Below are 57,671 nucleotides of genomic sequence, written 5' to 3' on the forward strand. Positions count from 1 at the left end.
GAAGGCAGTCTAAAGACGCCGCGTCCTGCGGCAACGACTGCATGACCCACTTCGTGTGGGTCCAAGCCGTGCCCGCGGAAAGCGTCCGCCTGAAGCGGAAATCAACCTTGTTCATATTTTAGTACTACCAAAAATGGAGGGTTTATTCGTGAAAAAACGTGCATTGCTTAGCGTATCGGACAAAAGTGGTATTTTGGAATTTGCAAAAGTGTTGGAAGGCTTGGGCTACGAACTACTATCTACAGGCGGAACAATGAAGCATTTGGCTGACAATGGTGTTGCTGTAACAGCTGTTGACGCAGTGACTGGCTTTCCTGAAATTATGGAAGGCCGTGTGAAAACACTCAATCCAATGATTCACGGTGGATTGCTTGCAAAACAAGACGACCCATCACACATCGCACAAATGGAAGAACACGGCATTCAGCCAATCGACATCGTTTGTGTTAACTTGTATCCGTTTAAAGAAACGATTTCTAAACCGAATGTGTCAACTGACGATGCGATCGAAAACATTGATATCGGCGGACCAGCAATGCTTCGTGCTTCTGCGAAAAACCATGCGTACGTGACGGTAATCGTCGATGCAACAGATTACGACCAAGTTATTGCGGAACTAACAGCTGACGGCCAAACGACACTTGAAACACGCAGACGTCTTGCGGCAAAAGTTTTCCGTCACACAGCTGCATACGATGCACTGATTTCAGGTTATTTGACTGACCTTGCAGGCGAAGAATTCCCAGAGCAAGTCACGTACACTTACGAATTAAAACAACCGCTTCGTTACGGTGAAAACCCGCATCAAAAGGCAGCTTTCTATAGCCGTCCACTTGGTTCTGATTTCTCCATTGCTTATGCGGAACAATTACATGGCAAAGAGCTTTCATACAACAATATTCAAGATGCAAATGCGGCAATTCAAATCGTTAAGGAATTTGAAGGTCCTGCTGCAGTTGCGGTCAAACATATGAATCCATGTGGTGTTGGAACTGGTGAAACAATTTTTGATGCATTCAATAAAGCCTATGAAGCAGACTCGACATCTATTTTCGGTGGTATCATCGCATTAAACCGTGAAGTTGATGCGGTAACTGCTGAAAAATTATCGGGTATCTTCCTTGAAATTATTATTGCACCTGCTTTCACAGAAGAGGCAATTGAAATCTTGACACAGAAGAAAAACATTCGCTTGATGACCATTTCATTTGATCAAAACAAAAAAGATAAATGGAATACGGTATCTGTTGAAGGCGGATTGTTAATGCAAGAGCCAGATGCTTATGGTTTTGCAGATGCAGATATTAAAGTAGCAACAGACCGTGAGCCGACAGAAGCAGAATGGCAAGCAATGAAATTGGGCTGGGCTGTTGTCAAACACGTCAAATCAAATGCGATTGTTGTAACAGACGACCATATGACACTTGGCGTTGGTGCTGGACAAATGAACCGTGTGGGCGCTGCAAATATCGCATTGACCCAGGCTGGTGAACGTGCGAAAGGTGCAGCACTTGCATCGGATGCATTTTTCCCAATGGATGATACAGTCGAAGCAGCAGCGAAAGCGGGCATTACGGCGATTATCCAACCAGGTGGATCAGTGAAAGACGAAGATTCCATCAAAAAAGCAAATGAATATGGTATTACGATGGTATTTACAGGCGTTCGTCATTTCAAACATTGAGGAGGAACTAATTTGAATATACTCGTTATCGGGAGCGGTGGCCGCGAGCACGCGATTGCTAGACAGTTCAATGTCTCCCCTTCAGTTCAAAAAGTATTTGTAGCACCAGGTAATGATGGCATGAAAAACGATGCGCAATGTGTAAACATTGATGCGTTGGATTTCGCGGCACTTGTCGCATTTGCCAAAGAAAATCAAGTGGATCTAACATTTGTTGGTCCTGAACAACCTCTTGGAGAAGGAGTCGTTGATTTCTTCGCTGAACATGGCTTGAAAGCATTTGGTCCTACGAAAGCTGCGGCGCTTATCGAAGGCAGTAAATCGTTCGCGAAAGAACTAATGGCGAAGTATGATATTCCAACAGCTGGCTATGGAACGTTTACAGATGCAGAAGAAGCGAAAGCATTTATTCGTGAAAACGGAGCGCCAATTGTCGTCAAGGCGGACGGGCTTGCTGCTGGAAAAGGTGTTATCGTTGCGATGACATTGGACGAAGCGCTTCATGCGGTTGACGATATGATTGGCAATCAAAAATTTGGTGAATCATCGTCTCGTGTTGTCATTGAGGAATTTTTGGATGGTGAAGAATTCTCTTATATGTCATTTGTTCATGATGGACAGATTTACCCAATGGTAATCGCACAGGACCATAAGCGTGCTTATGATGGCGATCGAGGTCCAAATACGGGCGGAATGGGTGCGTATTCGCCAGTTCCACAAATTTCGGATGCGGTTGTGCAAGAGGCTTATGACAAAGTGGTTGTTCCTACGGTTGAGGCAATGGCGGCAGAAGGAACACCATTTACGGGGATTTTATATGCGGGGTTAATCCTCACAGATAAAGGACCGAAAGTTATTGAATTCAATGCACGCTTCGGCGATCCGGAAACACAAGTTGTCCTGCCACGTATGGCATCTGATTTTGGTGAGTTCATGGCGGCACTAATGGACAGCAAAAAGTATGACTTGAAGTGGCATGAAGAAGCAATGTTAGGCGTAGTCATTGCGGCTGACGGTTATCCGGGCGATCTTGTCAAAGGTGCGGCATTGCCAAATCTTGATGGTTTGGCAGCACAAGGCTTGGATGTTTTCCATGCAGGTACGAAAGCGAGTGGCGCTGGCTTTGTTGGTAACGGAGGTCGTGTCTTGCTTGTCACGGCAAAGGCAGATTCATTGAAAGAAGCGCAACAAAAAGTATACAAAGGCTTATCTGATCTCGAATGGGACGGTTTCTTCTATCGAACAGATATCGGCTGGCGTACGTTTGAATAAAATAGAAGACCATTTTCTCTGAAATGAGAGAATGGTCTTCTTTTCTGTTTTATGGAATAAATGGTTGCATGATTTATCTGATTACTTATACTTAAGGTAGTGCTTGAAGAGAAAGGTGAAGAGATAATGGGTTTACAATTTTCGAATGTTGAAAAGAGATTGAATGATACACTCGTGTTTCCTTCATTCAATTTACATGTAAAGGGCAGTCAAGTTACGGCAATCTACTCAAGTCTTAATGTGCGAAGTACGCTTTTACATATGCTTACAAGGCAAATACCTGTTTTAAACGGTGAGATATTCATAGGTGATGTAGAGATTTCAAAGGTCAATCTTTCAGACATTGGTTTTTCATTCCGGAATGAAGGATTGTATGAGCGATTAACGGTTGCTGAACAGCTCAATCTCTATCGAAAACTTTACAATACATCTGAAGCTACTTCAGTGATTTTGCGAAAAGTTCACCTTGAAGAAAAAAGGAACGTCAGGATAAAGAAACTATCTTACTCAGAGCAAAGACGACTCCAATTTGCGAAGCTGCTTGTTCAAAATCCTGACTTGCTCATTTTTGAAGAACCTGATCAAAATATCGACATTGAAACACAAAGGGTATTGATAATTATTTTGGAAAAGCTGCGTGCTAAAGGTAAAAATGTTCTCATCCTTACGGGCAATATGGAGAGTGCGGTTACTTTGGCAGATAAAGTGTGTAGATTGGACGAAAGCGGTTTGCACGAAATTCAATTGGCAGACGAATCTGAAGAGGGGATATCTCCTACTGAAATCGTAGAAGAGCAAACTTCAACATTGGATGCAGACGTCGAAATTGAAAAACCAGAAATTCAGCCAGTTCGTTTTGAGAAAATCCCGACGAAGGTCAATGAAAAAATTGTGCTCTTTGATCCGCCCGAAATTGATTATATTGAAAGTAATGATGGACAGTCGTATTTACATATTAAGGGTGAAGGGTTTCCCACAATATTTACGATGAATGAGCTTGAAGAGCGTCTGCAACATTTTGGCTTTTTCCGTTGCCATCGTTCCTATATCGTCAACCTCCAAAAGGTCCGCGAAGTCATTACCTGGACACGGAACAGTTACAGTCTCATTTTGGATGATGAAAAAAAGTCCAACATCCCCCTGTCAAAAACGAAAATGGCTGAATTGAAAGTGATGTTGGGCCTGAAATAAGCTCCATTCACCCCCAAAAAGGCTCTTTTCACGGGAAATATGCTGTCTTTGTGCTGAAAACGACTTAATCTAAAGGTGCAGCAACAAAACAACGACTAGCACATTTTAGGGGGAGTACAATGGAAAACATCATTGAAGTTCAATCATTGGAGAAAGTGTTTGCGAATCAAACAGCACTTGAAGACGTCAATTTCCACGTTAAAAAGGGAGAGATTTTTGGCTTTCTCGGTCCGAGTGGTTCGGGAAAAACAACAACGATTAAAATATTGACGGGTCAATTAAATCAGACGAGCGGGAAAGCGACCGTCTTCGGAAAACCAGTTTCGGGGATGAAAAACGGCGAGTCAAGAAAGAAAATTGGAGTGCTGACGGATAATAGCGGCCTCTATGGGAGATTGTCCATTTACGATAATCTTAAACTGTATAGTGACCTATATGGAGTTACAGAGAAGCGAATTGATGAAGTACTTGCGATCGTTAATTTAACAAGTGAGAAGAAGAAAGTCGTTTCAAAGCTATCAAAAGGAATGCTTCAACGTGTGACACTTGCCCGTACATTGTTACATGAACCAGAGCTATTATTTCTTGATGAACCGTCTTCGGCACTGGATCCGGTGAATTCGCAACATATCCATGAAGGACTACGGGAATTGAAAGCGCGGGGGACAACAATCTTCCTAACCACTCATGACATGAACGAAGCAGAGCTGCTTTGTGATCGAGTCGCATTTTTAAATAAAGGTCAAATTCGGTTGATGGATGAACCAGGGAAATTAAGAAAACAGTATTCTGATTCAACCATGACTGTCGAGCTGAAAACCAATGAGAAAGTCGTATTGAGGAGCACAGCTGAAGATGCCCAAAAGATGTTCAACTATATGGCGTCAAACAACGTCGCGGCCATTCATACAAATGAACCAACATTAGGCGATATTTTCGTCGAAGTGACAGGGAGGAAATTATCATGACATTTTCAATGAAACGTGTAAATGCTATATTCCAGAAAGACTTTAGGGATATTTCTAGAAACTCGGCTGTTTCCATTACGGTATTTATGCCGCTAATTATGGCTTTTGCATTGGGCAAGATGAATGAAGATATTTCGATTGATGGGCATTATATGGTTATCAATATTGCAATGGTTGTCGTGGGATCATTTATTCAGTGCTGTTTAATTGCTGAGGAAAAAGAGAAAAATACACTTCGCGGCTTAATGTTGTCGCCAGCTTCGACGTTGGAGATAATTGGCGGGAAAAGTTTGTTAAGCTTACTAGCGATGATCATTATTGTTGTCATCAGTGCTATGCTGACAGGCTATAAACCGGAAAATATAGTCATCATAGCCGGTGCAATCCTATTAACTAGTTTCTTTTTCATTGGTTTAGGGACTCTTCTTGGCTTGCTTGCTAAATCAGTTATGGAAGCTTCTGTAATTATTATGCCTTTTATGCTCATATTTGGTTTTGGATCGATGGCTACGATGTTTGCAGACAAATACCCTATTTTGAAGGTGATGGATTATACGCCGAATGCACAACTTGCGGACATTGCAGTGAAGATTGAAAGCGGAGTTGGACTTGGTGGAGTGTGGTTGAACTTTGGCATTATTATACTGTGGATTATCGTTGTTTTTGCATTGACAGTCGCCGTATTTAAGAAACGGAAGATGGATTAGCAGTCAATGAAAATAACCTGTTCAGAAGGTCTGAACAGGTTATTTTCGATTGCATATGCTTGAATGGCAGTAAACGGATGCTATGCGGTATTATTTGTTCGCTATCCGGTAGTAACTAAATTCCATCACCATCTATCTAAGTTTTCAAATACATAGTGTATTCTCTATTTATTTCCCGAATGCTATGCTAGGATAAATACTAAAGACACTCCATATCAAAGGGGGAGAATACATGTGGGAACAGTATGCTATGAAAGACCAACTCCAGATCATCAACGGTAAAAAAGCACCGGATCTCATTATTATTAATGCGGAATACTTACATTCCATCTATAAAAAATGGGTGACGGGCAACATCTGGGTGGCTGGTGATCGAATTGTTTATGCGGGTAAGGAAATGCCTGCGGTGACAGAAGGGGCAGAGATTGTTAATGCCGCAGGGAAGAAAATTGTATCCGGTTACATTGAACCACACGTCCATCCGTTTCAATTGTATAACCCACGAACGTTTGCAGATTATGCAGCAAGGCTTGGGACAACGACGTTCATCTCGGACAATATGGTTCTATTTATGTCGCTCGATAATGCGACTTCCTTTTCGATTCTGGATCAGTTTAATGAATTGCCCTTCTCCTTTTACTGGTGGGCACGGTTTGATTCGCAGACGGTTTTGCAAAATGAGGCAGAGCTGTACAATCCGGCGTCCATTAAGGAGTGGATTGAGCGTCCAGAAGTGCTGTTGGGCGGCGAGCTAACAGGCTGGCCACGACTGATGGCTGGGGATCCGGACATGCTTGCTTCCGTCCAGGCAACAAAACAAGCAGGTAAGAAAGTCGAAGGTCATTTCCCTGGGGCCTCGGAACGCACACTGACGAGGATGAAACTTCTTGGGGCAGATGGCGATCATGAAGCAATGACTGTAGAAGAAGTGGAAGCACGGTTGTTACACGGTTATGCTGTGACGCTTCGCCATTCATCGATTCGCCCCGATCTTCCGCATTTATTGAAGGGCATTGTAGACAAAGAATTAGACGTGTTTGACCATTTAATGATGACAACGGATGGTTCTACACCGTCGTTCCATATTGATGGTGTGGTGGACAAGTGTATTCGTGTTGCGCTTGAAGCGGGTGTACCACCAATTGATGTTTATCAAATGGCGTCTTACAATGTGGCGCGTTATTATGATATGACCGATTTGCATGGCATCATTGCAACAGGTCGTTATGCAACACTGAACTTCTTGGAGGATGAATACAATCCGGTGCCAACGGATGTATTATCTAAAGGGCAGTGGCTGAAACGTGACGGTCAATCGACAGCACCATTTCCAGCCATTGACTGGTCATTTGTGGACAAGTTTGCACCAGACTTCAACCTGGAGGAAAAAGACTTTATTTTTGACAGTCCACTGGGTATTGAAATGGTCAATGATGTCATTACGAAGCCGTACACTGTCACTATCGATATGACGGTTGAAAAATTGGCAGATGATCACGACGAGAGCTTCCTGATGTTAGTCGACCGCAATGGAAAATGGCGCGTCAATACGCTCATTAAAGGTTTTGCCACAACTGTTCAAGGCTTTGCTTCGTCATATTCCAATACAGGCGATATTATTTTAATAGGTAAAGATAAAAAAGAAATGCTGAACGCCTTCCATGAAATCAAACGAATTGGCGGCGGTATGGTACTCTATGAAAAGGGTACTATTGTGGCGACGCTTCCATTAGCAATCGGCGGTGGATTATCGGCGGAACCTGTGGAGACATTGATTGTACAGGAGTTGGCGCTGAAGAAGGCGTTGACAGAGCGTGGGCACACACATGGTGATGCGGTGTATACATTCCTGTTCCTGCAATCGACGCACCTACCTTATATTCGTATTACACAAGTGGGTCTATTTGATGTGATGAAAAATGAAGTAATCATTCCGGTCACGGAAAGATAGGGGGAAGCAATGACAAAAAAAATGAGAGGATTGCTATTCTATTTAGCAATCGCTATGTTGCTACTGGCAGCGTGTTCAAAAGAAGAAAAAGTGGAGGACCCTGTTCCAGAGCCAGACGAAGATGAAGAGATTGCTGAGGAAGAGGAGCCGGTGGAGGAAGTGTCTGTCGAGTTGTTTCCTTCGCCGTTTACAGGTGTTATGAAGGAAGAAGAAAATATCCGTCGCCCAGTACTTGCGACGATTAATAACCATCCGTTGGCTAGACCGCAGTCGGGTATTAGCGATGCAGATATTATTTATGAGCTTGCTGCGGAAGGTAGTGTGACAAGACTCTTGGCTTTATTCCAAAGTGAGTTACCAGCAGAAATCGGGCCGATACGTAGTGCGAGGGATTATTTTGTTCATATCGCCAAAGGGCTTGATGCATTTTATGTGGCGCATGGTTACAGTCCTGATGCTAAACAATTGTTAGAGAAACGTGTGGTGGATAACGTCAACGGTATGCAGTATGATGGGACACTGTTCTGGCGTTCTAGGGAACGTAGAGCACCGCATAATTCCTATATTTCTGGCGACAACATTGTTGCGGCGGAGGAGAAGACGAATTCTTCAATGGAACTTTCTGTAATTCCACCATTTGCATTCCTTGAATTCATTGAAGATGCTAAAATAGGAGATAGTGTGTCTTCAGTAACTGTTAAATACAGTTCAGATCCGAATTTTACGAGTGTTTATGCTTATGATGCGGAAAAAGGAATCTATAGCCGGACAGTAAACGGCAACGTGACAGTTGACAAAGCAAATGACAAACAACTAGAGCTGTCTAATATTCTTGTATTTGAAACAGCTCACCGGACTATCGATAACGTTGGGAGACAAGCAGTTGATATCGAATCGGGCGGTAAAGCGATGCTGTTCCAAGCAGGTATTGCTAGAGAAATCGAGTGGGAAAACCGTGACGGAATTTTGGTGCCAATGGAAAATGGTCTACCAGCGAAATTGGTTCCGGGCAAGACATGGATTCATATAGTACCGACTAAACCAGGATTAGTCACTGCTGTTACGTATATGCCTTGAGGAATTCATTCAGAGAGAGGGAACGATATGCAAATCGATAAAATCCGTGGTCATCAGACGGATCAGCTACTTAAAGCGATGCTCGAATTGAAAGACCTCGATGAATGTTATGAATTTTTTGATGACCTTTGTACAATTAGTGAATTACAGTCGCTGGCACAACGGCTGGAAGTTGCACAAATGCTAAAATTGAAAAAGACTTATGATACGATTCAAAGAGAAACGGGGGCAAGTACAGCGACGATTTCACGTATTCGTCGTTGCGTCGATTACGGCTCAGGTGGTTATAGCAAAGTGCTGGATCGCCTGTATCCTCAACAAGAAGAAACAATATAAGTAGCGTATGAACCGGACAGAGAAAGAATCTGTCCGGTTTTTTTGGTATACTAAAGGAACGTACATTATCCTCATCCAGCAGAAGGCACCTGTAGCTGACGCTTCGCTTTCAGTACAAATCCATTTGCTGAACAAGGAGGAATGCAGTTCAATTCCTCCCTGATAATGCCTCCGGCGGATGTCACGGATTTTTAGGGGATTAAGAAGGCAACCTAAGCCGTGTCCTGCGGATGCCTTAATTTCTGTAAAGTACGCAGAAATTAAGGCAAATCGAACCCTTCGCTGTTCGATTCGCAATTACGCCAAGACGAAATTGATTAGAATGGGTGGTTAACTATGGACTTCACAACATGGCGTCATGCCTTTAAATTAGATCCTGCTAAAACGCTGACAGACGAACAGCTTGAATTGCTCGCGGAGTCGGGAACGGACGGCATCATCGTCGGTGGCACGGATGGTATTACGCTTGATAACGTGCTCGATTTACTCGTTCGCATTCGACGGTTTTCCGTGCCAGTTGTACTTGAGATTTCAACGGTGGAGTCTGTGACACCGGGCTTCGATTATTACTTCATTCCCACGGTGCTTAACTCAACAAAAGTTGAATGGATTAACGGTATCCATCATGCAGCGATGCGTGAATATGGGCATATGATGGATTGGGATGAAATTGTGACAGAGGGCTATTGCATTTTAAACCCTGAATGTAAGGCGGCGAAATTGACGGGTGTGACAGCAGTGCCGGACGAAGAGGATGTTGTTGCCTATGCGCGCATGGCAGAGCATTTATTCAAATTGCCTGTATTTTATATGGAGTATAGCGGCGAATATGGTGATCCTAGAATTGTCGAGGCAGCGTCCCGTGTTCTTGAAAATACGCGACTCTTTTATGGCGGCGGCATTAAAAATGTGGCAGAGGCAAAAGAAATGGCGCAAGTTGCTGATACGGTGATTATAGGGAATATCATATACGAAGACTTAATAGCGGCATTGGCAACGGTAGACGCGGTGAAATCAGTTTCCCGATAAGACTATGTCGTGTATAATGAAGGAACAAATGTTCCGAGAGGGCGATAATGATGAATAAAATAGCAGCAGATTTACTAACAGGTATGAACCCCGAACAGGCTCGTGCAGTGAAAAAAACAGAAGGAGCACTTCTGATTATGGCTGGAGCAGGTTCCGGAAAAACGCGTGTTTTAACGCACAGAATTGCCTACCTTGTCGTTGAGAAAAATGTCTATCCTTCCAATATCCTTGCTATCACATTTACAAACAAGGCAGCACGTGAAATGCGTGACCGTATTGATGGATTGCTTGGCGCAGGTACAGGTGAAAGCATGTGGGTTTCGACGTTTCACTCCATGTGTGTGCGGATATTACGTCGTAATAGTGATCGAATTGGCATTTCAAAATCATTTTCCATTCTCGATTCAGCTGACCAATTATCAGTCGTGAAAAGTGTGTTGAAGGGATTGAACCTGGATGCCAAGCAGTACGATCCACGCACGATGCTGAATACCATCAGCTCTGCAAAAAATGAATGTATAGATGCAGAAACATTCCGTGGGCAAATCAACCCGCATAACCCGTATGAAAAAACGATTGCAGATGTTTACGAAGGCTATGCAAAACGATTACGTCAAAACCAATCCATGGATTTCGACGACCTCATCATGATGACGCTCGTCCTATTCGAGCGTGTTCCAGATGTCCTCGAATATTATCAAAACAAATTCCAATACATTCATGTCGATGAGTATCAAGATACCAATAATGCCCAGTATAGATTAGTCAATATGTTAGCGAGTAAATTCAAGAACTTATGTGTCGTAGGAGACTCTGATCAGTCTATTTATAGATGGCGCGGAGCGGATATTAGTAATATTTTATCCTTCGAGAAAGATTATAAAAATGCTGAAATGATTATGCTGGAACAAAACTATCGCTCGACGAAACGTATCTTACAAGCGGCAAACGACGTCATTAAGAATAACCAAAGCCGTTACGATAAAAAGCTACGGACGGACAATGAAGAGGGCGAGTCCATCTCTGTTTACAAAGCGAGCGATGAAAAAGACGAATCGCAATTTGTCGTTGGTAAAATTCTAGAGCTGAAAGAGCAAGAAAATCTAAAGCTCGATGAGTTTGCTATTTTGTACCGCACCAATGCACAGTCACGTGTCATTGAGGAATACCTCGTTAAATCGAATCTCGATTATACAATCGTCGGTGGCACGAAGTTCTATGACCGTAAAGAGATTAAAGACTTACTCGCTTATTTGCGTCTCATTGCTAATAACGAAGATGATCTAGCACTTGCACGCATTATTAATGAACCAAAACGAAGCATTGGCGCAACTTCATTCGATAAAATGGCGCGCTTCGCTATGGATCATGATCGTTCTATTTTTGATGCGTTACAGGAAATCGATTTTATGGGCATTACACCAAGGGCAGCCAACGAAGTTGCCAAGTTCCATGAATTGATTGCTGGCTTTACAAAAATGCAGGAATTTTTATCAGTCACTGAATTGGTTGAGCAAGTTCTAGAGAAGACTGGCTATCGTGACATGTTGCAGCGTGAAAAAACGATTGAATCAGAAAGTCGTTTGGAAAACATTGAAGAGTTCCTGTCTGTCACAGAAGCATTTGAAAAGCGTGCGGAAGAAGATACGGGAGATCGTTCGCTAGTAGCTTTCCTAACCGATTTAGCATTGATTGCAGATATTGATTCACTCGATAAAGAAGAGAACCAGAACAAAGAAAAAATCGTCCTGATGACGATGCACGCGGCAAAAGGGCTCGAATTTCCTGTCGTTTTCATTATCGGCATGGAGGAAAATGTTTTCCCACATTCTCGCTCATTAGGCGATGATGAAGAGATGGAGGAAGAGCGCCGTCTTGCCTACGTTGGCATTACGCGTGCAGAACGCAAGCTGTACTTAACCTCAGCCTCGTACCGAACACTTTACGGTAGAGCGAGTTACAATAATCCATCCAGATTTATTGGTGAAATTTCCGAAGACATCTTAGACATTCAGTCTAAAAATTCCGGATGGTCATCTGGCAATACAATTTCAGGACAAAGTACTGCATCTGTACGTCCAGCTGTTAAAAAACCCGTTTACAAAACAAGCGGTGGGGACAAAATGGGTTGGAGCCCTGGCGACAAAGCAGTCCACAAAAAGTGGGGCACTGGTATGGTTGTCAGTGTCAAAGGGACAGGCGAGGAAGTTGAATTGGATATCGCATTCCCGAATCCTGTGGGTATTAAGCGTTTGCTAGCGAAATTCGCGCCGATTGAAAAGGGATGATAAATGAAGGAGCGGAAAAAGATGGATCGAGTCGAACTTGAAAAACGAGTGGAACAATTGAATGAGCTACTGCATGACTACGGACATGCCTATTATGTGCTCGATAAGCCACTTATTTCTGACGCAGTCTATGACGACTATATGCAGGAGCTGTTAGCGATTGAAGCGGCAAACCCAGATCTCGTTTACCCCGATTCGCCATCGCAACGTGTTGGTGGTGAAGTGCTAGCAGGCTTTGGAAAAGTGACGCATGCGTTTCCAATGCTTAGTCTATCAAACGCCTTTAATGAAGGTGACTTACGTGAATTTGACAGGCGTGCGCAAGAAGCTGTTGGGCATACGGTTTCATATATTTGTGAATTGAAAATTGATGGTTTGGCTGTGTCACTGCGCTATGTGGATGGCAAGTTTGTCCAAGGTTCAACCCGTGGTGACGGCTCAGTAGGGGAAGACATTACAGCAAGCCTAAAAACAATCTGGACTATTCCGTTACGTTTGAAAGAACCAGTTTCAATTGAAGTACGCGGTGAAGCCTATATGCCGAAAAAGTCGTTTGTCCAGTTGAATAATAAGCGTGATGAAGCCGGTGAAGAACTGTTTGCCAATCCTCGTAATGCGGCCGCTGGTTCACTTAGACAACTAGATCCGAAAATAGCTGCCAGTCGTAATTTAGCTGTTTTTATTTATAGTATTGCAGGTGACGGCAGTGCCTATGGACAGGATAGCCATTCGGAGTCATTGAATAAATTAGACTCCCTTGGGTTTGAGACGAATAAGGAACGACAACATTGTGCGACGATTGAAGAAGTACTTGCGTTTATTGAAAAATGGACAGCAATCCGCTCGGACCTTAATTATGAAATCGATGGTATTGTTGTCAAGGTCGATAATTTTGAGGACCAGGAGCAGCTTGGTTTTACGGCAAAAAGTCCGAAATGGGCCATTGCTTATAAATTCCCAGCTGAAGAAGTCGTCACAACCTTACTCGATATCGAGCTAAGTGTGGGACGGACAGGCGTTGTCACACCGACAGCTATTTTGGAGCCAGTTTTGGTGGCAGGCTCGACGGTTGGACGTGCATCCTTGCATAACGAAGACCTTATCAAAGAGAAGGATATTAGAATCGGAGATACAGTCATTATCCGAAAAGCAGGCGACATTATTCCGGAAGTCGTTGCACCTATCATTGAAAAACGTAGGGGCGATGAAGTGCCTTATGAAATGCCGGAAAATTGCCCGGTCTGTGATTCAGAGCTGATACGTATTGAAGGGGAAGTGGCGCTTCGTTGCGTCAATCCGCAATGTCCGGCGCAGATAAAAGAAGCGATTATTCACTTCGTATCCCGCAATGCTATGAATATTGAAGGAATTGGGGAACGAGTTGTTGGGCAATTGTACGAGGCGAATCTTGTACATGACGTTTCAGATCTATATACATTAACGAGAGAACAATTGATTGAACTAGAGAGAATGGGTGAGAAATCCGTCTCCAATTTACTTGCAGCGATTGAAGCGTCAAAAACGAATTCATTAGAAAAAATGCTTTTTGGATTTGGCATTCGCCATGTGGGTGAAAAAGCAGCGACGATTCTTGCAGAGGAATTTGGCACATTAGCGGCTTTAATGGAGGCAGATGTGGAACGCTTACTGACCATCCATGAAATTGGTGACAAAGTAGCCGAATCTATTCAAGCTTATTTCAGCAATGAAGATGTACTGGCCATGCTCAAAAATCTGGAAGCTTACGGCGTGAACATGACCTATACAGGGCGGAATCGACAAGATATGCCAACAGTAGGACCCTTTGCTGGAAAAACGGTCGTACTCACAGGGAAATTAACGATTTTAACCCGTGGCGAAGCGAAAGAGAAAATTGAAGCACTTGGTGGAAAAGTTAGTGGCAGTGTCAGCAAAAAGACAGATCTCGTGATTGCTGGAGAAGACGCCGGTTCGAAATTAGCAAAGGCTGAGGAGCTCGACATCATGGTGTGGGATGAAGCGAAGTTAATTGAAGTGCTCGGTGAGGAGTCGTGATGATGAAAAAGTTAATAATACTTCCAGGACTAGTAGCCGCTTTGTTTCTAGGAGGGTGTGTCCCTTCGATTGGTAAGGAAAAAGAGCCGGTGATTCAGGAGAATGAGGATAGTATAGAAGAAACGGTCATCATTCCGGATATCCATATAAAAGATGAGTTTTACCGGACGCTTATACCATTCAAGAAAAGTGCGAGTCGTGGCCTAATTGTCAGTAATATTTACACAAAGTATGATATACAGGAAGCCGAGGAAGGCTTGTTACGGATATCGACAAAAAACTTTGACCCTAAAACGCACTATTTTCAAGAAGGGCAGTATATCGATAAAGACACTGCGCTAGCTTGGCTGGCAAGAAGCTCATCCAATCCACAAGGGCTCAATCCGCCAGCTGCAAAAGGGGGAAGTGAAGAACAGCTTGCGGAAGAAGCCCCCAATTATCTTGCGCATATCGTCGAACAAAATTACCTTGTCATGACGGAAGGTAAAAAAGTACGCCTTGCTGGAATTTCAATAGGTCTTGCCCTCAATACCAGAAGCTACTCAAGAGATGGGGTAGATACGAAGATTGACGATAAGGAAATTGAACAGCAGGGGATGAAAATCGCAGAGGAAGTTATTCGTCGTCTGCGTTCACAAGCAGGACTCGCAGATATTCCAATTGTGATTGGTTTATTTAAACAGGAAAGCCGAAACTCTATTGTTCCAGGTACCTATTTTGCAACTACAGTCGCGGAAAAAGGGCAATCAGCACCGAATGGCTGGAAAGTCGTTGATGAGAAATATGTTGTGTTCCCAGCCGCTTCGGAGACAGAGAATTACCGAGATATGAATAACACATTTAATAAATTTAAACAGGATATCGATACCTATTTTCCTAGCTTTGTCAACGTGATTGGTACTGGGTTTTATAAGGATGGTAATCTTAAATCGCTTGATATCAAGGTCCCTATTCAATTTTTCGGTGCGAGTGAAACGATTGGCTTTACACAGTATTTGACAGACCGCGTGGAAAAAACTTTTCCAAATGTGTATACGGAAGTGAGTATCACATCCATTAATGGTCCGGAAGCGCTAATCATCAAAGAAGCTGACAAGGAGCCATTTGTTCATATTTATGGCTATTAAAAGATCATCATTTGCACATCATAACTTTTCTTCATTATTGTTAGGTGTTATGATTAATCGTACAATTCAAGGACAAGGAGGAAAGAACATGACACAATTAACAAAAGAACAAGTAAAGCATCACGCAACGCTTGCATGGCTAGCAATTACGGATGATGAAGCAGAAGCATATGTAACAGAGCTGAGTGGCATCGTCGACTTCGTGAAAGAATTGCAAGAAGCAGATACAGACGGGGTTGAGCCAATGACACATCCATTGCAAGTATTCAATGTACTGCGTAAAGATGTACCAACGGATATACTGGACCGCGAAGAAATGCTGAAAAGTGTGAAGCAACACGAAGATGGGCAAATCAAAGTGCCAACAATCCTTTGATGAATGAATGTAAGGAGGAAAACAGATGACGTTATTGACGAAAACAGCAACGGAACTTCAGTCGTTGTTACATAATCGGGAAGTGTCTGTCAAAGAATTGACGGAAGAATCACTATCTCGTATAGCGAAAGTAGATGGAGATGTGCATGCGTTTCTATCGACAAATGAAGACCAAGCACTTGCTACAGCACAACAATTGGACAACCAGCCACTTGAAGGGCGGGGGCCACTTTTTGGTTTACCTATCGGAATAAAAGACAATATCGTTACTAAAGGGATTGTCACAACATGTGCTAGTAAAATGCTTGAAAACTTCGTCCCTGTTTATGATGCGACTGTTGTTGAACACATCAATGCAGCTGGCATGGTCACAATGGGGAAACTTAACATGGACGAATTTGCAATGGGATCGACAACGGAAAGATCAGCATTCCAGACTACGCATAATCCATGGAATCTTGACCATGTACCAGGTGGCTCATCAGGTGGTTCGGCAGCAGCCGTGGCGGCGGGCGAAGTGGCATTTGCGCTTGGTTCTGATACGGGTGGTTCTGTTCGTCAACCAGCTGCATTTTGTGGCGTTGTAGGCATGAAACCGACATATGGCCGTGTATCACGTTCAGGTCTTGTTGCATTTGCATCATCATTGGACCAAGTAGGACCGATTACGCGTACTGTTGAAGATAATGCACTTTTGCTGAATGCTATTGCAGGCTTGGATCATAGAGATTCATCGACATCACCACAAGCTGTTCCAGATTTTAGAGCAGCACTAACGGGCGATATTAAAGGTCTAAAAATTGGTGTTCCAGCAGAATATCTTGGTGCAGGCGTATCTGAAGAAGCGAAAGCGGCTGTTTTAGAAGCGTTAAAAGTGCTTGAATCACTTGGAGCAGAGTGGGAAGAAGTTTCTCTTCCGAATTCGAAATATGCTTCTCAAGCTTACTACGTCATTTCTTCATCTGAAGCATCTTCAAACCTTGCTCGTTTCGATGGCATTCGTTATGGCTATAGTGCTGAAGGTGCGAAGAGCTTGGAAGAATTGTATACACGCTCACGTTCTGAAGGCTTTGGTGAAGAAGTAAAACGTCGCATTTTACTCGGTATGTACTCACTAGGTGCAGACCATCATGAGGATCTATATATGAAATCATTAAAAGTACGGACGCTTGTGGCACAAGACTTCGCCAAACTATTTGAGAAATACGATGTCATTATTGGACCATCAACTGCGACAACAGCTTATAAGATTGGTGAATTAATTCACGATCCGTTGACGTTGTATGCCAATGACATCCTGACTGTACCGATTAACCTTGCAGGTATCCCAGCGATTTCAGTGCCATGCGGATTTTCAAATGGCCTACCACTTGGACTGCAAATAATCGGGAAACATTATGATGAAGCGACAGTTTACAAAGTGGCACATGCCTATGAACAAGCAACTGACTTCCATACACAAAAGCCAGCTCTATGGGAGGTAAAATAATGACGAACTTTGAAACGATTGTTGGACTTGAAGTCCATGTAGAATTGAAAACAGATACAAAAATTATGTCACCAGCTCCTGCTCATTTTGGTGCAGAACCGAATATGAATATCCACGTGACAGATTTAGCATACCCAGGTGTGTTGCCAACATTGAACGAACGTGCTGTTGAATTCGGCATGAAAGCGTCAATGGCACTTAACTGTGAAGTGGCATCAGTGATGAACTTTGACCGTAAACATTATTTCTACCCGGATAATCCAAAAGCTTACCAAATTTCACAGGATAAGCGTCCTGTGGGACAGAACGGCTGGGTAGAAATCGAAGTCGATGGAAAAAAGAAAAAAATTCGTATCGAACGTATTCACCTGGAAGAAGATGCAGGGAAGCTGACTCATACTGACGAAGGTCACTCACTTGTTGACTTAAACAGGCAAGGGACGCCGTTAATCGAAATTGTAACAGAAGCAGATGTCCGTTCACCGGAAGAAGCGTATGCTTTCCTTGAGAAGCTAAAAGCAATCATTCAATATACAGGTGTTTCGGATGTGCGTATGGAGGAAGGTTCACTTCGTTGTGACGCCAACATTTCGATTCGTCCATTTGGACAAGAGGAATTTGGTACAAAAACGGAATTGAAAAACTTGAACTCTTTCAACTTCGTTCGCCGTGGGATTGCTTATGAGGTGGAACGTCAAGAAAAAGTATTACTTTCTGGCGGTACAATTCAGCAGGAAACGCGCCGTTACGAAGAAGCAACAGGTGCAACTAGCTTGATGCGTGTCAAAGGTAGCGCGAAAGATTACCGTTTCATCAACGACCCGGATTTACCAGAAATCCACATCGACCAAGCATGGATGGACCGCGTACGTGCGGAAATTCCTGAGCTACCAGATGCACGTAAAGAGCGCTACATCAATGAATTCGATTTACCAGAATACGATGCAAAAGTCCTGACGCTGACAAAAGTAATGGCTGACTTTTTTGAAGCAACTGTTGCAGCTGGTGCAGACGCAAAACTTGCTTCTAACTGGTTGATGGGCGAAGTATCTGCTTACCTAAATGCGGAGCAAAAAGAATTTAGTGAAACGGCACTAACGCCTGATGGCCTTGCAAGCATGGTTAAACTAATTGCAGATGGCACGATTTCATCTAAAATCGCGAAAAAAGTATTTAAGGAATTAATTGAAAAAGGCGGCAACGCAGCAGACATCGTTAAGGAACAAGGACTTGTCCAAATTTCTGATGAAGGCACGCTACGCACGATTGTTACAGAAACACTAGATGCTAACGAACAATCGATTGAAGACTATAAAAACGGTAAAGACCGCGCAGTCGGCTTCCTCGTTGGTCAAATTATGAAAGCGACGAAAGGCCAAGCCAACCCGCCGCTTGTTAATAAAATCTTGCTTGAAGAAATCGCGAAGAGGTAATATTGTTAAATACCCTGTACAGGACTTTGAGGAGTCTTTGTACAGGGTGTTTTATCTTCATTCAGCAGAAGAACCCCTGCTGAATAAGGAGGAATGCAGTTCAATTCCTCCCTAATAAAGCCTCTGGCGGATGTCACAGATTTTTAAGGGAAGCCAGAAGGCAACCTAAGTTCGCCGCGTCCTGCGGCATCGGTTGCATGACCTACATCCTGTAGGCCCCAAGCTCGAAAAAATCGGGACGCAATTACGCTAAGGCGTAATTGATTATAGTCTCGGAATTTGATTCGCGCGAAGGGACGACGTACAATTAGTGTAAAGGAGTGATGATCGTAAATGAAAACAGAAAAACAGTTTTTTGATGAAGCGATTTCGCTTGAACGATATATGAATAATATGGAGAAGCATAAAGAACATAGTTTCCGTATTTACGAACAATTTGAAGTGCCCCAGGACGATGAATTCATTGTGCTATTGAAAGAAAAGAAGCCTAGTGTTCTTGTTATTACGGAAGATTGGTGTGGCGATGCGATGATGAACAATCCTGTGTTCAGAAGAATTGCCGAGGCAGCCGAGCTCGATGTGCGTGCTGTCTACCGTGATGCAGATACAGACTTAATCGACAGGCACTTAACGAATGGCGGCCGAGCGATTCCAATATACTTACTACTTGATGAAAATGGAGAAGTGGAAGCTAAGTGGGGGCCGCGTGCCGCTACCATTCAAGACTATGTGATGGAGCTACGCAAGGATTTACCGCCTGCTGATGCGGAGGACTATAAAGAGAAGCAACAGGTATTCATTGAGCAGCTAACAGCAGAATATACATCGAAACCGGAGCATTGGTTGACGGTGTATGAGGATATTCGCAAAACATTGATGCCCATTTTACAGAAGCAAGCCTAATCAAGGTTTAGACATTAAAAAATTATTTGTACGAATAGAGGGAATTTCGGATGAAGCGAGCACGAATAATTTACAATCCGACGTCAGGACGGGAGATATTTCGCAAGCATTTAGGTGAAGTCCTTGAACAGTTTGAAATGGCTGGTTATGAGACATCCTGTCATGCAACAACCGGTGAAGGAGATGCGACGGAAGCGGCAAAACAGGCTGTGGAACGTGGTTTTGATCTTGTGGTTGCGGCAGGAGGAGACGGCACATTAAATGAAGTTGTTGCGGGTGTCAGCTCATTTGACAAGCGCCCTACAATTGGACTCATTCCTACAGGAACAACGAATGACTTCGCGCGTGCGTTACGCATTCCACGTGATATTGATGCTGCAGTTGACATCATCGTCCGTGGTGAGACAATCCCAGTCGATGTTGGACTCATGAACGACCGCCATTTCATCAATATTGCAGGTGGTGGTAGAATGACGGAATTGACGTATGATGTGCCAAGTAAGTTGAAAACGGTGTTGGGGCAACTTGCATATTATTTAAAAGGTATTGAAATGTTGCCTTCTATTCATTCATCGCACGTGAGGATTGAGTATGACGGGCAAGTGTTTGATGATGAAGCGATGATGTTTCTCGTCGGATTGACGAATTCCATTGGCGGCTTTGAAAAGCTTGCTCCGAATTCAAGTATCAACGATGGTAAGTTCACATTGCTAATATTGAAAAAATGTAATATTGCTGAATTCATCCGCGTAGTGTCACTAGCTCTTCGTGGTGAGCATCTAGGCGATCCACTCGTCATTTCAAGTGCAGCTGAGAAAATCAAGATCACTTCATCGGAGGAAGTCCTGTTGAATCTTGATGGAGAATATGGTGGAATTCTACCAGCTACGTTCCAAAATCTCTATCGCCATATCGAGATGTTTGCACCGGTGGATGAATTGAGGGAAGAAGATCGGATTTAAAAAAGCTGTATGACTGTCTAATTTGACAGTCATACAGCTTTTTTCAAATGTATTCAATGGCCTGGTCTTGATTGCCGGCAAGTTTCGGTAAATCATTTATCGGAACCCAGCGATGACAAAATACCATGCCATCGTCTTCACCGCCACCTGCTACACGATGTTCCCATTCACTCGTCTCATCGCCAATATAGGCAAGGTGAAAAATATTGCGCTCGTAGAAAATATTTTTGTTTGGTGGAAAATAATTCGTTTTGTTCACCTTTCCTTTTAATTCAAGATGGTCACGTGTAATACCTGTTTCTTCTTCAACCTCTCGATACAAAGCATCGATGAGCAGTTCATCGGACTCGATTGTGCCACCTGGAACTTGAAGGCCTGCTTCAGGATGTTCTTTGTGCTCGAACACAAGGATTTTACGTTGGGGATCTTCCCCTTGTGTGATATAAGCTAGTACTTTTCTTTTCATTTCCATTGTGCTCACCTCACTTAAGTTCATAAAGTATACACAAAATTAGGAATGTTCTCAAGTGTTTTATTTGGATGTATTGAAGTTATTTCTCATAGGATACATGATAAAGAAGAATTATGGGTATAAGAGAAGAGAAGGAGATTACACATTTTGCATGTCATGAGTAGAAAGGATGTGCCGCGGTGTATAAGAAACAAGAAAGACGGCTGATGTGGCTGGCGTTTGTGATTGCAGGCATTATGACATTATCCATTCTAGGTCGGATTTTGGGAAGTTGAAGGGGGAAGCTATATGGGAAATGAAGAATCCGTCTTTTTTTCACGCGTATTAACAGAAACGACCTTATCTTTTCATATTATTTACGCAACCATCGGCGTTGGGATTCCATTGATGATTATGATTGCGCAATGGGTTGGTATTAAGAAAAATGATGAGCATTATATTTTACTGGCCCGGCGCTGGGCACGTGGTTTTGTTATTACCGTTGCCGTCGGTGTTGTCACTGGAACCGCGATTGGTTTGCAATTATCCTTGTTATGGCCGAATTTCATGGAGCTTGCGGGAAATGTGATTGCACTGCCGCTGTTCATGGAAACATTCGCATTCTTTTTTGAAGCTATTTTTCTGGGCATTTATTTATATACATGGGATCGATTTGAGAATCAGAAAAAGCATTTACTATTATTGATTCCTGTAGCCATCGGGGCTTCGTTCTCTGCGGTGTTTATTACGATTGTTAATGCGTTTATGAATGCGCCGCAAGGGTTTGATATTGTAGATGGGGAGCTTATTAATATTAATCCGTTGCTTGCCATGTTTAACCCTGCGATGCCAACGAAAGTGGCACATGTTGTTGTGACATCTTATATGACTGCGGCATTTGTGCTTGCGTCGATTGCGGCATTCCGTTTGTTGAAAGGTTCGAATCATGAGTACCATAAAAAAGCTCTTTATTTGACGATGAAAGTCGGTTTGATATTTTCCGTTGCAGCGGCGGTTATCGGCGATTTTTCGGGGAAGTATTTAGCTGAATATCAACCGGAGAAATTAGCAGCGGCTGAGTGGCATTTTGAAACGGAAGGAAAAGCACCGCTAATTCTTTATGGTGTGTTAGATGATGGAGAAGTGAAGTACGCGCTTAAAATCCCATTTGCGTTGTCGATACTGGCACATAATAATCCGACGGCAGAAGTCATTGGACTCGACCAATTTGCAGAAGAAGATACACCGCCCTTGTACATCCATTATTTATTTGACATTATGGTGACCATTGGTATTTGGATGACGGTGTTGTCTGGTGTATTTTGGCTAGGCACAAAACGTCGTTGGAAAATGGTGACGACGAAATGGTTCCGCTGGTTAATTGTCTTTGGTGGTCCGCTTTCCATCCTGGCGATTGAAGCAGGTTGGTGGATGGCAGAAGTCGGTAGACAGCCATGGATTCTACGTGGCCTCATGCGCACGCAGGAGGCGGCTACAACGAGTGGTCAGGTTGATACGATGTTAGTGTTGTTCTCACTGTTATATCTCGTACTAGGCGTCGGTAGTGTTGTCGTATTGCGACGGATGTTCCGAAAAAATCCTGTTGAACGTGAAATTGAAGAGCGTCACACGGAGAAAGGTGGCGATATGTTATGACACTCGAAATACTTGGGATTTCGGTTTTATGGACCTTTCTGTTGGGTTATATCTTGGTAGGAGCAATTGACTTCGGAGCAGGATTTTTTAATGCGTACAGTTTGCTGACAGGACGTAAGCGTATTTTAACGAATATTATCCAGCGTTATTTATCGCCCGTTTGGGAAGTGACGAATGTTTTCCTAGTGTTTTTCTTTGTTGGGATTATTGGCTTCTTCCCTAAAACGGCGTTCTATTACGGGACGACATTGCTCGTGCCTGTTAGTATTGGCGTAATTTTGCTGGCGATTCGTGGTTCGTATTATGCCTTTGAAACGTATGGGGCACGCGGCCACAAAGGCTACTCGTTTATGTATGGAGTTGCCGGGATTTTAATTCCTGCTTCGCTGTCCATTGTATTGACGATTTCAGAAGGTGGCTTTATTGAAATGGTGGATGGCAATCCTGTGCTTGATTATTGGATGCTGTTTACGAGCCCGTTGACATGGGCGATTGTTGTGTTGAGTATTGTGGCGACGCTTTATATATCGGCAGTGTTTTTAACATGGTACGCCAATAAAGCTGGTGACGTAGAAGCGACGAAGCTACTGCGTAAATATGCGCTCATTTGGGCATTGCCTACAATGATTACGGCAGGCGGCATCATCGTCGAATTGCGCAATCACAATCCAGAGCATTATAGCAACATCCAAAACTTCTGGCCGTTGTTCTTAGTATCATTTCTGATGTTTGTCGGAACAGTTTGGTTGCTGTGGACACGTAGTAAGTACGGGCTTGCATTTATATTACTGGTGGGGCAGTTTGCCTTTGCTTTCTTTGGCTATGGTGCATCCCATTATCCATATTTGTTGTATCCCTATTTGACGATTTACGATAGCTTCACGAACCCAGCGATGGCGATATCATTGATTGTTGTGTTCATCATGGGACTTGGGCTACTCATTCCATCATTGTATTTGCTCATGCGCTTGTTTTTGTTTGATAAAGATTATGTCCGCGGAAAAGGCGACTACCACGCATAAGGAGGAATAGTTGATGACCCATTTTCTAATGTTTTATGCACCATTCATTGTTCTTATCGGCGGGCTTATCGTGGCATTTGTCGTTGCTCCGATGGATGGGGCAGTTAGGAAGCAGATAGAGAGAGAAAAGTGATTGGTGGGACAGCAGGCGTCGTTGGGGCGTCTGTTTTTTGTGTGGACGTTGTTTAGTTTTAGCATAACATTGTTAAGTTCGGTGCGAGTGTTGCCTAGTAGGGGGGAACGTTGTGAGCATTATGGAAAACGTTGTTTAGTTGTTCGAACGTTGTTTAGTTCGATGAAAACGTTGCGAACATTGCGGCATACGTTGTTAACCAACTCGTCGCGTAGAATTTCCTTGCTTTCTTCAAATAAGTTCATTACTATAAATAGAAATAATGAAAAGCGTTGAAGAGGAAAAGTAAAATGAGGGTGTCATATAGAGAGCTTCTGTCGGTGGAAATGAAGCAGACGAATCGTTTGAACATGATCTCTGAGCTGCGTACTGAACGTGTTTACACTAGTAGGCTACGACAAGATTTGACACTTGTTACAAATGTCAAAGTATAAAGGCAGTTACACGCCTTGTACTTTTGGAGGCAAACAATGTGAGTTGTTTGCATAACTAAGGTGGTACCACGAGTTTCAAACCTCGTCCTTATCGATTTATTCGATGAGGGCGAGGTTTTTTTTATCTGGATTCAGTAGAATCCAGATAAAGACTCCGGACGCAATTACGCCGGGGCGTGATTGATTCATTTATTCAAAAAGGGAGATGTTAGTTATCATGAGTATTTTTATTGGCGGAGCATGGCCATATGCTAACGGTTCGTTGCACTTAGGGCATATCGCAGCACTATTACCAGGTGATATTTTAGCGCGTTATTATCGACTAAAGGGTGACAAGGTGTTGTATGTTTCGGGAAGCGATTGTAATGGAACACCGATTTCAATTCGTGCCGACCAAGAAGGTGTAACCGTAACAGAAGTGGCAGATCGATTCCATAATGAGTTTACCGACTGCTTTACTAAATTAGGCTTCACCTATGATTTATACACAAGAACAGATAGTCCACACCATCATCAAACTGTACAAAAGATATTTTTAACGTTGCTTGAAAATGGCTATTTATATAAAAAAGAAATCGAGCAAATGTATTGTCAGCATGATCAAAAGTTTCTTCCAGACCGCTATGTGGAAGGAGAATGTCCAAACTGTGGAGCAAAATCACGGGGAGATCAGTGCGATAATTGTTCTTCGATTTTAGATCCCCTAGATTTGATCAAACCCGTATGTAAACTTTGTGGCAATACGCCGGTGAAGAGAACAACGGAGCATTTTTATTTTGAATTAAGCCAATTTCAAAAAGAACTCGAGGCTGTTGTGGAGACTGCTATTATCAATAAAACTTGGCGAGATAATGCCGTTCAATTATCCAAACGCTATTTGAAAGAGGGGCTACAAGATCGTGCTGTCTCTAGAGATATCGCAAATGGCGTCAGTATTCCTGTCAAAGGTTTCGAAGATAAAAAAGTGTACGTTTGGATTGAAGCGGTTTCTGGCTATTACTCCGCAAGCATCGAATGGGCGGCTCAAACAGGGAACGATATCAACGAGTTTTGGGATGAAAACACGACGTCCTACTACGTCCATGGCAAGGATAATATCCCGTTTCACTCCATCATTTGGCCGGCGATTCTGTTAGGTATTAAAAATCCAGCATTGCCTACACATATTATTTCCAATGAATATTTGACGCTCGAAAAAAAGAAGTTATCTACCAGCAATAACTGGGCGGTATGGGTTCCCTATATTTTAGAACATTATCATGCCGATTCCATTCGTTATTTCTTAACAACGAATGCGCCTGAAAATCGTGACACCGATTTTTCATGGAGAGAATTTATTTCTAGTCATAATGCCGAACTTCTTGGCGCTTATGGTAATTTTATTAACCGGACATTGAAATTCTTAGAGAAATCACATGGAGGACAAATTACACAGGGAGAAATAAACGAAGCCATCGAAGAGAATATTAACCAGTTATATGATCGTGTTGGTCAATTAATCGAGGAAGGGCATTTTAAGCAGGCGTTGGATGAAATCTTTGAATTGATTCGCGGTGCCAATAAATATTTTGATCACGAGCAACCGTGGAAACAACTCACGGAGGATAGAGTGGCTTGTGACAATACATTGCTGTCATGCGTTCACATCATAGCAAATACCGCTCAGTTGCTATCGCCATTTCTGCCTACTTCGAGCGATGAAGTGAAGGCTATGTTGAACCTACCGGATTTCGATTGGCAAGTCATTAAGAGAACGTCTTATCAGTTTGCAAAGATCAAGCCGTTGTTCGAGCGTATTGATACGGCAAAAATTGAAGAAGAGTTGGCTATATTAAAGGCGCAAAGCAATGCGCTTTAGAAATAGTTATGCCTGTTTCTATCCCGCATTAACGGGCAGTAAGATCCCCTTTAGGACTTTAAGGAGACTCAATCAACTGCCTGTAAAAGCCCGGTTGGTTCAACTAACAATCCGAGGGCTAGAGCTTTCCTCGGATTGAAGTTTCACTTTATGGTAAACTAGAGACATCTGAAATGTGGAGGAAAAATAATGTCTTTTAGTGTAAATAGAAACGAAAAATTGAATGTCTTTGTAGAGGATTTGACGCATGACGGCTCGGGCGTTGCGAAAGTAGACGGTTATCCGCTGTTCATCCCTGGGGCGCTGCCTGGTGAAGAGGTTTATGTTCAAGTGGGTAAAACGTTGAAGAACTATGGCTTCGCGCGATTGTTAAAGGTGACGAAAGCATCACCCGATCGCGTTGAGCCACCTTGTCATGTATTCTCAGAATGCGGCGGCTGTCAAATGCAGCATTTGTCTTATGAGGGGCAACTTGTACAAAAACGGAAAACGGTGCGTGACGTAATGGACCGCGTTGCGAAGCTACCACATGTGCCCGTTCACCCTGTCAAAGGAATGGACGATCCATGGCGCTACCGCAATAAATCACAAATCCCTTTCAGTGAACGCGATGGCAAAGTCGTTTCTGGATTTTACAAATCACGCACACATCACATCGTTGACACAGATATTTGCCTCATTCAAAGTCACGAGGCAGATGATCTGATGGCTATGTTGAAATATGAACTGCATATGATGGGCATTGACGCCTATGATGAAAAGACTCATCTCGGTATGCTTCGACATTTAATCGTCCGAAAAGGGCGCGCAACCGGTGAAGTGATGGTCGTTTTAGTGACGCGTAAAAAGAAATTTACGCAAAAGGATGCAGCCATTGAATTGATCAAACGTGTCATTCCGGGCGTGACGTCCATTATGCAAAACGTTAACGATCAAAAAACAAACGTCATTTTCGGTGATGAAACGATTTTATTGCACGGCAAATCAGTGATTGTCGATTCCATCGGCAACATCGATTTTGAAATATCAGCTCATTCTTTCTACCAAGTGAATCCAAAACAAACGGAAGTATTATATGGACAAGCACTCGACTATGCGCAATTGACAGGAAATGAGTCTGTCATTGATGCCTATTGTGGCATCGGCACAATCTCCTTGTTTATCGCCCAACAAGCGAAAGAAGTGTACGGCGTTGAAATCGTTCCACAGGCGATTGAAGATGCCAAGCGCAATGCGGAATTGAATGGCATCGACAATGCTTATTTCGAAGCGGGTGCAGCGGAAGTTGTCATTCCCAAATGGTACGCTGACGGTAAGCGATTTGACGTATTAGTCGTTGATCCACCACGTAAAGGCTGTGACGAAGAGCTGTTGAATACAATTTTAGAGTACAAGCCGAAGCGTGTGGTTTATGTTTCGTGTAATCCAGGGACACTTGCACGGGATTTGCGTATTCTTGAAGATGGTGGCTATCGCACGCAGGAAGTGCAACCTGTGGATATGTTCCCGCATTCGAGCCATGTGGAATGTGTAGCTTGGTTAGAGATTTAATTTGTAGATAAGAAAAACGGGAAAAGGTGAATCTTTTCCCGTTTTTTAAATCACAAAAACTCAGCCAGCTGCTGTTGACGTTTATCAAGCATAATTTGTTCTGGCTTGATACCTTGTACACGCAGTAATTCAATGTTCTGCTTCAGGAATTCATCACTGCCAACGATATAGAAGTGTCCATCTTGATCTGCAGCTAGATTTTGCACTTCATCATAGTAGTCTTTCCGATTATCGACGAACTGTGAACTGAACTTCTTATCAGGTGCGGATTCAAAAACACTAGTGAATAGGAAGTCTTTTGACGAATCGATGTTCAAGGAATGAATTTGATTGACGCCTTCCGCACGTTCGAAATAATCCAGTACAAGTGGTCTGAAAGTAGCCAGGCCAACACCTGATGACAGTAGATAAACATTTTTGTCTTCTCTTTTAAGTGGTATATTCGAATGCGTTTTAAATATCGCAACTTCATTGCCAACTTCAAGATTTCGTAAGGTCGCTTTAAACTCAGAGCAATGTTCTCTGATACGTGTTGTAATACCAATTGCATTCTCATGGGGTAAAGTGGATATGGACATGTGACGAATTAAGCCGCGGTTCGGTTTGTCACCAACATTAAAACCTTTCAGTGCAAAATGAGTATGGGAACCTTCCTCCCATGAAAAGTCTTCCGGACGATCGAGTAAATATGTTTTCACTTCAGGCGTTTCTTCGATAATTTTATTTATTTTAGTCCAGTATATCTGCATTAGACTCTCCCCCTAGATAATTATATTTTCTGTTACTATATTAATAGTATAACAATTGATAATGATTATCAATTAAACGGTTTATGCAATTTATCATTTAAATGGCTATAATGGATAGAAAGAGTAGGAAATGTATCTCAAAGAGTACTCACAAATATAACCAAACTATGCGGAGGTGTGTTTCGATGTCAAACAGTGTTGATGACTAGCTTCAGCGGGGAATTCACGGTGCTAAAGAGACGAAGCCAGCGGAACGTCGGAAATTTCTTGGCACAATTCGTGAACGTGTTGTTATCGCGCTTACGCAAGTGCAAGTGAGAGAACGAGGTATTTATAAACAAGTTGAGGAAGCCATAAAAGGAAATAGAGAGGCCCGTCTATACTTGAACGGGCATATGTACTATGGAGAGCTATCAAAATATGTGAAGATTGCTTCCAAATATAATGTGCCTTTTACAATCGTCACAAATAAAAATTATACGTCCCAAATTGGTCTTGTCCTCGCATATGACTATGCAATTGATAAAGAAGAGATTTATGTTAAAAAGGATACTTTAATCGAAAAACCCCAAAAGGGCAGTAAGAAAGGCCTCACTAGCCTATTTACAAAAGCTTTCAAGAAGAATTAAGTGGTATTGTATGGTACATAATTAATAAAGGTGAAACAATAGGGAGGAAACGTATTTGACGAAGGAAAACAAGGAATTATCACTAGAACAACGTGAAGAATTACTTAGCACATTGAAAGCTCGTTTTGAGAAAAACATGGATCGCCATACAGAACTTGAATGGGCTAAAGTCCAAGCTAAGCTGGAAGCTAATGTTGAAAAACTGTGGTCGCTGAATGAGATGGAAATAACCGGTGGTGAGCCGGATGTTGTTGGATATGATCAAAAGTCGGACGAATATACTTTTTACGACTGTTCAGTAGAAAGTCCTAAAGGCCGTAGAAGTGTCTGTTTCGACTTTGAAGCACTAGAATCGAGGAAAAAACATAAACCAGAAAATAACGCTATGGGTATGGCTGCCGACATGGGTATTGAGCTTTTAACAGAACAACAATATCGTGAGTTGCAGGAACTTGGGAATTTCGACTTGAAAACGTCAAGCTGGGTGCAAACGCCTGCAAACATTAGAAAGCTAGGCGGAGCGATTTTTTGTGATTGTCGCTATGATACTGTTTTTGTCTATCATAATGGGGCAGATTCTTACTATGCTGCTAGGGGGTTCCGGGGTTTGTTGAGGGTTTAAATTTAAAATATGAGTGACAGCTACCTTTTAAGAGAAGCCAACAGAGAGAAGATATGCCAGCGAAAGTGGTGTATCTTTTTTTCGTGCATATTTAAAAAATCTGTTGTATTAAAATGCACTAAAGGTTATAATTATAAAAAATCAGTCGCAATTAATAGGAGTGAAGATGGATGGAGAAGAAAAACATAATCATTATTGGTGCTGCTGGACGAGATTTTCACAACTTTAATACGGTTTATCGTGATAATGAAGCATATAATGTTGTCGCTTTTACGGCAACTCAAATTCCTGATATTGATGGACGTAAATATCCGAGTGAATTAGCTGGTGAATTATATCCAGAAGGTATTCCGATTTATTCACAGGACGAGTTAGCGAAACTAATTGAAGAGTTGCAAGTAGATGAATGTGTGTTTGCTTATAGTGATATTGGTTATGAAGATGTGATGGGGATTGGTGCGATTGTCAATGCGGCGGGTGCTAATTTCACGCTACTTGGACCAAAAGGCACGCAGTTAAAGAGCAATAAGCCGGTTATTTCGGTTTGTGCTGTGCGAACTGGAACTGGGAAAAGTCAAACGTCACGCAAAATTATCGAAACGTTATTGGAGCATGGTTTAAAAGTTGTTGCGGTGAGACATCCGATGCCTTATGGCGATTTAAATGCGCAGCGCGTTCAGCGTTTTGCGACAGTGGAGGACTTGAAGAAGCATAATTGTACGATTGAAGAAATGGAAGAGTATGAGCCACATGTGGATCGCGGAAATATTATCTATGCGGGTGTGGATTATGCAGAAATTTTAGCGGCAGCAGAAAATGATCCAGATGGCTGTGACGTGATTTTATGGGATGGAGGAAATAATGATTTCTCTTTCTTCAAGCCTGATTTAGCGGTTACTGTTTTGGATCCACATCGTCCAGGTCATGAGTTGAAATACTATCCTGGTGAAGTTAGTTTACGTACAGCTGATGTTGCGATCATTAATAAAGTTGATAGTGCAACAGCAGAAGCCATTCAAATCGTAGAAAATAATATTAAATTTGCAAGTCCTACTAGCACGATTATTAAAGCTGAGTCGAAGATTACGGTAGATAATCCGGAAATTATTGTTGGTAAACGTGTATTAGTCGTAGAAGATGGTCCAACGTTGACACATGGTGAAATGAAAATTGGTGCGGGTACAGTTGCGGCTGAACGTTTAGGGGCGAAGGAATTGGTTGACCCACGTTCATTTGCAGTCGGTTCATTAATCGGAACGTTTAATAAATATCAACATATTCAAAACGTCCTTCCGGCGATGGGATATGGCGAGCAGCAATTGAAGGATCTTGAAGAAACAATCAATAATACGGACTGTGATGCGGTGATTATTGGAACTCCGATGGATTTATCTCGTATCATTACGATCAATAAACCATATACACGTGTGCATTATGACTTAGATGAAGTGGCTGGCCCTAATCTAAGTGAAACGTTAAAAGGTTTCATCCAAGAACATAAGCTTGTTGAAGTAAATAGCTGATAGGAAACAAAAAACGAAGGTGCGAGGATTCTTTAATGAATCTCGGCACCTTCGTTTTCTTGTTTGATTTGTTCTATTCGTTTTTTTCCCCATTCATACATCATCTCTACGATAGGTAATAATGTCATACCGAGCTCAGTCATTGAATATTCGACTTTGGGGGGAACTTCTGGAATCACTTCTCTATGAACGATTCCATCTTCTATCAGGTCACGTAATTGGTTTGTTAATACTTTATGAGATACTTTTGGGAAAAGTCTTTGAAGTTCGCTGAATCGATGTGTCCCTTCTACACCTAAATGCCATAAAATAACGACTTTCCATTTCCCACTAATAATCGATAAGGTCAGTTCTTTTTCACAATGATAATCCTGATTCAATATTCTCTCTTTGACTTCATTTCTTAATGCATCTGACATGTGCATAACTCCTTATCTTATGGTAGTAACCATTCGGTAACCTCCGCACAAAAAAGTGCGTTCTTCACAATGTAGAAAACTGGTTGTAGAATGAAGTTAGTCTTAAAGACGAATCCTTCTGAGTAAAACCGTGTAATTCATTATACCATCAGAAAGTTTTTATCAAGCACACCTTACTCAAGTGTTAATTTTTAGTGTAATATACTTTATTTCGTCAATAATAAATCTATCTCATCTAAAGGAGCAAAAAACATGCAAACAATTACAGGAAAAGTGGCATTAATTACAGGAGCAGGACGTGGAATTGGGCGTGCAACAGCAATAGCTTTTGCGCAGGAAGGTATTCACGTAGGTCTTATTGGGCGTACGCTTGAAAATTTACAACAAGTTGCAGAGGAACTTAAACAGTATGATGTGAAGGTAGCAATCGCTACGGCGAATGTAGCGGATTTAGACTCTATCACAGTAGCGGTTGAATCAATTCGTGGCGAACTAGGTGCAATCGATATTTTAGTAAATAATGCCGGCATTGCAAAATTTGGTGGCTTCATGGACTTAACGCCTGAAGAATGGACAAATATTATCGATGTCAACGTAAAAGGTGTGTACTACACAACACGTGCGGTATTACCAGAAATGATAGAACGCAACACAGGCGACATCATTAATATCTCATCAACAGCTGGTCAAAAAGGTGCACCAATTACAAGTGCATACTCGGCTTCAAAAGCGGCAGTTATCGGACTAAGTGAGTCATTAATGCTTGAAGTGCGTAAGAAAAATATTCGCGTTACTACGTTAACGCCAAGTACGGTTGCGACAGAAATGGCTGTTGATCTAAACTTAACAGACGGCAATCCGGAAAAAGTAATGCAGGCAGAAGATCTAGCAGAATTAATGGTTGCACAGCTGAAGCTTCATCCACGTGTTGTATTAAAACATGCAGGACTTTGGTCGACGAACCCTTAATAGAACTATTTAAAATATCAAGACGCTATCCGATGTATTTGTTTCGTATCATTTCTCATAATAAACCATATACACATGTGCATTATGATTTAGATGAAGTCGGTAGCCCAAATCTAAGTGAAACTTTAAAAGAGTTCATCCAAGAATATAAGCTCGTAAAGTAAATATTTGATAGGAAAGCGCGGGGATTCTTTAGTGAATCTCTGCGTTTTTTATTGAGGAGAAGAGATACCATGTTACGGTAGGGATAGGGTATGATTATCTTAGGGTACATAGTGAGAAGAATTCAATCGAGGTGTCTATCTATATATGAAAAAAATGCGTTATGAAAATACAGATAAAAGTGCGGGACTTGCTACATTTAAAGATTTACGGCAGTGGCGCAAAGAACGCAAAAGCAAACAGAAGGATTTGTCGTACCAAGTGCCGGTGGTAGAAAAAACGGAAGAAACGTTTTTACAACGTAACCGCACAGTTCCGACAATTACATGGGTTGGACATTCCACTTTTTTAATTCAACTCAATGGACTAAACATCCTAACAGATCCAGTTTGGGCAAAGCGTCTTGGTATGGATAAACGACTAACCCCTCCTGGACTTTCAATAAAGGACCTACCGCCAATCGATGTTGTCCTTATCTCACATAGCCATTATGATCATCTAAGCTATTCTTCTATTAAAAGGCTGAAAGGTCATCCAATCTTTTATGTACCCATTGGACTCGGTCAGTGGTTTAAAAGAAAAGGGTTTAGTAAAACTGTGGAATTTAATTGGTGGGATGAGCATCAAATGGGTGGATTAACAATTGCCTTTGTTCCAGCCCAACATTGGTCAAAAAGAACGCTAACAGATACCAACCACTCCCATTGGGGCGGATGGGTTATCCAGGACGCAAACCGAACCACCTATTTCGCAGGAGATAGTGGCTATTTCAAAGGTTTTCGTGATATAGGGGACAAGTACGCTATTGATTATTGCTTAATGCCGATTGGGGCATATGAGCCGGAGTGGTTCATGGCTACCCAGCATGTGAGTCCTGAGGACGCTATCAAAGCTTTCATCGATACGCGTTCAAAAGTAATGATTCCGATGCATTACGGTGCTTACCGCTTAGCCGATGATACGCCGAAAGAAGCGCTTGATAGACTACTGGCTGAGTGGGATAAAAGAAAACTGGCTAGCGAGAAATTAGCCATTATGAAAATTGGAGAAACCATTAAAATGGGGACTTTTTCTATTTGAAGGGAGCAAGAACGAACTGAAAGTTAAAATTGAAAATGAAATAATAAAATGTAATGTTCAGTATGGCAATCGAAAGAAGCTATCCATTCATATAGATCCATTTGGTTTTATAACGGTTAAAGCGCCAAAAGGCACAAGTGAAGAAGTAATTGTCGGTGTAATAGAAAGTAAAGGGAAATGGATACTCGAGAAAATCCATGCAAGTGGGGTAGCCCAAGAAGCCCCGAAGGCAAGGGAGTATCACGCCGAAGGAAAATTCTTATATCTTGGAACTGAACGTTTTCTTCATGAATTAATCGAGATAAATGTATTAGATGAAGAGACGCTTAAAAGAAATCTCAAGCGATTTTATATCAACAGTTGTAAGAAAGTTATAGCTGAACGGATAAAAATCTATCAAAAACAACTGAAAGTATCCCCTAAAACGATTGAAATCATCGAGTCTAAGGCTAAATGGGGGAGTTGTAGTTCGGATAGAAATCTAGCCTTTAATTATCGGCTGGCAATGGCCCCGTTAGATGTTATCGATTATGTAGTCATCCATGAATTATGTCATATCCATCATATGAATCATGATCGCTCATTTTGGAGACGCGTCGGTAGCATTATGCCAGAGTATAAAGAGAAGGAAGAGTATTTGGCGAGGTATGGTCATTTAATGTCGCTTTAACAAAGTTTTATCCCCCAGAGCCATAAAACTTTGTTAAAGTGAATAAGGATATATTACTGATAAATAAAGAACTGGAATGGTGAATAAGCATTGAAAACATTTAAAAAAGTATATGTTGAAATCATAAGCGTATGTAACCTAGCTTGTAGTTTCTGTCCTCCGACGATTCGAGAAGCAAAGATTATCAAGTTAGATGCATTTAATGATATTTTAGACCAGCTTAGTCCGCACACGAAGTATATTTATCTTCATGTGAAAGGCGAGCCTCTTATGCACCCAAGAATCGATCAATTACTAGATGCTGCTCACGCCAAGGGATTTAAGGTGAATATTACGACAAATGGGACGCTTATTAAAAAAAATGCTGAGAAATTACTCGGTAAACCAGCTTTGCGTCAAATCAACTTTTCGCTCCATAGTTTTGACGGGCATGAAGGCTCTGAAAATCGAGAAAAGTACTTGGGCGATATTCTTGAATTTGTGCGTGAGGCTAAAGAATATAATACGATTATTTCGTATCGCTTATGGAATCTTCAACAAGAACATAAAAATGATTTAGCGAAAAGAAGAAACCGTGAAACGCTAGAGATTTTGGAGAATGAGTATAGCTTAGACTTCAGGATTGAAGAAAAAGTACAACCAGGTAAAGGCGTGAAAATTACGAAGAACGTCTATCTCAATCAAGACCATGAATTCAAATGGCCTAGCTTACTGGCGCCTGAGGATGATGGCAAAGGTTTTTGTCACGCGCTTCGTAGTCAAGCCGCTATTCTCGTAGATGGAACAGTTGTCCCTTGCTGTCTTGATGGAGAAGGCGTCATTAATTTAGGAAATGTCAAAGAAAAATCCTTTTCTGAAATTGTTGACGGAGAACGAGCAAATAATATTGTGGATGGTTTTTCGAGAAGAGAAGCTGTTGAAGAACTGTGTAGGAAATGTGGGTATAGGCAGAAATTTGGCGTTTAAGGAAGTATTGTACTCGTGCAAATAGAGAACAAACCACTACAATTCAGTAGTGGTTCGTTTTGTTTTAAAGGTCGAAGAATTATCATAATTCGATCCTTCTGTAACCATGATATAGCCGTTCAAAGGGCAATCTATATTTGGTATGGCGATAATGCTAATGAACAAACGGCTCTCCGCTTTTACCTTTATTTATTGCGAGACAAGACAAATGAGATTTATCTCATAAACTCCACTGAAATTTGTGAGAGATATGGCGCTTCGGTAGAAGGACAACCTATTTTTCATACAGGTCAAATAGATCAAGAAATTTTAAGAGCATTTTCTGGAAATAATAAAGAGAACAAACCGTTATCGGATAACAAGCAGATTCAATTTCAGCAAGAATGGGAAAAACTTACCGAAACGAAAGATGTCTTACGTGTATGGAAAGACAATGAAATTCAAGCTGTGCCAGAAGATCATTATGATTCACTTATCCTTGAAACACTGGAAAAGCTACATGATCAGCAAGGAATGAAAGATTTTATCAAGACGGGAAGCGTACTTGGAGAAATCGTAGATAGAATAGATGTGGACATAGATTTGTTCTATTTAGAATATCGAATTCGGCATTTTGTATATAGTGGAGTGCTTGAGTTAAAAGGAATCCCAAAATCGATGATACATTATAGTGTAAAGCTCCGGTGAGCGATCAGAATTAATAAGGACAAAATCTAAAGTGAAAAAGTATCTAGTTCTAAAACGACTTTGAGTTGTTCTAGAACCAGATACTTTTTTATTCAATAGTCGGCCTCACCCATACCTTAGAAAAATCAATATAACCAAAATGTTTTATATTAATGTTCATTAAATCGGCTGAGAATGGGATTTGACGTTTGGCATAATATAACGGAATCATTAGGGAGTCATCAAGCAGTGCTCTCTCTACCTTCAGATTTAGAGTTGTCCAATCTTTGAAGGGGGTATGCGCATAGTCAGCTAGATAACGGCTTAGGGTTGGTTCGTTTTTCAAAATAGCTGCCAATGGTGAGTACCCATTTTTGAGAAGCTGGAAAAATGAGAAGTTTTGATTCATCTCGAATATTTCACCGTGAATAAAAAGGTCGATAGATTGGTTTTCTAAGTCATCATAAAGATTGTCTGCGAAAGAAACCTGTCTTAATTCAATAGGGATTCCCTCTTTTTCTAGAATTTCTTTTAGCCACATCGTTGTTTTTTGTGTATAATTCACTATTTTTAAAACAAGTGGTGTGGAAAATTCCGGACGCTTCACTTCTTGGAATGTGTAAGTTTGACTTTGTCCAATTAGAAAACCTTGGTGGTTCGGTAATGCACGGGCGTCATCTTGACTAATACTATGGCGATGCTTTGCGATGACATAATGGATATAATCACGAATTTCCTTGCGTTGAATTGCTGAATTTCGAAATGAATTCATGATGACGACGCCGAAGCCGGAATCACTTTCCACTTGGAACGTCGGTTGGTCCTTTATCTGTGTTGTTGATCGATATATGATTTCAAAGTCTTCAGGTACTTGCACAAATTCTACGTGATCTACTAAAGGCCTTTCGCCAAAGTAGTCTTTAAAAGCGGCTAAACTTGTTTTCGAATCATGGTCATCTTGGACATAAAAGCAACCTGTTCCAAGCAGTGAATCGTTACTTTCTTTATAAATACTAGCATTCATTGTTCCGAGCATATGTAAACAATAGCTACAGCCATCGGGGAAATGAATATCAATGACCAATGGAGCAGGGGTATTGATGTGCTGTATAGGTGCCCACAAATCTTGAAACTGTGGATGATTGCTTAGCTTGTTTAAGCAGATGACTATATCCTCTGCTGTCAATATCGATCCATCATGGAATCGTATATCTTTTTTTACATACAATCGAAGTTTAGATGAAGTCACATCCCAACTATGGGCAAGTTCTGGTAGCACAGTGCCCTGTTCATCGACGGCAACAAGTCGGTTAAAGATATTCGCAACCATACTCGCGCTACTTACATCAGCAGCCTCTAAGGGATGCATCGTCAAAAAGGGGTATCTTTTCGGAATAACAAGCTTGTCATTGGTAGTTTGAAGATATCCAAATTTCGAACGGAATGTATTTAGTAAACGTTGTTTACTATCTGGCGACCAATCCAATTCTAAATATTTGCTACTGAATTCAACGGGTTCTTCAATAATAATCTTCGTAACCTGTTCCTCGAAAATGGCTTCTACATTTTTGAGCCATAGCAGTGCTGAAGAATTTCCTCTGCCAAGTCCTGAAGTAAACGTTAGCCATCCCTCTGCAGACCATTTCTGTATATATCGTGTTGTTTGTTTAGCGCTTAAATGGAGCACTTCTGCTAGCTCTTTTTGTTTGATGTTTCCGGATGGAACCGATCTCCATAAAGTTAATAAGTATGTATCCATCATTCGCCCCTTTTGAAAAGTGGACATATATATTTATTTTGTCCATTTTTTCTTTTGTACGTCTAGTTTAATATACAAAAGACAGAGGGGGGTTACAACATGACTTGGAAAGACTATCCACAAAATCTTAAAGTTCGTTTAGTAACGTCATTTTTTAATCGTGCTGTTTCATCGGCAGTTATGCCGTTTATGGCCCTGTTTTTTGCACAGGAAATAAGCAAGGTCTGGGCGGGGAGCTTTTTACTTTTTACAGTTATCGTCAGTTTTTTTGTGAATTTGATTGGTGGCTATATTTCCGATCGTTTTCCACGCAAAAGAGTATTGGTTGTTACTTCATTTTTTAGTGCTTGTATGTTTTTGGTCATGACAATTAGCTTATATCCGAAAGATAATGTGATTTGGCTGTTTGCCATTGCTTATGTCCTTTATATTGTGACAAGCAGTCTTGGCCGACCTGCTATGAACGCTCTAATTATGGATTCGACGACACCAGATAATCGAAAAGCCATTTATGCGCTCGATTATTGGCTTGTGAATTTATCATTGGCGATAGGAGCTGCCCTTGGTGGTTTGTTGTATTTACATCACCAAATTGAGTTGTTCGCATTCCTAACATTTACATCGATAAGCTTACCGATTGCTTATAAAATCTGGCTCATTGATGAACAGACAATTCGGTTTGAGAAGCAGCATCAGAATGTGTTGTTGGATGTAATTCAAAATTACAAAATTGCAGCTAAAGATAGTCCATTTGTCAAAGTCGTACTTGGCTCCATGTGCATTTTTGCAGCGGAGTTTTCTTTAAACAGTTATATTGGTGTTCGTCTAGCAGAAACGTTTGAATCCATATATATCGGTGGATTTGAGGTGGCAGGTGTACGCATGTTAAGTATTCTTAATATCGAAAACATGCTGCTTGTTGTCTGCTTTACATTTATGATCAATAAGTTTACGGATCGTTTCAGTAAGCAAAAAGTATTGCTGATTGGTCTTATTATATATAGTATCGGCTATGTTACGGTTATGTCAGCAAACGTTTGGTATATATTATTGTTGTTTAATTTAGTTGCAACGCTTGGTGAACTGATCTATTCGCCTGTACGTAATGCAGAGCAAGCGAATATGATTCCGGCAGATAAAAGAGGTTCCTATTCGGCTTTTGCGAACATTTCATTTAGTGGGGCAGACCTTATCGCTCGTTCGACGATTATCATAGGGGCATATCTAATTCCCACGATGATGTCTGTTTATATTGGAGTTATTTTAATGGTTGGTACTTTCCTTTTGTATACGGGCTTATTTTGGAGGAAATCTGTTAAAGTGTAAAAAATATAATAGCATCAAAAACAAGCCATCTTTCAACACAAGAAAGATGGCTTGAAGTTTGCGATGTTTGGTGCCAGTCACTCAGTCAACTTTGTTGTTTGTTCCAATTAACATGAAAGTTTGAGTGACTGGCATCTTACAACTATTTCTCATCAAATCCTCATTTGCCTCTCATGTCGCTTTAATTTCTGAACGGTATTCTATACATACAGAACGACATGAAAACATTACATCAATAATATGGAGGCAATGATTATGTTAAATACATTTCACATTAAAAAAGCGTTATTTCAAAATCAAATTCATGAACGGTTATCATTTTCGGTAAACTATAAAGGAAATGACTATCAAGGGCTTTATCATGAAGGGGTTATTAACTGGTTTAATCCACAACCCTTCAATAAAATCGGTGCTAAGCAACTAAAACAAATCGAGTCCAACATCACGGATAAAATGCATAAACATCTTACTTTATCTTTCTAAGTACTAGTAGAAGTGAAAAGCAATCTATCGAAATGACCGAAGGATAACAATTTGTTTTCTTTCGGTCATTTTGATTTATAACCTCAAAAAAGTCCGATATCATTGCACATAATGGTTGTCGAAAATACAGAAACAGAATTTATTAAGGAGCTTGGATGGGGTTTGTAACTTAGGATTGAAATGTGTTGTATAGTCTATGTTTAGCTTTCCGGTGATAAAGATGTTATTTTTGATTAAAAATAAAAGAAAAAACCTGAGATGATGTGTAGATGATTAACATGGATTTGAATTGTTTTGCATACATATATCAGAGACTATTGAGTAGGGGTATTGAATCATATGGATGAAGAGTTACTAAAAAATTCCTATGCATGTTATCGGTTGGCTGAGCAGAAGGCTGCTCATTATTTTACATCACTTTCTGAGCAGCTTGCGAAAAAGACCTACGTCGCATCTTTGATAAAAGATATCCAGTCCTGGAAACAGAACCATGTTCATCCTAACTCATTCGTATCCTTTTTTTCGCGTGGAAAGGGAAAATTTGATTCCAAAGGGTATCACGGTTATATCCAATGGCTGGATTACACAGGTAAACTAGATAATTACCTGGATCGGAGTATTTCCTATATTTATATGAGAGATCTGGGTAAGGCATTGGACTCACCTGACACACAAATCAGTGTTCGCCGTGCAGTTGGTAGTCTAAAAAATCACCTGACACATTCTTACGGAGAACAAACAGAGCTGTTTAGTATGGCTTGGTTGTACCGGCAGGCCCAAAAGGAGGGCGTTGAGTCCACCGTTATTTGGGTGATGGACAAATTAAAGATAGTATCCTCCAATATACCGAAGGGGATGGATGCCGCAGAAGCCAAGCGAAAACTTATTAAAATTATGGCTGGAGTCATCATGCATGTGGTTGAAGAAATGGATGCTGATACTACTCCAGAAGAACGTTCCCGGAAACTGGATGAAGCGATTAGGCTAGGCTATTGCTATGGTCTGACCTATCCATTCATTGACGATCTGCTAGATGCCAACGTTTTATCAGAAAAAGAGAAAAAACGATATTCCGATTTAATACGTACTACACTTATCACAGGATCTGTTCCGGAATTGGGTGAGTGGACTGGGAAAAACTCGAATCTAATGGTATATATTCATTCGGAACTGCGAGATGCCTTTGAGTATATTAAGATCCATCAGCAACCAAAGACAAGAAAAAGTTTTTTCGAGCAATCCTATGTATTTTTTAATTCCCAAGAAGTAGATCGCGTAAAGAATCTATCCAATGCGAATTACACGAATGAAGAGCTTTATATCCCTGTCATTTTAAAATCTTCTTATTCTCGATTGATTACTCGTTCAGTCATCAGTGCGCCAGAGGATGAGGGCTTCGACAACCGGACATTTTTATATGGTATTTACAATCAGTTAGCGGATGATTTTGCTGATATGTTTGATGACATGAAGGAAGAAAGAGTAACGCCCTATACCTATTATTTGAACTATCATGATAAGCGCTTGGATCTTATAAATCCCTTTGAATTGTACTGGACGGTCATCTTCAATTTGATCCATAACGTATATCACTCTGACAGCAAGACTTGTGAGGTAATTCTCGATCGTGCAATCAACGGGCTGAAACGATTTAAAAAACGAATGGGAACTAAACAATATGATGAAGTTATGGGGCTGTTTGCCTCTGGAAATCCGAAACTCATGAATGTCGTTCAAAAAATGGTGCGAAAAGCAGATGATGTAGATTTTTTTGATAAACTGCTGCGGGATCATATGGTTACTACTTTAAAAAATGAGCGGCAAGAGCAAGGAGACTTTTTAGATACGATTGAAACCGTACGCAAGCAGATAAACAGCTTGTTAACTATTCCTACAGTAGGGAATGTTTCTTTGATGAAAGAGCCAATCATTGATGCTGCTAATTATAGTCTGGCAAGCGATGGCAAGCGTTTGAGACCAATCATGACTTGGGTCATGGGCGTTAATGAATACGGATTAAATAAGTCGGCAATCGTGCCGCTTCTGAAATCATTGGAATATATGCATACAGCATCCCTAATCTTCGATGATCTACCATCCCAGGATAATGCGACCACTCGTAGGGGGCGTCCAACGTTACACCAGGTGTATAACACGGCCATAGCAGAATTAACTGGACTTTACCTGACCCAGAAAGCAATTGAAGAACAAGCATCTCTTGACCAGTACGATCCGAAAACCGTGCTAAACTTGATTCAATATTCGTCCCGAATAACAGGGGAAATGTGTAGGGGACAGGCGATGGATTTAGATTCCAAAGGGAAACAATTGACACTGGAACAATTGAATATGATGTGCTTTTATAAAACCGGGATTGCTTTCGAAGCTTCCCTCATAATGCCCGCAATTCTCGCCGATGCAAAGACGTTGGAAATGGATGCTTTGAAACTATTCGCCTTTCATGCAGGCATCGCGTTTCAGATTAAGGATGATCTGCTGGATGTTGAAGGTGATTCGGCTCTACTCGGAAAATCGATTGGAAAAGATGCTGAAAACAACAGTACGACATTTGTCTCCATTCTAGGCATTGCGGAAGCCAAAAAAGCGATGTGGGAACACTATTGTTGTGCAATGGAAGCATTGCAGGAAGTACCACGTAAGACCACTTTTTTGAAGCATATATTGAATTATATTGTGAACCGGGATCATTGAATTATAGTTGAAGCCACGGTCCCTACAAAAAAATAGATGACCTTATTAGAATAGAACGGCATAAGTAATAACCTATGGGGGAATTCCCTTGCCCTAGTCGGGAGCCAGGCATTGCTACCATTCGCAGAAGGACGCGAATGGCGTCAGTGACCTGGCTCCAGTACCATTGAATTTGTTTTTTTTTTGCGATCGTGAGTGGTATAGCTGAATCCTAGTGCTGCTCAAAATTACTGTTCAGGTGGGAAAACGCTTAATCCGAAAGGCTCGACAATGTTTGTGAACGTATGTCCGGGCTCCGTTGTTGGGTAAAAGCCAATGCATTTGGCGGTGTTTTCTCCTATATTTCGTATTTCGTGAAGTACCATAGCGGGGATGACGAGCACTGTTCCCATCCACTGTTGCTTCTACTTCTCCGTCAAAAATGCATCTTTGGCGGCCCTCTCTAGTTCAGAAACCCTCTATTCCCTCGTCCCCAAAAGCATAAGCACTTCGTGTATCTGCGTTTTTGAAGCGCGGCGGGTGAACGACCACCATACGATTACCGAAAAAAATGCATAGGGATGCGGCGCAGTAGCATCCCTATGCATAAAATATCACGGTTATTGTATAGAAGTCGTTCAATCCAAAGCGATCCAGAAGCAACTGTACACGTAGCGCCTAGTAGTTAATTAAGTTATTTTTGGTTTAATCAACACGCGTGCAATTATCGCTAACTAAACCATTAATATAACAAAAACACTGAGATAATAATGAGTGTTTTTGTGACATGGCCTATGCGATTAATAATAATCCCCTTAAAAGAAATGATGAACACCTGTTGGCTATCAAGAAACTGTCACATCATCTTCTTTTCTTTTTACCGAAATCATACGTAGCCGTTTTGCTTCTATCTACAACTTTTTCAAACTCTACGAACGCATGATAAACGTTTTCCTTTACCATCAGCACACTAATCACTTTTCCGGTACGCCCTTTAATTTTCACAATATCATCGACGGAAGGGACAGTTCTACACGCTCGAGTTAGTACGGAGGTTTTGTCTTCATAATAATGAATAGCATACATATTCTAGTCTCCTTTTTTTATATGAAAGTCGGAATCCATTTATTTTATGATGTTATGGGAGATTTAGAACCTAAGTAAAATCACTTAGTGCCACATCGAGTTACGTAATATAAGGTGGAAGGAACAAAAGAACCTTACTTCCATTAGCGCAAATCAATGGAATAATATTATATCGAGTGTAATAACTTTGCCACTTGTCACCATTCTATTGCGGGTAGAGTAAGATTTTTTTATTGTTAAGGAGGAGTAATTTTTTTAATTGGAAATGACAGCGTTTTCTCGCTGGAAATATAAATGGTTGGAGGAGGCAATATTATGAAGAAAACAGCCCATATTATCTCGCATTCTCATTGGGATCGGGAATGGTATTTACCTTTTGAGCAACACCGCTATTACTTTATTAAACTAATGAATGATTTAATTGAGCAATTTAAGGAGGAAGGAAACGCGTTTCAATCCTTTCACCTAGATGGACAGACTATTCTGTTGGAAGATTATTTTGCTGTACATCCGGAAAACCGTGACATTGTGAAGCAATTAATTGCGGAGGGAAAAATACATATTGGCCCGTGGTACGTATTACAAGATGCATTTTTAACGAGTTCAGAGGCCAATGTCCGTAACTTGGTCATTGGTTTGCATGATACTAAAACCTATGGCCCGGCTTCTAAACTTGGTTATTTTCCCGATACTTTCGGTATTTACGGGCAGGCGCCACAGTTATTAATGCAAGCAGGAATTGATACTGCTACTTTTGGACGGGGAGTGAAACCGACTGGCTTTAATAATACAGTGTCAGATACGCCGAACTTTGAATCTCCGTATTCTGAAATGGTGTGGAAATCACCTGATGGCTCTAGCGTGTTGGGTGTTTTATTTGCCAATTGGTATTCAAATGGTAACGAAATACCAGTTGATGAAGCTCAAGCCAAAGAATTTTGGGATCAAAAACTCCAAGATGTCGAGAAATATGCTTCTACTAACCAGTTATTATTTATGAATGGATGCGACCATCAGCCGCTGCAGAAAACGATTCCGCAAGCAATTGAAACAGCAGCCAAACTGTACCCGGAGTATGACTTTAAACATTCCAGCTTTAGTGAATATACCGAGGCATTAAAAAGTTCCCTGCCAGACAATCTACAGGTAATTGAAGGAGAATTGCGCAACCAACGGACAGACGGATGGTCAACACTTGTCAACACTGCGTCGAGCCGGATTTACTTGAAACAAATGAATCACCAGTGTCAACTATTGCTAGAAAAAGTAGCTGAACCACTAGCAACCATGAACCATCTAACTGGCAGCAACTATCCAAGAGAATATGTACGGTTTATGTGGAAATCATTAATGGAAAATCACCCGCATGATAGTATTTGCGGATGTAGCGTTGACGAGGTCCATCGTGCAATGGTCAGTCGTTTTGAAAGTGTTTTACAAATGGGAGAAGTATTCGTGAAAGAACATGCTCGAATGCTAGCGAATGCAATTGATACATCGCAACTACCTGCGGATGGAATTCCGCTAGTTGTGATGAATACAACAGGGTGGAATAAAAACGAAGTTGTGACGAAAGTTGTTGATCTCGAAAAGATATACTTTTCCGAAATGCATTTCGGGAAGATTCCAACCTATTTGCAAGATAAGGAAACACCAAGCTATAAGCTCGTTGATGACCAGGGCAATGCTGTGTCATTCCAGTTCGCCGCGGAACCAACCGTGGAATTTGACTACGATTTACCAGAAGATAAATTCCGCCAACCGTTTTTTGCCAAGCGGGCAAAGCTTATGTTTTTCGCTGAAGAGATTCCTTCCTTTGGTTATAAAACCTTCTATCTTGTTCCGGATGAGCAGCAACAGGTTGGGCAGCAAGAAGAAGGGCATGCGACAAATGAAATGGAAAATGAGCATGTTCACTTACTGTTCCATGCAGATGGTACCTATGATTTAACACATAAGGAATCAGGCGAAACTTTCCGTCAACTTGGCATTTACGAAGACACAGGTGATGTAGGGAACGAATATATGTACAAAGAAGCAACAGGGCATTCGGCAATTACGACAAAAGATACGCAAGCAAAGCTTACTGTAATTGAAAAAAATGTGCTAAGAACGGTTTTACAAATTACACATACGTTAGAAATTCCAGTTTCTGCAGACGATCAGTTAGCTAAAGAACGTCATGCGTTAATTTGGCATAAAGAGAGAAAAGCGGGACGCTCAGGCGAAATGACGATGATTGAACTTCAAACAATCGTTACCCTTGAAAAAGGGATGAAAGGGCCAAGCTTTAAGCTGACGATGGATAATCAGGCAACAGATCACCGCTTGCGGGTTCTCTTCCCGACAGGACTTCAGACTGAAACGCATCAGGCAGACAGTATTTTTGAAATTGTTACTCGTCCGAATACTCCTGAAAAGGAATGGGAAAACCCTAGCTTCTGTCACCATCAGCAACGTTTTGCTAGTCTGTCAGATGACCACCTTGGCTTAACGGTTGCGACAGATGGCCTCCAAGAATATGAAATCTTGCCGGAGGACGGCACGATTGCTGTGACTGTGCTTCGTTCAACAGCAGAATTAGGTGACTGGGGCTACTTCCCAACACCGGAAGCGCAATGTTTGGGAATTCAAACAGCGGAATGGCAAGTTTTGCCACATGAAAAAGATGTAATTGATTCGCAAGCCTTTATCGACGCTTATCAATACAAAGTACCGATGACTGTTGTACAGACGGATGCCCATCAAGGAGAACTACCATCAACTTGGCAGTTTGTTGCTACGGAGGCAAATGGACTTGTGTGGACATCAATGAAAGTAGCGGAAGAACATGACGGTGTGATGCTACGCTGGTTTAACCCATCTGAAAAACAAGTAAGCCTAAAAGCAACGGTTCATGCGAATACCCAATCGTACAAAAGTACAATTTTAGAGGACAAAACAACACACACGGAAAATGTGTATCCAGTTGAGAAATATGAAATTATTACATTAGGTTTTGAAAAAGGAGAGTCACTATGATAACTGTAATTCCTGAATCTATGCAAAAATTAATCCAACATGTCAAAGAATTTTTCCCTGAAGACCAAAAGCTACAACAGATGTTTGAACAATGTTTTGTCAACACATACACGACGACAATGAAGCAAAAAGAAGATGGCAAAACGTTCGTCATCACTGGTGATATTCCTGCAATGTGGCTACGGGATTCGGCTGCTCAGGTTCGTCCTTATTTGTTGGCTGCTGAAGAAGATGGCGAAGTAGCAGATTTGCTTGAAGGGGTTATTCGTCAGCAATTTGAATTTATCCTCCATGATCCATATGCCAATGCCTTCAATGAGACGGCGAATGGCAAAGGGTATCAGGAAGATTTGACGGAAATGACAGCGCATATTTGGGAACGAAAATACGAAATTGATTCGCTTTGTTATCCGCTTCAGCTTGCTTACCTGTTTTGGAAGTCAACTGGCCGTACTTCCCACATTAAAGAGCAGCTTCCGCAAGTGTTGGAAACGATACTTAAAGTATGGCGGGATGAACAGGATCATGAAACGAATTCACCTTACAAATTTGAGCGCGCTGATGTGCGGCAGTCTGATACATTAATTCGAGATGGTAAAGGTGGGCGTGTTGTTCCTACTGGGATGACTTGGAGTGCATTCCGTCCAAGTGATGATGCCTGCACATACGGCTATCTTGTGCCGGCGAATATGTTTGCTGTCGTTGTCTTAGGTTATGCGGCAGAAATGTGTGAGGAAGTGTTACAGCAATCAGTCTTAAGAGAAGAGTGCTTGAAACTTCAGGCAGAAATTCAGCAAGGGATTGAGCAATTTGCCAAGCTGGAGCATCCGATTCACGGCGAGATATATGCCTATGAAACCGACGGAGAAGGACGCTTCAATCTAATGGATGATGCCAATGTGCCAAGCTTATTGGCAGCTCCTTATTTGGGCTATGCCGGATTTGAAGATACGACCTATCTCAACACGCGTCAATTTCTGTTGAGCAGGGATAATCCGTATTATTACGAAGGAAAATATGCAAATGGCATTGGCAGTCCGCACACGCCGGATCACTATATTTGGCATATTGCTCTTGCGATTCAAGGAATGACGACGACTGATGAAGCAGAAAAACAACAAATTTTGACGTATTTCACAACGACTGATGGCGGTACGAATTTCATGCATGAAGGATTCGATGCGGATTGTCCGGAAGAATTTACGCGAGACTGGTTCGCTTGGGCCAACACGATGTTCAGTGAATTTGTTTTAAGTTTAACGGGTAAAGCGGTCAAGGGAAGCCCGCTTCATCAGCAACTTCAGAAAAACAACTAATAACATGGCTGTACCGGACAATTAGAAAGGGTGAAGACTATGAGAAAAGGTTCATGGATGACTGTGTTGGAATGGATTTGGAGGGTCGTAGCGATAAACTTTTGCTGGATTGGCTTTACGATTCTAGGATTAGGGATCTTTGGATTTTTTCCAGCATCTGTTGCCCTTTTTACGATTGTCCGGAAATGGTTGAATAAAGATACGGATGCTCCACTGTTGAAGACATTTAGTCGTGTTTACTTCAAAGAATGGAAACGGACAAATGGTATCGCTCTTGTGTATTATGCTCTCGGGATTTTCTTATTTATTGATATCCGGATTGTCATGGAGCTTATGACAGGAATGTTCTCCATCTTCCTACTCGTGTTTTTATATGGCGTTTCAATTTTACTAGTATTATCAGTGGGTTATTTCTTTGCGCTTTATGCCCATTATGAATTATCCACTAAGGATTACATTAGACAATCTTTTTTCCATGCAGCTACAAATATTTCATCCACAATTATGATAGGTGCCGGGTTATTTATGGTAGGTTTTCTTCTATTCAAGTTTCCAGGTCTACTGTTGTTTATTTCTGGAGTAGCACCAGCGTACTTCGTGATGGTGGTCTGTATGAATAGATTCCAGAAACTCGAAAAAATGATCAGTCTCCAATAATTTTTCATTATAAAAAAGGTCCTATGAGGTGAAAGAATGTTTCTTACTGAGAGAAAATTTGAAGCACGTATCAATGAATTAGAGCAATATCGCTATCGCGACTGTGTGGCGATTGAGCAGTTTAATAGTCAGGATGATGACGGTGAAATTGGAGCGCATCCACCAGTAACCTATGATGGACAGTCAACGATGAAGATTGGTGATCATTGGAGGGGGCGTGACCGTTATATTTGGATGAATGCAGATGTCGATGGTCATCTTGTGAATAATGGTCGGCAAATTGTGGGTCTATTCTCGTTTGGTAAAACGGGAGGTGGTAATAACTCAGGATTTGAATCGCTATTGTTTGTCAACGGTAAGCCGTATCAAGGTGTTGACTCTAATCACGAGGAAGTGCTATTTGACGAGGAAGTTGTCAAAGGACCGATGCGCTTAGATTTCAGACTGTGGTCTGGATATGAGGGAGGCGGCGTTCCGGTTGAAGCTGAATTTAAGCTTGAACAGGCGCAAATTGGCTGGCTCGATACGAAAGTCGATAATTTATACTACACGCTGTTAGCTGCATATGAAGCTTTGAAAGAAACAAATGAAGCAGATCCTGCTTATATGCAGTTAAAGGCACTATTAGAGAATGCTTTGCACTGTTTGAATTGGACAGAGCCGGGAAGTGCTGAATTTTATGAATCCTGCTATGAGGCAGAAGCAGCTATTACAGAGGCGCTTCAAGCGATTGATAAATCTTCGGAAATTACCATTCATACGGTTGGTCATACCCATATCGACGTTGCTTGGCTATGGCGATTAAAAAATACAAGGGAAAAATCAGCACGTTCATTTTCGACAGTGCTCCATTTAATGAAGCAGTTCCCTGACTATTTATTTTTACAAACACAGCCACAGCTTTATGATTATATAAAGGATGACTATCCGGAAATTTATGAACAAATAAAGGAACGCGTTGCGGCTGCTCAATGGGAAGCTGGCGGTGCTATGTGGCTAGAGGCTGACTGTAATATTCCAAGCGGAGAGTCTTTAGTTCGTCAAATTTTACATGGGAAAAGATATTTCCAAGAAGAATTTGGCATCGATTGTGAATATTTATGGCTTCCAGACGTGTTCGGTTATAGCTGGGCACTGCCACAAATTTTGACTAAGTCTGGCATCAAAACAATGATGACGACGAAAATCAGTTGGAACCAATATAATAGGATGCCACATGATACTTTCCATTGGAAAGGGATTGACGGCTCAGAAATATTAACGCACTTTATCACGACGCCAGAACCGTGGAATGGTCCAGACTCTTGGTTCTATACGTATAACGGCTACATTACTGCTAAAACGGTAAAAGGTGCTTGGGAAGGCTACCGTGACAAGGATTTGTCGAAAGACTTGCTTCTTTCTTATGGATACGGTGATGGCGGTGGCGGTGTCAATCGTCATATGCTTGAAATGAGAAGGCGTTTTGATCAGCTACCAGGGATGCCAAATGTGAAGACCTCAACTGCGGGCGAGTTTTTCGATAAACTGCATCAAAATGTAGCAGAATCGGATGGCTATATTCATAAATGGGATGGCGAATTGTACTTGGAATACCACCGTGGTACGTATACAAGCCAAGCACATGTGAAAAAAATGAATCGAAAATTAGAACTATTGTATCGTAGAACTGAATTTTTCACCTCTTGGCTATCTGAAAATGGCGCATGGCTTGGAGTAGATGAGTTAAAAGAAGGTTGGAAAATTATTTTACGAAACCAATTTCATGATATTATTCCTGGGTCGTCGATTAAAGAAGTCTATGATGATGCTAGAGAAGAATATGACGAGGCACTCCAACTCGTTACAGGACTTGAAGCAAGAATTATTGACAGTGGGATTGAACAAGGTGGTCATTCAGTAGTAGCCATTAACTCGACGCATCTGACAAGCGGGAAAAATGTCTTTATTTCTCAGTTTGCTGATGTTGCTGCTGGAATCTGGAAGGATGACAGTGGGAAGGTGTTACACCACCAAAAACGTTCAGATGGGTGGTTGGTTGAAGTGGATTCTCTGCCATCATTTGGTGCAAAACAATTGTCTTTCGAACCGCTTGAAATTGCTGAAGAATCGGCAACGGATTTCCTTTATGAGAATCGACAATTGGAAACACCTTATTATTCCGTTGAGTGGAATGAGTTTGGTCACATGACAAAACTGTTCGATAAAGAAGCACAGCGTGATGTATTAGCTGCTGGCGAAAAGGGCAATGTTCTGCAGATTTTTGAGGATAAGCCACTTGCTCATGATGCATGGGATATTGATATTTTCTATCTGGAAAAGATGGAGGAAATCCGTGATATTCGTACGTTTGAAGTAGAAGAAAACGGCGAACTTGTTTTCAGCTTACTCATTACTTGGAACTATCATCATTCGGACATTTCACAGCGAATTGTATTTTATAAAAATGATCGCCGAATTGATTTTGAAACCAATGTGAACTGGCATGAAAAGAGAAAATTACTTAAAGCTGCTTTCCCTGTCGATATTCGCTCCACAGAGGCAACTTATGATGTTCAATATGGTAACGTAAAGCGTCCAACGCATTGGAATACTAGTTGGGATATGGCGAAATTCGAAACGGTTGGACACCAATGGGCTGATCTCTCAGAGCCTGATTACGGGGTAAGTTTGTTAAATGATTCTAAGTATGGCTACGATATTAAAGAGAATGTGATGAGATTGACATTACTAAAATCAGCGATTCATCCGGATCCACAAGCCGATCAAGGCGAACATTCTTTTGTTTACTCACTTTATCCACATGCTGGCGATTGGCGCCAGGCAAAAACAGTGGAAAAAGCTTGGGATTTGAATGATCCAGTTTTGGCTGTAGGAGGTAAATGGACAGCGGAAGAGTCTTTCATTGAGGTGGACGCAGAGCATATATGGATTGATGCGATTAAGCCTGCTTATGACGGTAATGGCCTGATTATCCGATTACATGAATATGAGGGGCGAAGAGGCAATGTGTCGTTGAATATTCAGAAAGACTCTACGTCTTGGGTGGAAACAGATTTGATGGAAGAACCGATTGGTACGATATCTGTTTCACCAATTGAGTTTACGATCAAGCCTTATGAAATCAAGACATTTAGAATCGTATAAGGATCTAAAAAGAGGGGTTCTTCGATAAGTCCTAATTATGAAGCAGGCAGTGAAAACAATTCGTTTTCTCTGCCTGATACTTTTGTGAGGAAGATTCATTTTCATTAATTATTGGTGAAATCTAAGATTTTTTCAGTTAATTCTAAATTAGTCAAGTATCAATAGCTTTCTACTAGCTTTAAAATAGAGTTATGGAAGTGCTTACATTGGGTGAGAGGAGGAAAATGATGAAAAGGATATTGAATGATATTTATAAAAATAGAATTTGGCTAATCATGGTTTTGCCAGGAACAATCTGGCTATTATTGTTTGCCTATTTACCGATGTTTGGTCAGGTGTTAGCCTTTAAAGATTTCCGAATTCATCCGGATGGTTTTTTTGCGAGCGTTATCACTAGTGAATGGGTTGGGTGGGAAAACTTTAAATATTTATTTAGTACGAATGACGCCTTAATCATCACAAGAAATACGATACTGTACAATCTTGTATTTATTGTACTAGGTCTTGTGGCAGCGGTTACAACAGCAATTTTGCTTAGCGAGTTACTGAATAAAAGGCTTTCTAAGGTTTATCAGACGGGTATGCTGTTTCCGCACTTTATATCTTGGGTTATCGGTAGTTATTTTGTCTTCACCTTCCTTAGTGCAGACAGTGGATTGTTAAATAATGTTCTAGGTTGGTTTAATATTGATCCAATTTCATGGTACAACGAGCCAAAGTTCTGGCCCTATCTTTTGGTTTTCATGAGTCTTTGGAAAGGTGTTGGCTATGGTAGTATCATTTACTTAGCCTCCATCGTCGGTATAGACAAAACCTATTATGAGGCAGCAATGATTGACGGAGCATCCAAATGGAAACAGATTAAGCACGTTACTTTACCAATGTTAAAACCATTGATGATTATCCTAACAATCATGAATGTCGGTCGTATTTTTAACTCTGATTTCGGTTTATTTTATCAAGTACCACGAGATTCAGGGACGCTATACTCCGTGACAAACGTTATAGATACATTTGTCTTCCGAGGCCTGATGACACTTGGTGATATTGGGATGAGTACAGCAGCAGGCCTTTATCAATCTGTTGTTGGTTTGATCCTTGTTCTAATTGCCAACTATATTGTTCGAAAACTAGATGAAGAAAGTGCGTTGTTCTAACTAGAACGGGGTGCACTTTCTTAGAAAGGATGGTGAGAATGATATGCCAAATAAACTCAACCAAACTCAAACACCTGGCAACGTCTCACAGCCATTGAATTTAAAGAAAGACGGGGGAGACATCAAGAGGAAGAAAGTGAGAAATCCTCATTCACTTCATCCGGTAATGAATTCCATCGTCAGTATTTTTCTTGGTGTTTTCACTTTCATGTGTGTCTTTCCGTTTCTCTATGTAATTATCATTTCCTTTACGAGTGAGGAAAGTATTGTGAGAAATGGTTTCCAAATCATTCCGTCCGAGTGGAGTATGGATGCATACAACTATTTATGGGGCGTGAAGGAGCAATTACTCGGTTCTTACGGTATAACGATTATCGTTACAGTTGTTGGAACTGTCATTAGTGTGTTAATGATTTCCTTTTATGCCTATGCAATCTCAAGGCCACAGTTTAAATATAGAAGGTTTTTCACGATGCTAGCGTTTTTCACAATGTTGTTTAGTGGTGGATTAGTTCCAACCTATATTGTTGTCACACAATTCTTGGGCTTAAAAAACACAATTTGGGCTTTGATTTTACCACTAGTAATGAATGCCTTTTATATCATTATTATGAGAACATTCTTTATGAAATCAGTTTCAGAGTCGATTTTGGAGTCTGCACGAATCGACGGCGCCAGTGAATGGAGAATATTTTTCCAGATTGTATTCCCGCTGTCACTTCCGGGTATTGCCACAATTGCGCTTTTCAGCACATTAGGATATTGGAATGACTGGTTTACGGCATTACTCTATATAGATAATCCGAAATTGGTACCACTTCAAGCGTTGCTTATGAAAATTGAGGCAAATCTAGAATTCATGCGGCAAAACGTAGAAGTTGGTTTAATGCAGCAAAGTTTATTTGATACTTTGCCACAGGAATCAGCAAAAATGGCCATGGTTGTAATCGCCACTTTACCAATTGCTGTCTCTTATCCGTTTTTCCAAAAATACTTTATTAGCGGACTGACAATTGGTGGCGTGAAAGAATAAAACAAGAAAAGGGGAGAAAAGGTATGAAAAAAAGATTTACAATTTTACTTGCGTTATTGCTATCCATTGGAACTATTCTCGCTGCTTGTAGCAGTAAAGAGGGTTCTTCATCAGAAAAGGATGGAAAAGACGGTAAGCCATATGAAATCAAATGGTATACAATCGGAACTCCGCAAAAAGATACTGACAAAGTGTTTGAGGAAGTTAATAAGTACTTGAAAGAAGAAATCAATGCGACTGTCAAAATGACGCAAATTGACTGGGGTGACTGGGATCAAAAATCTCAAGTTATGATTAACTCTGGTGAAGCGATGGATATTATCTTTACAAATGGATCAAAGTATGTACAAAATGCTCAAAAAGGTGCGTTCGTTGCTCTTGATGAAATGTTAGAGAAGGAAGGGAAGGAGTTAAAAGACGCGCTTGACCCTGCCCTATTAGAAGGTGTTAAAATTGACGGTAGTATTTATGGTATCCCTGCCAATAAAGAGGCTGCTAGACAAACCGTTTACACGTTCAATAAACGTCTAGTTGATAAGTATGGCTTCGATGTTTCAACGGTAAAAACATTGGAAGATCTAGAACCAATGCTAAAAGTTATTAAAGAAAATGAGTCGGGTGTTACACCAATGGCGACATTTAAAGCATATTTACCATATGACTATATTTTCAATAATGAAATGCCTTTTGCGTTCCCATTTGAAGGAGGGAATGACCAAGTCATTAACCAATTCGAATCCGATTTAACAATGCAAACTTATAAAACAATGCACAGTTACTATAAAGCTGGCTACTTAAAAGAAGACGCTGCGACAAGTAAAGATAGTTGGCCAATGGACGTAGAAAACTGGTTTGTCCGCATGGGTGATTCCCAGCCATATGCTGATTTACTATGGAGCCGTTCTGCAAAATATGATGTTGTATCTGTACCAGCTGAACAACCAGTGACAATTAATGATTCTGTTTCCGGTTCTATTCAAGCGATTTCAGCAACATCGAAGAACCCTAAAAAGGCAATGGAATTTTTAAACCTGTTGAACACAGACCCGTACCTTCGTAATCTAGTAGACAAGGGACTTGAAGGCGTTCACTATGAGAAGAATGCAGATGGAATGATTACAGATCTTCCTGCACGTATCGAAAGCTATAACATTCCAACGTACTCTATTGGTAACTTCTTTACTCTATACTTATATGAAACTGATCCAACAGATAAATGGGAGCAATTTAAACTCTTTAACGATTCGGCAAGTGCTGCACCAACTCTTGGATTCCACTTTAACAATGCGCCGGTGAGATCAGAAATTGCAGCGATTACAAATATTTCGAAAGAATTCTATCCAGCATTGGCAACGGGTTCTGTTGACCCAGAAGAATACTTGCCTAAATATAATAAAAAGTTAAAAGAAGCTGGCATAGACAAAGTACTAGAAGAAATTCAAAAGCAGTATGACGAGTGGAAAAAAGAACAGTAATAAATAACAATCAATCACGCCTCGGCGTGATTGTGTCCGGATTTTGAATCGAGCTTGGGGTCTGCATGATGCAGGTCATGCAACCATTGCCGCAGGACGCGGCGAACTTAGGTTGCCTTCCTTAAACTCCTTTCAAAATCCGTGACATCCGCCGGAGGCTTTATCAGGGAGGAATTGAACTTCATTCCTCCTCATTCAGCAGGGGTTCGAACTTCCACTGTATGAAAAGAATCCTTCATTCATTCCGCCACTTATGGAAGTGGCGGTCTTCTGCTGAATTCAGATAAAATCAAGCTGGGGAAATACTCCAGCTTGATTTTATGTTATTTGAAGACCGATTCTATTGTGCTATGCTTAAAGAAAATAAACACAAATTTGAGGACTTCAATATGAAAATAAAGAAACAAGGTCGTCCTAACACACAAAATATCTTTAATAAACTATTTCTTATTTCATCCATTACAATTATTACGACAGTCATTATTTTAATTGTGACCATTACAAACTACTATTCAGATATTATTATTCAAAAGGAAGTGAATATTAGCACAAGAACATTGGAGAGGGTAGAAGATTACTTTAGTGCCAAAGATGCTGATATTAACAGGGCCATGAAGGAGTTATACAGTAGGGGAGACATGATTGATGATATTTCTTATGCACTTCATAACGGCTATGGTGAGTATATGGAATATCGATTGGATAAGTTTTCCGAAAACCATTCATTTACACCGAGTAATATAGAAATTTATTTTACCAGTTATTTTAGTCATGATAGCGATTTAAATGCAATTAGTTTGAGTTCCTTGGAATACCCCGCTATCGAATATTTGTTAATCAATAATCAAACTCGATGGAGAGAAAGTATTGTCGCTAAAACCACAAAAAATGACCTGTTTTTTGGTATGCACAATGTATATACTGAAAGTTTGCCAAATATCCGTAAGTTTAAAAATACAATCATCAAAAAAATTGACATTAATAACCCTGTGACACTCAAGAAAATAGGAGAAATTTCGTTTTATTATTCAACAGAACAGATGGACGAGATGTTAAATAGGCATGAAGGGGCTCCTGCTTCTTATTTTTTGCTAGATAATGAAGGAACGAGTATGTATGCGCTTAATAAAGGCGTTCCCTTGAGTTTGATAGAAAAGGTAAGTCTTAAAACAAATGAAACGAAGATAAAATGGCAACGTGAAAACTACTATATTAATACGATTGCTAATAGTGGAGATTTTACGTATGTAAGTGTAATCCCTGACAAAGGCTGGACGAAGCTCATGATTGTTAGGGGTACGATGTGGATTGTGATTACGTTACTCATTGCTGTAGCCATTTTAATTTCCTATTCCTTTACTTATAACTATTCAAGGAGAATTACAACGATTATTTCGACTATACGTCAGGTGGAAAATGGAAATCTCCATGCAAGGATTCCGGAATCTAAACATGATGATGAATTATCGAAAATCGCCGTTAATATCAATTCCATGTTAGCGGAGTTGAACAACTATATTGAACAGTTCTATGTGCTAAATCTGAAGCAACAGCATGCAGAATTGAAAGCGTTACAAGCACAGATTGACCCACATTTTTTATTCAATACGCTCGAGGCAATCCGAATGGTGGCCGTAATGGAAGGATCGAAAACTTCCGCCAAAATGACTTTCCATTTGTCCAAGCTCTTTCGCTATTCATTGGAATCAAAAGATACAGTGCCACTGTATACTGAAATTGAATATTTGAATCAATATATCTCATTAATGCAATTCAAATTTCCAAATAAATTGCAAGTGTATTTCGATATTCCTAGTGATATGGAACAAATTATGGTACAAAAATTGATTTTACAACCGATTATTGAAAATTACTTTATTCACGGCTTCAAAAAAGGTCAGTCGGATAATACATTAATTATTCGTGCAGTAAACCTTGGTGACATGATGACACTGCGTGTGGAAGACAATGGAAAAGGAATGACGGAAGTAGAACTTTCAACTATTTTGCGACATATTAATCGTGATGAGGGTGATGAAATGAAATCAATCGGATTAAGAAATATTCATCAACGACTAAAACTAAAATATGGCGACCAATTTGGCATTTCATTAAAGAGTATCAAAGACCAGG

46 protein-coding genes and 1 other annotated feature (1 of these 47 running past the window's edge) are annotated in these 57,671 nt (G+C 41.0%); of the genes, 41 read left to right on the forward strand and 5 right to left on the reverse strand.

The genetic code is table 11. From position 1 onward, the window contains the following. Positions 1 to 148 precede the first annotated feature (148 nt). The 17 genes from purH (at position 149) to R2B72_RS10160 (ending at position 20,827) form a co-directional block, all read left to right on the forward strand. Positions 149 to 1,684: a bifunctional phosphoribosylaminoimidazolecarboxamide formyltransferase/IMP cyclohydrolase gene (purH, locus tag R2B72_RS10080; protein WP_318616384.1), complete on the forward strand. Its 1,536-nt coding sequence runs from the start codon at positions 149 to 151 to the stop codon at positions 1,682 to 1,684. Between the two features lie 12 nt (positions 1,685 to 1,696). Next, positions 1,697 to 2,956 carry a phosphoribosylamine--glycine ligase gene (gene purD / locus R2B72_RS10085; protein WP_318616385.1) on the forward strand — a complete coding sequence of 420 codons (1,260 nt, stop codon included), beginning with the start codon at positions 1,697 to 1,699 and terminating at the stop codon, positions 2,954 to 2,956. 126 nt (positions 2,957 to 3,082) lie between these two features. Then, positions 3,083 to 4,147: a LytTR family transcriptional regulator DNA-binding domain-containing protein gene (locus R2B72_RS10090; protein ID WP_318616386.1), complete on the forward strand. Its 1,065-nt coding sequence runs from the start codon at positions 3,083 to 3,085 to the stop codon at positions 4,145 to 4,147. Positions 4,148 to 4,266: 119 nt separating this feature from the next. Continuing rightward, positions 4,267 to 5,115 (forward strand): ABC transporter ATP-binding protein, encoded by an 849-nt coding sequence (locus tag R2B72_RS10095; RefSeq protein ID WP_318616387.1) that lies wholly within the window; start codon positions 4,267 to 4,269, stop codon positions 5,113 to 5,115. Next, positions 5,112 to 5,822: an ABC transporter permease gene (locus R2B72_RS10100; RefSeq protein WP_318616388.1), complete on the forward strand. Its 711-nt coding sequence runs from the start codon at positions 5,112 to 5,114 to the stop codon at positions 5,820 to 5,822. The genes R2B72_RS10095 and R2B72_RS10100 overlap by 4 nt, the downstream gene beginning before the upstream one ends. A 232-nt stretch (positions 5,823 to 6,054) precedes the next feature. Then, positions 6,055 to 7,773: an adenine deaminase C-terminal domain-containing protein gene (locus R2B72_RS10105; RefSeq protein ID WP_318616389.1), complete on the forward strand. Its 1,719-nt coding sequence runs from the start codon at positions 6,055 to 6,057 to the stop codon at positions 7,771 to 7,773. Positions 7,774 to 7,782: 9 nt separating this feature from the next. Next, the gene (locus R2B72_RS10110) at positions 7,783 to 8,850 is read left to right on the forward strand and encodes a DUF3048 domain-containing protein (RefSeq protein ID WP_318616390.1); all 1,068 of its coding nucleotides are present in this window, start codon (positions 7,783 to 7,785) and stop codon (positions 8,848 to 8,850) included. Positions 8,851 to 8,877: 27 nt separating this feature from the next. Beyond that, positions 8,878 to 9,186: a YerC/YecD family TrpR-related protein gene (locus R2B72_RS10115; protein ID WP_318616391.1), complete on the forward strand. Its 309-nt coding sequence runs from the start codon at positions 8,878 to 8,880 to the stop codon at positions 9,184 to 9,186. A gap of 336 nt (positions 9,187 to 9,522) precedes the next feature. Then, a complete protein-coding gene (locus tag R2B72_RS10120; RefSeq protein WP_318616392.1) occupies positions 9,523 to 10,215 on the forward strand; it encodes a heptaprenylglyceryl phosphate synthase in 693 nt (230 codons plus the stop codon). 50 nt (positions 10,216 to 10,265) lie between these two features. After that, entirely contained in the window at positions 10,266 to 12,503 is a 2,238-nt protein-coding gene (pcrA, locus tag R2B72_RS10125) for a DNA helicase PcrA (RefSeq protein ID WP_318616513.1), read from the forward strand. A gap of 21 nt (positions 12,504 to 12,524) precedes the next feature. Further along, on the forward strand, positions 12,525 to 14,537 hold the full coding sequence (gene ligA / locus R2B72_RS10130; protein ID WP_318616393.1) for an NAD-dependent DNA ligase LigA: 2,013 nt from the start codon (positions 12,525 to 12,527) through the stop codon (positions 14,535 to 14,537). Between the two features lie 2 nt (positions 14,538 to 14,539). Further along, positions 14,540 to 15,664: a CamS family sex pheromone protein gene (locus R2B72_RS10135; RefSeq protein WP_318616394.1), complete on the forward strand. Its 1,125-nt coding sequence runs from the start codon at positions 14,540 to 14,542 to the stop codon at positions 15,662 to 15,664. Positions 15,665 to 15,752: 88 nt separating this feature from the next. Further along, positions 15,753 to 16,040 carry an Asp-tRNA(Asn)/Glu-tRNA(Gln) amidotransferase subunit GatC gene (gene gatC, locus R2B72_RS10140; protein WP_318616395.1) on the forward strand — a complete coding sequence of 96 codons (288 nt, stop codon included), beginning with the start codon at positions 15,753 to 15,755 and terminating at the stop codon, positions 16,038 to 16,040. A gap of 25 nt (positions 16,041 to 16,065) precedes the next feature. Then, a complete protein-coding gene (gene gatA / locus R2B72_RS10145) occupies positions 16,066 to 17,529 on the forward strand; it encodes an Asp-tRNA(Asn)/Glu-tRNA(Gln) amidotransferase subunit GatA (protein ID WP_318616396.1) in 1,464 nt (487 codons plus the stop codon). Continuing rightward, a complete protein-coding gene (gene gatB / locus R2B72_RS10150) occupies positions 17,529 to 18,962 on the forward strand; it encodes an Asp-tRNA(Asn)/Glu-tRNA(Gln) amidotransferase subunit GatB (RefSeq protein ID WP_318616397.1) in 1,434 nt (477 codons plus the stop codon). The genes gatA and gatB overlap by 1 nt, the downstream gene beginning before the upstream one ends. A gap of 333 nt (positions 18,963 to 19,295) precedes the next feature. Then, on the forward strand, positions 19,296 to 19,865 hold the full coding sequence (locus tag R2B72_RS10155) for a thioredoxin family protein (RefSeq protein WP_318616398.1): 570 nt from the start codon (positions 19,296 to 19,298) through the stop codon (positions 19,863 to 19,865). Between the two features lie 50 nt (positions 19,866 to 19,915). Next, positions 19,916 to 20,827, forward strand: a complete 912-nt coding sequence (locus R2B72_RS10160; RefSeq protein WP_318616399.1) for a diacylglycerol kinase — start codon at positions 19,916 to 19,918, stop codon at positions 20,825 to 20,827. A gap of 43 nt (positions 20,828 to 20,870) precedes the next feature. On the opposite strand, the gene R2B72_RS10165 is transcribed toward R2B72_RS10160, so the two are convergent. Next, positions 20,871 to 21,299, reverse strand: coding sequence for an NUDIX hydrolase (locus R2B72_RS10165; protein ID WP_318616400.1), 429 nt, complete (start codon positions 21,297 to 21,299; stop codon positions 20,871 to 20,873). 288 nt (positions 21,300 to 21,587) lie between these two features. Here R2B72_RS10165 and R2B72_RS10170 point away from each other — a divergent pair, with 288 nt between their 5' ends. The 5 genes from R2B72_RS10170 to rlmD all read left to right on the forward strand — a co-directional run bounded on the left by R2B72_RS10170 (position 21,588) and on the right by rlmD (position 27,932). Then, positions 21,588 to 22,934 carry a cytochrome ubiquinol oxidase subunit I gene (locus R2B72_RS10170; RefSeq protein ID WP_318616401.1) on the forward strand — a complete coding sequence of 449 codons (1,347 nt, stop codon included), beginning with the start codon at positions 21,588 to 21,590 and terminating at the stop codon, positions 22,932 to 22,934. Further along, on the forward strand, positions 22,931 to 23,956 hold the full coding sequence (locus tag R2B72_RS10175) for a cytochrome d ubiquinol oxidase subunit II (RefSeq protein ID WP_318616403.1): 1,026 nt from the start codon (positions 22,931 to 22,933) through the stop codon (positions 23,954 to 23,956). The genes R2B72_RS10170 and R2B72_RS10175 overlap by 4 nt, the downstream gene beginning before the upstream one ends. Before the next feature lie 13 nt (positions 23,957 to 23,969). Further along, entirely contained in the window at positions 23,970 to 24,089 is a 120-nt protein-coding gene (cydS, locus tag R2B72_RS18645) for a cytochrome bd oxidase small subunit CydS (protein WP_412177823.1), read from the forward strand. Positions 24,090 to 24,352: 263 nt separating this feature from the next. Continuing rightward, positions 24,353 to 24,616: a binding site (T-box leader), on the forward strand. 124 nt (positions 24,617 to 24,740) lie between these two features. Then, positions 24,741 to 26,381: a methionine--tRNA ligase gene (gene metG / locus R2B72_RS10180; RefSeq protein WP_318616404.1), complete on the forward strand. Its 1,641-nt coding sequence runs from the start codon at positions 24,741 to 24,743 to the stop codon at positions 26,379 to 26,381. Between the two features lie 189 nt (positions 26,382 to 26,570). After that, positions 26,571 to 27,932, forward strand: a complete 1,362-nt coding sequence (rlmD, locus tag R2B72_RS10185) for a 23S rRNA (uracil(1939)-C(5))-methyltransferase RlmD (RefSeq protein ID WP_318616405.1) — start codon at positions 26,571 to 26,573, stop codon at positions 27,930 to 27,932. Between the two features lie 50 nt (positions 27,933 to 27,982). On the opposite strand, the gene R2B72_RS10190 is transcribed toward rlmD, so the two are convergent. Next, the gene (locus R2B72_RS10190; protein WP_318616406.1) at positions 27,983 to 28,681 is read right to left on the reverse strand and encodes a dihydropteridine reductase; all 699 of its coding nucleotides are present in this window, start codon (positions 28,679 to 28,681) and stop codon (positions 27,983 to 27,985) included. A 221-nt stretch (positions 28,682 to 28,902) separates the two neighbouring features. Here R2B72_RS10190 and R2B72_RS10195 point away from each other — a divergent pair, with 221 nt between their 5' ends. The 3 genes from R2B72_RS10195 to R2B72_RS10205 all read left to right on the forward strand — a co-directional run bounded on the left by R2B72_RS10195 (position 28,903) and on the right by R2B72_RS10205 (position 31,455). Further along, the gene (locus R2B72_RS10195; RefSeq protein ID WP_318616514.1) at positions 28,903 to 29,310 is read left to right on the forward strand and encodes a YueI family protein; all 408 of its coding nucleotides are present in this window, start codon (positions 28,903 to 28,905) and stop codon (positions 29,308 to 29,310) included. Positions 29,311 to 29,365: 55 nt separating this feature from the next. Next, the gene (locus R2B72_RS10200; RefSeq protein WP_318616407.1) at positions 29,366 to 29,932 is read left to right on the forward strand and encodes a DUF4256 domain-containing protein; all 567 of its coding nucleotides are present in this window, start codon (positions 29,366 to 29,368) and stop codon (positions 29,930 to 29,932) included. Between the two features lie 170 nt (positions 29,933 to 30,102). Next, complete coding sequence (locus R2B72_RS10205) at positions 30,103 to 31,455, forward strand: cyclic 2,3-diphosphoglycerate synthase (RefSeq protein ID WP_318616408.1); 1,353 nt, start codon at positions 30,103 to 30,105, stop codon at positions 31,453 to 31,455. A 32-nt stretch (positions 31,456 to 31,487) separates the two neighbouring features. Here R2B72_RS10205 and R2B72_RS10210 read toward each other — a convergent pair whose 3' ends face one another. Continuing rightward, a complete protein-coding gene (locus R2B72_RS10210) occupies positions 31,488 to 31,874 on the reverse strand; it encodes a helix-turn-helix domain-containing protein (RefSeq protein ID WP_318616409.1) in 387 nt (128 codons plus the stop codon). A gap of 252 nt (positions 31,875 to 32,126) precedes the next feature. On the opposite strand from R2B72_RS10210, the gene R2B72_RS10215 reads away from it, so the two are divergent. The 5 genes from R2B72_RS10215 to R2B72_RS10235 all read left to right on the forward strand — a co-directional run bounded on the left by R2B72_RS10215 (position 32,127) and on the right by R2B72_RS10235 (position 36,408). Further along, positions 32,127 to 32,843: a 3-ketoacyl-ACP reductase gene (locus tag R2B72_RS10215; protein ID WP_318616410.1), complete on the forward strand. Its 717-nt coding sequence runs from the start codon at positions 32,127 to 32,129 to the stop codon at positions 32,841 to 32,843. Positions 32,844 to 33,152: 309 nt separating this feature from the next. Further along, positions 33,153 to 34,085 carry an MBL fold metallo-hydrolase gene (locus tag R2B72_RS10220; protein ID WP_318616411.1) on the forward strand — a complete coding sequence of 311 codons (933 nt, stop codon included), beginning with the start codon at positions 33,153 to 33,155 and terminating at the stop codon, positions 34,083 to 34,085. 16 nt (positions 34,086 to 34,101) lie between these two features. Continuing rightward, positions 34,102 to 34,755 carry a SprT family zinc-dependent metalloprotease gene (locus R2B72_RS10225; RefSeq protein ID WP_318616515.1) on the forward strand — a complete coding sequence of 218 codons (654 nt, stop codon included), beginning with the start codon at positions 34,102 to 34,104 and terminating at the stop codon, positions 34,753 to 34,755. A gap of 90 nt (positions 34,756 to 34,845) precedes the next feature. Continuing rightward, positions 34,846 to 35,721: a radical SAM/SPASM domain-containing protein gene (locus R2B72_RS10230; RefSeq protein ID WP_318616412.1), complete on the forward strand. Its 876-nt coding sequence runs from the start codon at positions 34,846 to 34,848 to the stop codon at positions 35,719 to 35,721. Between the two features lie 15 nt (positions 35,722 to 35,736). After that, positions 35,737 to 36,408: a DUF3658 domain-containing protein gene (locus tag R2B72_RS10235; RefSeq protein WP_318616413.1), complete on the forward strand. Its 672-nt coding sequence runs from the start codon at positions 35,737 to 35,739 to the stop codon at positions 36,406 to 36,408. Positions 36,409 to 36,496: 88 nt separating this feature from the next. Here R2B72_RS10235 and R2B72_RS10240 read toward each other — a convergent pair whose 3' ends face one another. Then, positions 36,497 to 38,146 (reverse strand): ABC transporter substrate-binding protein, encoded by a 1,650-nt coding sequence (locus R2B72_RS10240; RefSeq protein WP_318616415.1) that lies wholly within the window; start codon positions 38,144 to 38,146, stop codon positions 36,497 to 36,499. A gap of 99 nt (positions 38,147 to 38,245) precedes the next feature. Here R2B72_RS10240 and R2B72_RS10245 point away from each other — a divergent pair, with 99 nt between their 5' ends. From R2B72_RS10245 to R2B72_RS10255, 3 genes are all read left to right on the forward strand, one after another. Continuing rightward, entirely contained in the window at positions 38,246 to 39,472 is a 1,227-nt protein-coding gene (locus R2B72_RS10245; RefSeq protein WP_318616416.1) for an MFS transporter, read from the forward strand. Positions 39,473 to 39,727: 255 nt separating this feature from the next. Continuing rightward, the gene (locus R2B72_RS10250) at positions 39,728 to 39,955 is read left to right on the forward strand and encodes a DUF5342 family protein (RefSeq protein WP_318616417.1); all 228 of its coding nucleotides are present in this window, start codon (positions 39,728 to 39,730) and stop codon (positions 39,953 to 39,955) included. Positions 39,956 to 40,294: 339 nt separating this feature from the next. After that, on the forward strand, positions 40,295 to 42,667 hold the full coding sequence (locus R2B72_RS10255; RefSeq protein ID WP_318616418.1) for a polyprenyl synthetase family protein: 2,373 nt from the start codon (positions 40,295 to 40,297) through the stop codon (positions 42,665 to 42,667). Positions 42,668 to 43,507: 840 nt separating this feature from the next. Here R2B72_RS10255 and R2B72_RS10260 read toward each other — a convergent pair. Next, a complete protein-coding gene (locus R2B72_RS10260; RefSeq protein WP_318616419.1) occupies positions 43,508 to 43,732 on the reverse strand; it encodes a hypothetical protein in 225 nt (74 codons plus the stop codon). A 315-nt stretch (positions 43,733 to 44,047) separates the two neighbouring features. Between R2B72_RS10260 and R2B72_RS10265 the strand changes: the two genes are divergently transcribed. The 8 genes from R2B72_RS10265 to R2B72_RS10300 all read left to right on the forward strand — a co-directional run. Continuing rightward, positions 44,048 to 46,753 (forward strand): alpha-mannosidase, encoded by a 2,706-nt coding sequence (locus R2B72_RS10265; RefSeq protein WP_318616420.1) that lies wholly within the window; start codon positions 44,048 to 44,050, stop codon positions 46,751 to 46,753. Continuing rightward, on the forward strand, positions 46,750 to 48,069 hold the full coding sequence (locus R2B72_RS10270; protein ID WP_318616421.1) for a glycoside hydrolase family 125 protein: 1,320 nt from the start codon (positions 46,750 to 46,752) through the stop codon (positions 48,067 to 48,069). The genes R2B72_RS10265 and R2B72_RS10270 overlap by 4 nt, the downstream gene beginning before the upstream one ends. Before the next feature lie 39 nt (positions 48,070 to 48,108). Continuing rightward, positions 48,109 to 48,726: a YesL family protein gene (locus R2B72_RS10275; RefSeq protein WP_318616423.1), complete on the forward strand. Its 618-nt coding sequence runs from the start codon at positions 48,109 to 48,111 to the stop codon at positions 48,724 to 48,726. Positions 48,727 to 48,762: 36 nt separating this feature from the next. Next, positions 48,763 to 51,873: an alpha-mannosidase gene (locus R2B72_RS10280; protein WP_318616424.1), complete on the forward strand. Its 3,111-nt coding sequence runs from the start codon at positions 48,763 to 48,765 to the stop codon at positions 51,871 to 51,873. A gap of 227 nt (positions 51,874 to 52,100) precedes the next feature. Then, positions 52,101 to 53,030: a sugar ABC transporter permease gene (locus R2B72_RS10285; RefSeq protein ID WP_318616425.1), complete on the forward strand. Its 930-nt coding sequence runs from the start codon at positions 52,101 to 52,103 to the stop codon at positions 53,028 to 53,030. Between the two features lie 166 nt (positions 53,031 to 53,196). Further along, positions 53,197 to 54,063, forward strand: coding sequence for a carbohydrate ABC transporter permease (locus R2B72_RS10290; RefSeq protein ID WP_318616517.1), 867 nt, complete (start codon positions 53,197 to 53,199; stop codon positions 54,061 to 54,063). A gap of 23 nt (positions 54,064 to 54,086) precedes the next feature. Then, complete coding sequence (locus tag R2B72_RS10295; RefSeq protein WP_318616426.1) at positions 54,087 to 55,538, forward strand: ABC transporter substrate-binding protein; 1,452 nt, start codon at positions 54,087 to 54,089, stop codon at positions 55,536 to 55,538. Positions 55,539 to 55,927: 389 nt separating this feature from the next. Further along, a protein-coding gene (locus R2B72_RS10300) for a sensor histidine kinase (RefSeq protein ID WP_318616427.1) crosses the window boundary here: on the forward strand, positions 55,928 to 57,671 show its 5' portion. It continues 50 nt past the right edge of the window; the window shows 1,744 of its 1,794 coding nt (coding positions 1–1,744); its start codon is at positions 55,928 to 55,930; its stop codon lies off the right edge, out of view.

Origin of the sequence: Sporosarcina sp. YIM B06819 (assembly GCF_033485175.1) — a bacterium.
In the GTDB taxonomy this organism is placed as follows: domain Bacteria; phylum Bacillota; class Bacilli; order Bacillales_A; family Planococcaceae; genus Sporosarcina.

What these genes read in the sequence shown, in the direction of transcription:
- R2B72_RS10090 (WP_318616386.1), top strand. Translation starts at nt 3,083, where the DNA reads ATGGGTTTACAATTTTCGAATGTTGAAAAGAGATTGAATGATACACTC.
- R2B72_RS10095 (WP_318616387.1), top strand. Translation starts at nt 4,267, where the DNA reads ATGGAAAACATCATTGAAGTTCAATCATTGGAGAAAGTGTTTGCGAAT.
- R2B72_RS10100 (WP_318616388.1), top strand. Translation starts at nt 5,112, where the DNA reads ATGACATTTTCAATGAAACGTGTAAATGCTATATTCCAGAAAGACTTT.
- R2B72_RS10105 (WP_318616389.1), top strand. Translation starts at nt 6,055, where the DNA reads ATGTGGGAACAGTATGCTATGAAAGACCAACTCCAGATCATCAACGGT.
- R2B72_RS10110 (WP_318616390.1), top strand. Translation starts at nt 7,783, where the DNA reads ATGACAAAAAAAATGAGAGGATTGCTATTCTATTTAGCAATCGCTATG.
- R2B72_RS10115 (WP_318616391.1), top strand. Translation starts at nt 8,878, where the DNA reads ATGCAAATCGATAAAATCCGTGGTCATCAGACGGATCAGCTACTTAAA.
- R2B72_RS10120 (WP_318616392.1), top strand. Translation starts at nt 9,523, where the DNA reads ATGGACTTCACAACATGGCGTCATGCCTTTAAATTAGATCCTGCTAAA.
- pcrA (WP_318616513.1), top strand. Translation starts at nt 10,266, where the DNA reads ATGAATAAAATAGCAGCAGATTTACTAACAGGTATGAACCCCGAACAG.
- ligA (WP_318616393.1), top strand. Translation starts at nt 12,525, where the DNA reads ATGGATCGAGTCGAACTTGAAAAACGAGTGGAACAATTGAATGAGCTA.
- R2B72_RS10135 (WP_318616394.1), top strand. Translation starts at nt 14,540, where the DNA reads ATGAAAAAGTTAATAATACTTCCAGGACTAGTAGCCGCTTTGTTTCTA.
- gatC (WP_318616395.1), top strand. Translation starts at nt 15,753, where the DNA reads ATGACACAATTAACAAAAGAACAAGTAAAGCATCACGCAACGCTTGCA.
- gatA (WP_318616396.1), top strand. Translation starts at nt 16,066, where the DNA reads ATGACGTTATTGACGAAAACAGCAACGGAACTTCAGTCGTTGTTACAT.
- gatB (WP_318616397.1), top strand. Translation starts at nt 17,529, where the DNA reads ATGACGAACTTTGAAACGATTGTTGGACTTGAAGTCCATGTAGAATTG.
- R2B72_RS10155 (WP_318616398.1), top strand. Translation starts at nt 19,296, where the DNA reads ATGAAAACAGAAAAACAGTTTTTTGATGAAGCGATTTCGCTTGAACGA.
- R2B72_RS10160 (WP_318616399.1), top strand. Translation starts at nt 19,916, where the DNA reads ATGAAGCGAGCACGAATAATTTACAATCCGACGTCAGGACGGGAGATA.
- R2B72_RS10165 (WP_318616400.1), bottom strand. Translation starts at nt 21,299, where the DNA reads ATGGAAATGAAAAGAAAAGTACTAGCTTATATCACACAAGGGGAAGAT.
- R2B72_RS10170 (WP_318616401.1), top strand. Translation starts at nt 21,588, where the DNA reads ATGGGAAATGAAGAATCCGTCTTTTTTTCACGCGTATTAACAGAAACG.
- R2B72_RS10175 (WP_318616403.1), top strand. Translation starts at nt 22,931, where the DNA reads ATGACACTCGAAATACTTGGGATTTCGGTTTTATGGACCTTTCTGTTG.
- cydS (WP_412177823.1), top strand. Translation starts at nt 23,970, where the DNA reads ATGACCCATTTTCTAATGTTTTATGCACCATTCATTGTTCTTATCGGC.
- metG (WP_318616404.1), top strand. Translation starts at nt 24,741, where the DNA reads ATGAGTATTTTTATTGGCGGAGCATGGCCATATGCTAACGGTTCGTTG.
- rlmD (WP_318616405.1), top strand. Translation starts at nt 26,571, where the DNA reads ATGTCTTTTAGTGTAAATAGAAACGAAAAATTGAATGTCTTTGTAGAG.
- R2B72_RS10190 (WP_318616406.1), bottom strand. Translation starts at nt 28,681, where the DNA reads ATGCAGATATACTGGACTAAAATAAATAAAATTATCGAAGAAACGCCT.
- R2B72_RS10205 (WP_318616408.1), top strand. Translation starts at nt 30,103, where the DNA reads ATGGAGAAGAAAAACATAATCATTATTGGTGCTGCTGGACGAGATTTT.
- R2B72_RS10210 (WP_318616409.1), bottom strand. Translation starts at nt 31,874, where the DNA reads ATGTCAGATGCATTAAGAAATGAAGTCAAAGAGAGAATATTGAATCAG.
- R2B72_RS10215 (WP_318616410.1), top strand. Translation starts at nt 32,127, where the DNA reads ATGCAAACAATTACAGGAAAAGTGGCATTAATTACAGGAGCAGGACGT.
- R2B72_RS10220 (WP_318616411.1), top strand. Translation starts at nt 33,153, where the DNA reads ATGAAAAAAATGCGTTATGAAAATACAGATAAAAGTGCGGGACTTGCT.
- R2B72_RS10240 (WP_318616415.1), bottom strand. Translation starts at nt 38,146, where the DNA reads ATGGATACATACTTATTAACTTTATGGAGATCGGTTCCATCCGGAAAC.
- R2B72_RS10245 (WP_318616416.1), top strand. Translation starts at nt 38,246, where the DNA reads ATGACTTGGAAAGACTATCCACAAAATCTTAAAGTTCGTTTAGTAACG.
- R2B72_RS10250 (WP_318616417.1), top strand. Translation starts at nt 39,728, where the DNA reads ATGTTAAATACATTTCACATTAAAAAAGCGTTATTTCAAAATCAAATT.
- R2B72_RS10255 (WP_318616418.1), top strand. Translation starts at nt 40,295, where the DNA reads ATGGATGAAGAGTTACTAAAAAATTCCTATGCATGTTATCGGTTGGCT.
- R2B72_RS10260 (WP_318616419.1), bottom strand. Translation starts at nt 43,732, where the DNA reads ATGTATGCTATTCATTATTATGAAGACAAAACCTCCGTACTAACTCGA.
- R2B72_RS10265 (WP_318616420.1), top strand. Translation starts at nt 44,048, where the DNA reads ATGAAGAAAACAGCCCATATTATCTCGCATTCTCATTGGGATCGGGAA.
- R2B72_RS10270 (WP_318616421.1), top strand. Translation starts at nt 46,750, where the DNA reads ATGATAACTGTAATTCCTGAATCTATGCAAAAATTAATCCAACATGTC.
- R2B72_RS10275 (WP_318616423.1), top strand. Translation starts at nt 48,109, where the DNA reads ATGAGAAAAGGTTCATGGATGACTGTGTTGGAATGGATTTGGAGGGTC.
- R2B72_RS10280 (WP_318616424.1), top strand. Translation starts at nt 48,763, where the DNA reads ATGTTTCTTACTGAGAGAAAATTTGAAGCACGTATCAATGAATTAGAG.
- R2B72_RS10285 (WP_318616425.1), top strand. Translation starts at nt 52,101, where the DNA reads ATGAAAAGGATATTGAATGATATTTATAAAAATAGAATTTGGCTAATC.
- R2B72_RS10290 (WP_318616517.1), top strand. Translation starts at nt 53,197, where the DNA reads ATGAATTCCATCGTCAGTATTTTTCTTGGTGTTTTCACTTTCATGTGT.
- R2B72_RS10295 (WP_318616426.1), top strand. Translation starts at nt 54,087, where the DNA reads ATGAAAAAAAGATTTACAATTTTACTTGCGTTATTGCTATCCATTGGA.